At 34.3% G+C, this 57671-nt stretch carries 41 protein-coding genes and 7 pseudogenes (2 of these 48 running past the window's edge); 40 read left to right on the plus strand and 8 right to left on the minus strand.

What is annotated here, in order from left to right:
- The 11 genes from COB47_RS01395 to COB47_RS01440 form a co-directional block, all read left to right on the plus strand.
- On the plus strand, positions 1-1020 hold the 3' portion of the coding sequence (locus COB47_RS01395) for a homocysteine S-methyltransferase family protein (protein ID WP_013289642.1). It extends 222 nt beyond the left edge of the window; only the last 1020 of its 1242 coding nucleotides appear in the window; its start codon lies off the left edge, out of view; it ends in the stop codon at positions 1018-1020.
- Between the two features lie 23 nt (positions 1021-1043).
- The gene (locus COB47_RS01400) at positions 1044-2861 is read left to right on the plus strand and encodes a bifunctional homocysteine S-methyltransferase/methylenetetrahydrofolate reductase (RefSeq protein ID WP_013289643.1); all 1818 of its coding nucleotides are present in this window, start codon (positions 1044-1046) and stop codon (positions 2859-2861) included.
- 138 nt (positions 2862-2999) lie between these two features.
- The gene (locus COB47_RS01405) at positions 3000-5627 is read left to right on the plus strand and encodes a 3'-5' exonuclease (RefSeq protein WP_013289644.1); all 2628 of its coding nucleotides are present in this window, start codon (positions 3000-3002) and stop codon (positions 5625-5627) included.
- Between the two features lie 30 nt (positions 5628-5657).
- Positions 5658-8513, plus strand: coding sequence for a UvrD-helicase domain-containing protein (locus COB47_RS01410; protein WP_193343284.1), 2856 nt, complete (start codon positions 5658-5660; stop codon positions 8511-8513).
- 131 nt (positions 8514-8644) lie between these two features.
- Complete coding sequence (locus tag COB47_RS01415; protein ID WP_013289646.1) at positions 8645-9340, plus strand: anaerobic ribonucleoside-triphosphate reductase activating protein; 696 nt, start codon at positions 8645-8647, stop codon at positions 9338-9340.
- A 45-nt stretch (positions 9341-9385) separates the two neighbouring features.
- Complete coding sequence (locus COB47_RS01420) at positions 9386-10651, plus strand: MFS transporter (protein ID WP_041742338.1); 1266 nt, start codon at positions 9386-9388, stop codon at positions 10649-10651.
- 106 nt (positions 10652-10757) lie between these two features.
- Positions 10758-11741, plus strand: a complete 984-nt coding sequence (locus tag COB47_RS01425; RefSeq protein ID WP_013289648.1) for a LacI family DNA-binding transcriptional regulator — start codon at positions 10758-10760, stop codon at positions 11739-11741.
- Positions 11742-11835: 94 nt separating this feature from the next.
- Positions 11836-12879 carry a Gfo/Idh/MocA family protein gene (locus COB47_RS01430; RefSeq protein ID WP_013289649.1) on the plus strand — a complete coding sequence of 348 codons (1044 nt, stop codon included), beginning with the start codon at positions 11836-11838 and terminating at the stop codon, positions 12877-12879.
- 45 nt (positions 12880-12924) lie between these two features.
- A complete protein-coding gene (locus COB47_RS01435) occupies positions 12925-13863 on the plus strand; it encodes a sugar phosphate isomerase/epimerase family protein (protein ID WP_013289650.1) in 939 nt (312 codons plus the stop codon).
- A 197-nt stretch (positions 13864-14060) separates the two neighbouring features.
- Positions 14061-14936, plus strand: coding sequence for a hypothetical protein (locus COB47_RS12450; RefSeq protein ID WP_237698957.1), 876 nt, complete (start codon positions 14061-14063; stop codon positions 14934-14936).
- 21 nt (positions 14937-14957) lie between these two features.
- Positions 14958-18953, plus strand: a complete 3996-nt coding sequence (locus COB47_RS01440; RefSeq protein WP_237698959.1) for a DUF6531 domain-containing protein — start codon at positions 14958-14960, stop codon at positions 18951-18953.
- On the opposite strand, the gene COB47_RS01445 is transcribed toward COB47_RS01440, so the two are convergent.
- The gene (locus COB47_RS01445; RefSeq protein WP_013289651.1) at positions 18921-20150 is read right to left on the minus strand and encodes an IS256 family transposase; all 1230 of its coding nucleotides are present in this window, start codon (positions 20148-20150) and stop codon (positions 18921-18923) included. The genes COB47_RS01440 and COB47_RS01445 overlap by 33 nt on opposite strands.
- A gap of 437 nt (positions 20151-20587) precedes the next feature.
- Here COB47_RS01445 and COB47_RS12950 point away from each other — a divergent pair.
- The 4 genes and pseudogenes from COB47_RS12950 to COB47_RS01460 form a co-directional block, all read left to right on the plus strand.
- Positions 20588-20734, plus strand: a pseudogene (locus tag COB47_RS12950) (RHS repeat-associated core domain-containing protein); the annotation flags it as partial.
- Positions 20735-20818: 84 nt separating this feature from the next.
- On the plus strand, positions 20819-21571 hold the full coding sequence (locus COB47_RS01450; protein ID WP_237698961.1) for a hypothetical protein: 753 nt from the start codon (positions 20819-20821) through the stop codon (positions 21569-21571).
- Positions 21572-22081: 510 nt separating this feature from the next.
- On the plus strand, positions 22082-22996 hold the full coding sequence (locus COB47_RS01455; protein WP_013289652.1) for a hypothetical protein: 915 nt from the start codon (positions 22082-22084) through the stop codon (positions 22994-22996).
- A 331-nt stretch (positions 22997-23327) separates the two neighbouring features.
- A complete protein-coding gene (locus COB47_RS01460; RefSeq protein WP_013289653.1) occupies positions 23328-24188 on the plus strand; it encodes a hypothetical protein in 861 nt (286 codons plus the stop codon).
- Positions 24189-24281: 93 nt separating this feature from the next.
- On the opposite strand, the gene COB47_RS12085 is transcribed toward COB47_RS01460, so the two are convergent.
- The gene (locus COB47_RS12085) at positions 24282-24716 is read right to left on the minus strand and encodes a hypothetical protein (RefSeq protein ID WP_148217789.1); all 435 of its coding nucleotides are present in this window, start codon (positions 24714-24716) and stop codon (positions 24282-24284) included.
- Positions 24717-24798: 82 nt separating this feature from the next.
- Here COB47_RS12085 and COB47_RS01465 point away from each other — a divergent pair, with 82 nt between their 5' ends.
- The gene (locus COB47_RS01465; RefSeq protein ID WP_013289655.1) at positions 24799-25026 is read left to right on the plus strand and encodes a hypothetical protein; all 228 of its coding nucleotides are present in this window, start codon (positions 24799-24801) and stop codon (positions 25024-25026) included.
- On the opposite strand, the pseudogene COB47_RS01470 reads toward COB47_RS01465, so the two are convergent.
- Positions 24994-26235, minus strand: a pseudogene (locus COB47_RS01470) (IS256 family transposase). The gene COB47_RS01465 and the pseudogene COB47_RS01470 sit on opposite strands and share 33 nt — an antisense overlap.
- A 119-nt stretch (positions 26236-26354) precedes the next feature.
- Between COB47_RS01470 and COB47_RS01475 the strand changes: the two are divergent.
- From COB47_RS01475 to COB47_RS01510, 9 genes and pseudogenes are all read left to right on the plus strand, one after another.
- Positions 26355-26708, plus strand: coding sequence for a DUF2019 domain-containing protein (locus COB47_RS01475; RefSeq protein ID WP_013289656.1), 354 nt, complete (start codon positions 26355-26357; stop codon positions 26706-26708).
- A 706-nt stretch (positions 26709-27414) separates the two neighbouring features.
- Positions 27415-27801 (plus strand): annotated as a pseudogene (locus COB47_RS11860) (IS21 family transposase); the annotation flags it as partial.
- A 289-nt stretch (positions 27802-28090) separates the two neighbouring features.
- Entirely contained in the window at positions 28091-30295 is a 2205-nt protein-coding gene (locus tag COB47_RS01485; RefSeq protein WP_013289657.1) for a peptidase domain-containing ABC transporter, read from the plus strand.
- Positions 30292-31686: an HlyD family secretion protein gene (locus COB47_RS01490; RefSeq protein WP_013289658.1), complete on the plus strand. Its 1395-nt coding sequence runs from the start codon at positions 30292-30294 to the stop codon at positions 31684-31686. Before COB47_RS01485 ends, COB47_RS01490 begins: the two co-directional genes overlap by 4 nt.
- Before the next feature lie 85 nt (positions 31687-31771).
- Positions 31772-31987 (plus strand): hypothetical protein, encoded by a 216-nt coding sequence (locus tag COB47_RS01495; protein ID WP_013289659.1) that lies wholly within the window; start codon positions 31772-31774, stop codon positions 31985-31987.
- A gap of 81 nt (positions 31988-32068) precedes the next feature.
- Entirely contained in the window at positions 32069-33244 is a 1176-nt protein-coding gene (locus COB47_RS01500; RefSeq protein WP_013289660.1) for an ABC transporter permease subunit, read from the plus strand.
- Positions 33245-33289: 45 nt separating this feature from the next.
- Entirely contained in the window at positions 33290-33445 is a 156-nt protein-coding gene (locus COB47_RS12190) for a hypothetical protein (RefSeq protein ID WP_013289661.1), read from the plus strand.
- Entirely contained in the window at positions 33423-34316 is an 894-nt protein-coding gene (locus COB47_RS01505) for an ABC transporter ATP-binding protein (protein ID WP_013289662.1), read from the plus strand. The genes COB47_RS12190 and COB47_RS01505 overlap by 23 nt, the downstream gene beginning before the upstream one ends.
- A gap of 168 nt (positions 34317-34484) precedes the next feature.
- Positions 34485-35067: pseudogene (locus COB47_RS01510) on the plus strand (transposase); the annotation flags it as partial.
- 1 nt (position 35068) lies between these two features.
- Here the strand turns inward: COB47_RS01510 and COB47_RS11865 are convergent.
- Positions 35069-36311 (minus strand): annotated as a pseudogene (locus COB47_RS11865) (transposase).
- A gap of 218 nt (positions 36312-36529) precedes the next feature.
- On the opposite strand from COB47_RS11865, the gene COB47_RS01515 reads away from it, so the two are divergent.
- The gene (locus COB47_RS01515) at positions 36530-37141 is read left to right on the plus strand and encodes a hypothetical protein (protein ID WP_041742345.1); all 612 of its coding nucleotides are present in this window, start codon (positions 36530-36532) and stop codon (positions 37139-37141) included.
- Here the strand turns inward: COB47_RS01515 and COB47_RS01520 are convergent.
- Positions 37068-38222, minus strand: coding sequence for a helix-turn-helix domain-containing protein (locus COB47_RS01520; protein ID WP_013289663.1), 1155 nt, complete (start codon positions 38220-38222; stop codon positions 37068-37070). The genes COB47_RS01515 and COB47_RS01520 overlap by 74 nt on opposite strands.
- Positions 38223-38447: 225 nt before the next feature.
- On the opposite strand from COB47_RS01520, the gene COB47_RS01525 reads away from it, so the two are divergent.
- From COB47_RS01525 to COB47_RS01535, 3 genes are all read left to right on the plus strand, one after another.
- Positions 38448-39692: a hypothetical protein gene (locus COB47_RS01525; protein WP_013289664.1), complete on the plus strand. Its 1245-nt coding sequence runs from the start codon at positions 38448-38450 to the stop codon at positions 39690-39692.
- 4 nt (positions 39693-39696) lie between these two features.
- Positions 39697-39942 (plus strand): hypothetical protein, encoded by a 246-nt coding sequence (locus COB47_RS01530; protein ID WP_041742346.1) that lies wholly within the window; start codon positions 39697-39699, stop codon positions 39940-39942.
- Between the two features lie 71 nt (positions 39943-40013).
- Positions 40014-40556, plus strand: a complete 543-nt coding sequence (locus COB47_RS01535; protein ID WP_013289666.1) for a hypothetical protein — start codon at positions 40014-40016, stop codon at positions 40554-40556.
- On the opposite strand, the pseudogene COB47_RS11870 reads toward COB47_RS01535, so the two are convergent.
- A pseudogene (locus COB47_RS11870) lies at positions 40529-41771 on the minus strand (transposase). The gene COB47_RS01535 and the pseudogene COB47_RS11870 overlap by 28 nt on opposite strands.
- A gap of 857 nt (positions 41772-42628) precedes the next feature.
- Here COB47_RS11870 and COB47_RS12740 point away from each other — a divergent pair.
- Positions 42629-42874, plus strand: a complete 246-nt coding sequence (locus COB47_RS12740; RefSeq protein ID WP_041742348.1) for a helix-turn-helix domain-containing protein — start codon at positions 42629-42631, stop codon at positions 42872-42874.
- Positions 42875-43072: 198 nt separating this feature from the next.
- Here COB47_RS12740 and COB47_RS11875 read toward each other — a convergent pair.
- Together COB47_RS11875 and COB47_RS01545 are read right to left on the minus strand one after the other, a co-directional pair.
- Positions 43073-43597, minus strand: a pseudogene (locus COB47_RS11875) (ISNCY family transposase); the annotation flags it as partial.
- Between the two features lie 135 nt (positions 43598-43732).
- A complete protein-coding gene (locus COB47_RS01545) occupies positions 43733-44467 on the minus strand; it encodes an SDR family NAD(P)-dependent oxidoreductase (RefSeq protein WP_013289667.1) in 735 nt (244 codons plus the stop codon).
- Positions 44468-44660: 193 nt separating this feature from the next.
- Here COB47_RS01545 and amrA point away from each other — a divergent pair, with 193 nt between their 5' ends.
- From amrA to COB47_RS01595, 10 genes are all read left to right on the plus strand, one after another.
- Positions 44661-46061 carry an AmmeMemoRadiSam system protein A gene (gene amrA, locus COB47_RS01550; protein ID WP_013289668.1) on the plus strand — a complete coding sequence of 467 codons (1401 nt, stop codon included), beginning with the start codon at positions 44661-44663 and terminating at the stop codon, positions 46059-46061.
- 14 nt (positions 46062-46075) lie between these two features.
- Positions 46076-46924, plus strand: coding sequence for an AmmeMemoRadiSam system radical SAM enzyme (amrS, locus tag COB47_RS01555; protein WP_013289669.1), 849 nt, complete (start codon positions 46076-46078; stop codon positions 46922-46924).
- 21 nt (positions 46925-46945) lie between these two features.
- Complete coding sequence (gene cdaA, locus COB47_RS01560; protein WP_013289670.1) at positions 46946-47803, plus strand: diadenylate cyclase CdaA; 858 nt, start codon at positions 46946-46948, stop codon at positions 47801-47803.
- Between the two features lie 3 nt (positions 47804-47806).
- Positions 47807-49045: a CdaR family protein gene (locus COB47_RS01565; protein ID WP_013289671.1), complete on the plus strand. Its 1239-nt coding sequence runs from the start codon at positions 47807-47809 to the stop codon at positions 49043-49045.
- A gap of 34 nt (positions 49046-49079) precedes the next feature.
- Complete coding sequence (uvrC, locus tag COB47_RS01570; protein WP_013289672.1) at positions 49080-50861, plus strand: excinuclease ABC subunit UvrC; 1782 nt, start codon at positions 49080-49082, stop codon at positions 50859-50861.
- A 38-nt stretch (positions 50862-50899) separates the two neighbouring features.
- Positions 50900-51838, plus strand: coding sequence for an HPr(Ser) kinase/phosphatase (gene hprK, locus COB47_RS01575; RefSeq protein WP_041742350.1), 939 nt, complete (start codon positions 50900-50902; stop codon positions 51836-51838).
- A gap of 226 nt (positions 51839-52064) precedes the next feature.
- Positions 52065-54170, plus strand: a complete 2106-nt coding sequence (locus tag COB47_RS01580) for an efflux RND transporter permease subunit (RefSeq protein WP_013289674.1) — start codon at positions 52065-52067, stop codon at positions 54168-54170.
- Between the two features lie 31 nt (positions 54171-54201).
- Complete coding sequence (locus tag COB47_RS01585) at positions 54202-56400, plus strand: coiled-coil domain-containing protein (RefSeq protein WP_013289675.1); 2199 nt, start codon at positions 54202-54204, stop codon at positions 56398-56400.
- Between the two features lie 93 nt (positions 56401-56493).
- Positions 56494-57276 (plus strand): YhfC family intramembrane metalloprotease, encoded by a 783-nt coding sequence (locus COB47_RS01590; protein ID WP_013289676.1) that lies wholly within the window; start codon positions 56494-56496, stop codon positions 57274-57276.
- A 16-nt stretch (positions 57277-57292) separates the two neighbouring features.
- Positions 57293-57671 carry the 5' portion of a GntR family transcriptional regulator gene (locus COB47_RS01595; protein WP_013289677.1) on the plus strand. It continues 8 nt past the right edge of the window, so only the first 379 of its 387 coding nucleotides appear in the window; the start codon lies at positions 57293-57295; its stop codon lies off the right edge, out of view.

The raw sequence follows: 57671 nt of genomic DNA on the forward strand, positions 1-57671 counted from the left end.
TATGGACTTGAAAATGAAGTTGAGAATATAAACAAATGGGCGGTTTGCCTTGCAAAAGAGGTTGCAAAAGAGTATGGAGGGTATGTTGGACTTTCTGTTGGACCAACAGGTAGACTTTTTGTTCCCTCAGGTGATCTGAGTTTTGATGAGGCAGAAAGAATATTTTACGAACAGATTCTAAGTGGAATTCAGGCAGGAGCGGATTTTGTTTCGATTGAAACTATGTCTGACATTAAAGAAGCAAAGGCTGCATTTTTTGCATACAAAAAGGTCAAAGAAGTGCTGAAAAAAGATATACCATGTTTGGTGTCTTTTACGTTTGAACAAAACAAAAGGCTTTTGATGGGAACTCCTCCAGAGGTTGCAGCATACTATTTCAGTTTAATTGGCTGTGACATTGTTGGTGCTAACTGCTCTGGAGGGGCAATACAGCTTTTAGAGGTTATTAAGCAGATGCAAGGTTTTTCGTCTGTTCCGCTTTCAGTAAAGCCAAACGCAGGACTGCCAAAAGTGGTTGATGGCAAGACTGTGTATGAAAGCTGCATTCCTGAGTTTGTGAATTTGGCAGATGAGTTTATTGAAAATGGAGTCAGGCTCTATGGTGGGTGCTGTGGCACAAACCCTGAGTATATAAGTGCAATATCGAAAGTTTTAAAAGGGAAAGAGGTTTCATTTGAAAGTGGTATACAGAAGAAGTTTATAACATCAATTTATTCCTTGCTTGATATTTCTCAAAAGTTTAGTTTTTATGAATTCAAGCTAACAAATGATTTCTCAAGCGAAGCTGTCTTCGAACTTGCAGGGCTTGAAGAGGATGCAATATTTGTTGATATTGATGAGAATGTAGAGCCTGAGGTTTTAAAAGAATTTTTAATAGAATCTCAGGATTTTTCAAAAAAACCTTATGTTTTTGATATAAAAACAAAATCTCATGCAGATGTTATTGAAAGGTATTACTTTGGCGTGTATGGAACAGTATCAAGCATACACGGCAAAAGCGCAGTCAAAGTGCAGATTTAAGAATAAGATGAGGAGGTTTTCAGTTGAAGAAGAGCTTTAGAGAGTTTTTGAAAGAACAGTCGACCGTAATTTTTGACGGTGCAATGGGCACAGAGCTTTTGAACAGAGGATTTTCGCTGGACTTTCCACTTGAGTGGGCAAATATAGCCAATCCTGAGCTTGTAAAGGAAATTCACACAGACTATATTTTGGCAGGCGCACAGTGCATAGAGACAAACACGTTTGGTGCAAATGAGTGCAAACTCAAAATTTTTGGGTTTGAAAACGAGGTTGAGAGGATAAACAGAAGTGCTGTTAAAATTGCAAAAGAGGTTGCAGACGATAAAGTTTTTGTCATAGGCAGTGTTGGACCGCTTGGGAAACCAGTTGGCAGTGGTTTTGAGATAGATACTAGACGAGCAAGAGAGGTGTACAAAAGACAGCTTTATTTTCTTTTAGATGAAGGGGTTGACGCTATAATCTTTGAGACAGCTGCATCAACACATGAGGTTCAAATCGCAATTGAAGCTTTGAAGGAGCTAAATGATAAAATTCCATATATAATTCAGTTTTCTTTTACCAAAGAGCTGAGCACAATATACGGGGAAGATATTTACATGGTTACAGAATTTTTAAAAGTAACAGATGCAGATGTTGTAGGACTTAACTGTGGGAATGGTCCACAAAAGACCTTAGAGGCTTTAAAGGTATTCTCACAGCATTTGAAAGGTCCATTTTCTGTCCAGCCAAATGCAGGGTATCCCCAGCTTGTGCAGGGAAGGCTTATTTATTCAACATCAGCTAAGTATTTTGCATCATTTGTTCCTGAATATATAAAGCTTGGTGCAAAAGTTGTTGGTGGGTGCTGCGGAACAACTCCTGAGCATATAAAAGCTATAAAGGAAAAAGTAAAAGAGTTTTTACCTAGCATAGAAGTTGAAGTGGTTGAGAGAAAAGAGGAACAAAAAACAGTTTTAAAAGACACTCCATCTGAGCTTTCTCAAAAGCTTGGCAAGAAATTTATCTTTACAGTTGAGATAAGTCCACCTAAGGGAATTGAACTTGAAAAGACAAAAGAGGGTGTGAAGCTTTTAAAAGATGCTGGAGCAGACACAGTAAACATTGCAGACTCTCCAATGGCGAGGGTCAGAATCTCTCCAATTGCTCTTGCTCATATACTCAAAGAAGAGCTGGGTATGGAGTCAATACTGCACTTTACATGCAGGGATAGGAACCTTATCTCTCTTCAGTCAGAGCTTCTGGGTGCAGCAGCGCTTGGGGTTAAAAATGTGTTGGCGCTTACAGGCGACCCACCATCAATTGGCGATCATCCACAGGCAAAACCAGTGTTTGATGTTAACTCTGAAGGTCTTGTTTTGATTTTAAGTAGGCTAAACAGTGGTACAGATTACATGGGCAATCCAATTGGAAAAGCAACAAATTTTACAATAGGCGTTGCGCTAAATCTCAATGCGGATGACTTGGAAAAAGAGATAGAAAAGCTCAAACACAAAATTGAAAATGGGGCGCACTTTATCGAAACACAGCCAATTTATAAACCTGAGACGCTAGAAAGGTTTTTAGAAAAGGTTAATTTTTCACTACCACCAATCTTGGGTGGAATTTTGCCGCTAAGGTCTTCACGCCATGCTGAGTTTTTACACAATGAAGTACCAGGAATCACAATACCCGACAAAATCCGAGAAAGAATGCGTTCTTCTAAAGAGCCTGCAAAAGAGGGAGTAGAGATTGCCTGTGAGATAGTTGAAAAAATAAAACATATGGTAAGTGGTATCTACATTATGCCACCCTTCGAAAAATATGAGATGGCTGTCGAGATAATTAAGAATTTTAAACATTAAAATAATTATAAAAAATGCAAAGAGGCTGCGAAAGCAGCCTTTTTATTTTTCTTTGACTTTCAATAGGAAAATATAGTATAATTTTCTCAATATAACATACTATCATTTAATTTTTCCTTGAGAGGAGAAACCTCAAAGATGAAAAAAGCATACCTTTTAAAAAAACTTAATTTAAGCCTTCTTGATGATGCACAACCAAATGAACTCATAATTCTTCCTCGACGCTTTGTTATAAATAAGCTCAAAGAAAGGCTTGTTGAGAAAAACCGAGTTCTTTTTGATACCGATATATTTACATTTGATGATTTAATAACCCCTGCCAAAAATGAGGTGCTAAAGACACGGAAGGTAATCACAAGGGAACAAGAGGTTTTAGTTGTATTTCAACTTCTCAAAAGTATTTTCAAAGGGAAAACAAACTTTGAAAATGTTTTGACATACGAGTTTACAAATCAGGTAATATACCTTTTGAATTTGATGTTTTTAGAATCAAAGGACTATTCTCAGAACAATTTTGAGTCAGCTGAAAATTATGGTTTTTTAATAAAGCTTTTTGAAAAGTACAAGGAATACCTTGACCAAAACAACCTTGTCAACTTTTCATACCTTCAGGATTTGGCAATAAAACTTTTTGAAGAAAACAGACTTGAGTTTAAAGACTACAGTTGCGCAAAGATAGCATTTTTTACAGATTTCAGATGCGACCAAAAGAGAATACTAAAACTTATTGCAGAGGAAATAACTGATATAGAAGTTTTTATGCCATTTTTTGATGATATTGAGATCTGCATAGAAACTGCCAAGTTTTTAGAATCGCTTGGATTTGACATAGTGTTTAGTACAAATAAAGAGTATTCATTGGGTAATTTAGACTCACCCTCTTGTCAGCTTAAAGTTTATTCCTATCCAAACATAATCCTTGAGATAAATTCTCTTGTAAAAGAGATTAAAAAAGACATCTCTGAAAGAAAAGCAGGTTTTGACAGGATAGCAGTTGTTGTGCCAAGTGTGGAAAGGTATAAAGATGCTTTGGTGCAGACATTTTCTGAGGAGATGTTACCTGTAAATCTTAGCTGTCAGAAGAGTCTTATAGAATTTGGATTTATCAGGTTTGTTTTAGAGCTTTTAGAGTTTTTGGGTGGAGAGTTTGATAAAAAGAATTTTGAACGGATAGTATCGCATAAATTTTTGAACACAGAAAAGGCAGACTTTGAGATTTTGTTTTCAAAGATGAAAAATATGAGTATTTTGGAGCTTGAGCAGATAGAATTTGTGCTTGAAGAGTTGGAGTTTTTTGCAAATTTATATGCATTTGATGATGTGATTGAAAACCTTATAAAGGTTCGGCGGGTTTTCAATAGACTAAAGAGAATAAAAAATGAATATGATAAATTGCCAAAGCCATTTGTTAGCTGGCTTGAAAATACTAGAAAAGTTTTTGAGAGATTAGGAATAACAAAACATGCTGAATTTGTAAATGACATTGAATTTATAAAGGCTTTTTATCATTTGAATGAGATATTCAAAAAAGGCCAGGAAGACTTTAAAGAATTTGACTCTGATTTTACTTTTGAAGAGTTTCTGGGTATTTTTAAAACCATTCTTTCTCAGAAGATGGTTGACGTTTCGATTAATATCTTAAGCGGCATTGATGTTCTCAGCATTCAAGATGTTCTGGGCTCTAATTATCAAAAGGTTTATCTGATTGGTCTTTCGGATGATATTTTGCCACGCTCAAATTCTGAAGGATTTTTACGAAACATGAGATTAAAAGAAGAGCTCATGCTCGATGAGATAAAGAATTTTGACTACATATTTCAAAAAGACCTTGTGCACTTTAGAACCGTTTTAAACTCCTATGATGTGTATATGTCATATCCTCGTTACTACCAAACAGAGACAAATAAGAGCCCATTTTTGGAGTTAGAAGGTATTGAAGAAGTACCTGTTTTAAAAAGCTACATACCAAGTGACGATAAGGTGACATACAGGGAATATAAGTTTATAAAGAATGTAAATAAAAAAGATGATGGGAAAACTTACACGTGTGCTGAGGTTCCAGAAATTAACCAGATAAAAGATAGAGAGCTTATTGAGTATCAGAGCTGTCCTTTGAAGTTTGCTTTCAAAAAGTTTGATGTTGACGAGAAAGAAAGAGAAGAAAAACATTTTCTTTCGAACTTGCAGCTTTTGTTTTCATGTATTCAAAAGATACTTTCCTCAAAAGATCCTCAGGAGACACTTGATTTTTTGCTTTCCAATATTCGCTATACGCATAATGAACCGGTTAAAAAACTTGCAGCTTTAGATATTATGCAAATATCTCTTGAAATTGTTGAGAGAATGAATGAATACGGGGTTGAAGAGTTTACTCCTCAAAATATGAAAGACAAGGTATTTGTAGTTAGAAAGATGTTTGAAGGAGTTGAACTTCAACTCTTTCCTAATTTTGTTGTAAAAATTGATGACCAAGAAATATGCGGCTTTGTAAAAGCAAAAATTTCGTCTGAAAAAGAGATTGACAAGATTTGGATTGCTAATTACATCTTTGAGCTGGACAAAGTTGCTGCCATATATCTTTTTGAAAAACCACGATTCGTAATTTATGAAAATACAAATGGTTCTTTGGATAAGTTAACTCAAGAGATCTTAAGTGGGATAAAAGAAGGGATCAATAAACTTGGTGAAATTGAAACTTATAAAAAAGCAAAGTCTGTTAAAAACTGTTTTTCTTGCGAATATAGCCATGTTTGTCTGTTGTTTTAAAAACAAGAACATCAGGGGATGGTTGTGAAAATGAGTGATATAATCATTTATAGTGCTTCTGCCGGGTGTGGAAAAACAGAAAACATAGCAAACTTGTACATAGACTTAATCAGCCAGAAAAAGATTTTACCGACTGAAATTGTCTGCATAACGTACACTGAAAAAGCTGCAAGGGAACTTAAAAATAGAATAATCTCAAAAGCAAAGCAAAGAAGGCTTGATTTGCTCACAATTTCAAAGATTCAAAACTCCCATATTAAGACCATACATTCATTTTGTATGTATCTTTTAAGATTTTACTGGGCATGGGCAAAGGTTGATGCAAACTTTAAAATTGTCCCTGAAATAGACAGACTGATACTTGAACTTATAGACGATTATCTTTCAGTTTTTCCTGCAACTTTGGGGAAGCTGCCGCAGGAGAGGTTTTTCATTGAGGAGTATTTCCACTTTGCTGAAAGCATAGCACAGGAGTATTCCAACTCAGCAAAGTATGTCGGGAAAACTTGTCACCTTGAAAGTGAAACTTTTTACATTTTTGAGCATTTGTCAGACAGGTTAAATGACCAGTTTTTAAAAGAACTCACATACGATTTGGTTTTGCAGAGGACCTTTGAGCTTTTAAGCGTTCCAGAGGTAAATAGAGATGTAAAAAACAGATTTAAATTCTTAATTGTCGATGAATTTCAAGATTCAAACTTTTTGCAAAAATCGATATTTGAAAATATTGCTGAAAACATTTATTATGTGGGAGACAAAAAACAGTCCATTTACCGTTTTCAGGGTGCAGAGCCAGAGGTTTTTGATGAAGCTATGGAAAACTGCAGTCAGGTTTTAGAACTCTGTGAAAACTTTAGAACAAACTCTGAGCTTGGCAAAAAGATAGACAAAATTGCTACAATACTTTTTCCGGACTACAAGCCGCTTTCTTACAAGCATCAAGCTGACGGATTTTTAAAGGTTGTGGAGATTGTAAATAAAGCAAGAGAAGAGATTATTCAAAATGAAGCTATTTATGTTGCAAAAAAGATAAAAGAGATGGTTGAAAGTGGTTTTGAGATAAGTGTGGGTGGCAAGCCAAAAAGAAAGGTAAAATACTCTGACTTTGCAGTGCTGTCGCGAAAAATTCAAAACATTGCTCATATTTACAAAAGGGTGTTTGAGGATTATGATGTTCCACTTGATATTAACTTCAAAAGAGGGCTTTTGGAGCAAAAAGAGATAGTACCGCTTTTAGGCCTTCTTGAGATTTTGCAGTATCCAGACAAAAAATCCGGGTACTTAAGACTTCTTGCAAATGACATATTTAAAGTGGACAAATTCACGCTTCTCTTTTACGAGATGAGCAAAATAGAATGCTATGTTCCAGAAGATGTTTTAAAATTTATTGCAAAACAGCGTGATAACCTGTTTGTCCAAAAGATTTCAGAGATTTTATATGAGTTTGAAGACATGTTCGAATATAGCTACAAGGTCTACAAGTTTTTTGGCAAGGGTGCATACGAAAATGTCAGACTTTTCTATGACTTGGCAGAAGAGAGCAAAAGTTTTTCGATAGAAGAACTTTACAATTTTATAAATTATCAAGGCGAAAGGTTTTCAAGCTTTTCTTCTCTTGATGACAGCGCAGTACTTATCAGCATACATTCAGCAAAAGGACTCAGCTTTCCAATAGTGTTTTTGGTCGGACTTTGCGAGAGCACAGGGTACTTTCCGGGCAGAAGTCCAAAACTGAGAGGCTCTTATGATACAAGCACAAGAGAGTATAGAATTGCTCCTTTTTGGATGGAAAAAGAATACACAAGAATAAAGAATATATCAAAACAGCAGGAAAAAGAAGAGGGAAAAAGGCTTTTTTATGTTGCCATAACAAGACCGATGGCAGGGCTTTTCTTGATAAACTCAAGCTTAAGAGAAGCTATAAAGAAAAGAGGAGGGGTAAAGTCGTTTGGTGAAGAGGTGGGTTTGAATTACATTCTCGCAAAGGCAGAGGAGATTGGAATTGAAAAAGAAGTTGTGGAGATAAAAGACACTGAAGAAGATCTATCTAATGATTTTACTTGTAAACAGAAAAATACAATTGAAAGTACATTACCTCTAATGATTTTACCTGACGAGTTTGAAAATAGGTTTAAGTTTTTGTCACCTTCACACATAATGGATTTTAAAAGATGTCCTGCCATGTTTTCGTTAAAGTATATTATGGGTCTTCCAGTTTTTGATGAACTGAGCTCAAAAGAGGAGATACAACAGAACGCAAAAGTACTTGGTACAACCGTTCACAGAGTTTTAGAGCTCACGAGCTTGAAAGATATTAAGAGTTTGGATACCAACATTGCCTTAGCCGTGCTTGAAAATGACTTTGAAAGTGAAAAGATTGTGAGAGAGCTTATTTTAAACTTTTTTGAAAGTCAGTTTGTAAAGGAAATCAAAGATAAAGTGATAAAAGAGGAAAGCGAAATTAGATTTTATTTCAAACTTGGCAATCAAATGATATATGGGATAATTGACAAGGTGTACCATCTTGAAGATAAGATTTTCCTTGTTGATTTTAAAACGAACCTTCATTTTGATGATACAAAATTCAATATTTACATTCCACAGCTTTTCATTTACACAATGGCAATGAAAGAAAGATTTCCACAGAAAAATATTTTTTCTTCTATCTTTTGGTTAAGAGAAGGTAGAAAGTTTGACTATGAACTAAAAGAAGAGCACCTTGAAGATGTGATGGATGTTATAAGAAGGATAAGAAGTATTAAAAGTAGAAAGGATGTGCTTGCAATAATAGAAGATTGTGTGAAAAAGGATTGTTGTGGCTGTGAATATGAATTTTATTGCAAGGATGAGCAAAATATTAAATTGATAAGGAAAAAGCTTGAATAGATTTTCTTTTTTCCTTGTTTTTAAAAAATTAGAGGTTTGCAAATAGTGATAAAAAGAGGTTAAAATAAAATACGTGGTGGTTTGACAAAAAAGAATATAATCAAGAGATTATTTAAAAGGAGATATAGAATATGCTTGTTGATTTTATGAAAATATCAACTGTTGACTATCCGAAAAAGATTGCAGCTACTTGTTTTTTTGGTGGCTGCAATTTTTCGTGCCCATTTTGCTACAATTCACAGCTTGTAAACTTCAAAGGTGAGTTTATGGATGACAATATCTTTTTTGAGTACTTGGATAAAAGAAAAGGTATAGTTGATGCGGTATGCATAACAGGTGGAGAACCAACTTTGAATGAAGAGTATTTAACTGAGTTTATAAAGAAAATAAAAAATCGTTCATTACTTGTTAAACTTGACACAAATGGTTCAAGACCGGAGGTTTTACAAAGGCTTTTAGATGCTGGTCTTCTTGACTATGTCGCGATGGACGTAAAAGCCCCACTTGAAAAATACCCCCAGATCACAGGCTTTTCTGACGTTGACAAAATCAGAAGGTCAATAGAGATATTAAAAAATTCAAATATCGACTATGAATTCAGAACAACGGTGAACAAACACCTTCATACAGTTGAAGATATATTGAATATTGCAAGACTTCTAAAAGATGCCAAGCTTTATGTCATAAAACCTTATAAATACACACCTGAAGTTTTGAATGAGAAAATAAGTGGCACCGAAGACTTGGAGATAGAATACTTGCAAGAGATTTACAATCGTGCAAAACAGGAAGGTATCGACAATATTAAAATTGGTGGCAAAGTCTAAATTTTTTGCTATTTATAGCGGTTTTACACATACGGGGTGATTTTTATGACAAGGATCAAGGCACAGCTGCAGCAGATGGTTTTAGCATTCAAAGAGATAAATCCAAACGCTAAAAAGATCCTATTTTTTGAGCCCATTTTCACTATTCCCTATGCCATGTATATCATCTACTCTTCACTTTACATGACAAGAGTGGGAGTAAAGGATTACCAGATAGGACTGCTGTCAACAGTGTTGAACCTGGTGATGCTTATCACATCACCATTTGCAGGACTGCTTGTGAACAGGTTTGGACGCAAAAAGGTTCTCCTCATTGGCGATTTTCTGTCGTGGTGCGTGTATGCATATATATTTTTCTTTGCAAAAGATTTTACATGGTTTCTAATTGCTACCATTTTTAACGGACTTATGAGAATTCCTGAACTTGCATGGCGACTTCTTTTAATGGAAGATGCAACCGAAAACGAAAGAGTTGCAATCTATTCTGTAACTGTATTTGTGTGGAATATGGGTAACCTTTTTGCGCCTGTAATGGGCGTCCTTGTTGCAAGGTTTGGCTTGATACCTGCAACTAAATGGACAGTCCTTGCGTTTGGGATTTTAGTAAATATACTAATTGTTGTAAGACATCTTGTGACGTCTGAAAGCTCTGTGGGGCAAAAACTTGCGCAGGAAAATTCTGATAGCAATAATAATGGTTTTTCAGAGTGGTTTGACAGTTTAAAGTATATGTTCAGAAACAGGCAACTTCTACTGATAGTACTTGTCACCATATTTGGCAACGTTGCCCTGATATTCAGAGACACATATAAAAATATTTACTTGAGTGAAGCTTTGCATTATCCAGATAGTATAATTTCGGTGTTTCCTACGCTGTGGAGTACGGTAGCCCTTATATTTGTAATATTTTTAATTCCGAACCTCAAAGAACAAAAACATGATAGTGTTCTTTTTTGGGGAATGCTCTCAATTACAGTTTCAAATGCTCTGATTTTGGTTGCACCACCTGGAACGTTTGGCTTTATTTTGATGATAATTGTAACAGTGCTTGGCAGCATAGGAGCTGCAGTATATTATTCATTTGTTGATGCTATCTTGGCAAATTCTGTTGATGACAGCAGAAGAGCGCATGTGTTGTCAATCACAATGTTTTTAATCTCTCTTTTTTCCATGCCGGTTGGTGCAATAGCCGGGCAGTGTTATACCTTTTCAAAAAGTTTGCCTTTTGTACTTGCTACAATCTTTACTCTTTTGTGCACAGTTTTGATTTTCTTCAAGGTAAGAATAAAAAGAGCCCAAGAAAGACAGTAACTTGACGCTATTGTTCGGATATAATTCAAAGTAATTACAAAGGTTGCAAGGATTTTTTCAAAGGTATAAAATAAAAAACAAAAGTAAAAGTATCTGGGGGTGTGAAATGCCAACAGTCAAAGATGTTGCCAAAAGAGCTGGTGTTTCTGTTGCAACAGTTTCAAGGGTTTTGAATAATTCAGAAAAGGTTTCTGAACAAACGCGACAGAAGGTTTTAAAGGCGATAGAAGAACTGGGATTTAAGCCTAACCTTCTTGCAAGAAACTTCCGAAAAGACAAGTCAAATCTGATATTAGTTATACTTCCTACAATTGCCAATGCATACTTTGCACGTGTTGTTAAAGGTATTGAGGATACTGCACGAAAGAATGGTTATGGAATACTTCTTTGCACAACGCAAAACAGCCCTGAGATTGCAGCTGAGTATTTAAAGCTTATAGAAAGAAAACAGGTTGATGGGGCAATAATTGCATCTGCAAAGATTGAGATTGATTTTTGCAAAGAGCTTGACACAAAAAGGATTGTTCAGGCATGCGAGTTTTATCCTTTTTTGGACACTTCATTTGTAACAATAGACCACAAAAGAGCCTTTTATGACGTTGTAGACTACCTCATAAAAAAAGGCAAGAAAAATATTTTATGCGCAATTGGAAACGAGGAGATTCCTTCTGAGTTTGAAAGGAAAGAAGGATACAGAAAAGCTCTTGAAGAAAATGGACTTGAGTTTAGAGAAGAGAACGTCATAAGATGCAGCTATGGTTGGGCAGAGCTTTATGAGAAGCTCAAAAACCTTTGTTGTCTTAAAAAATATGATGCAATTGCCTGCTCTTCAGATTTGATGGCAGTTGGGGCGATAAAGGCTGCCAAAGCTCTGGGACTTAAAGTCCCTGATGAGTTTTCTGTGACAGGTTTTGACAATATCATGATGTCAAGGCTGTATGAGCCATCAATCACAACAGTTGCACAGCCCATGTACTCAATAGGCGAAAAAGCTGCTCAGATTTTGATTGATACGCTTGAAACCCCTGGTACTTTAAAACAGCAAAGAATTATACTTCCTCATGAGCTCAAAACAAGAGAGTCTGCCTGATGTTTATTTTTATTTTAAAACCATTGTAATTGATTACACAATAGTATATAATGATATATGTAATCATTTACACTAACGAAGGGAGAAGACCAAATTGACAAAAGTAAGACTTGCAATAATTGGATGCGGTTCAATAACAAAGCACAGACATGCGCCGGAGGCAAAGCAAAATCCCAATGTTGAGCTTGTTGCTGTATGTGACAGGAATTTAGACCATGCAAAAGCTATTGCAGAAAAATTTAAAGTTGGAAACGTCTATGATGATTACGAAAAGATGCTCAAAGAAATAAAACCTGATGCAGTAATAGTTGCAACGCCAAATTATCTTCATGCTGATGCTACTATAAAAGCTTTAAAAGAGGGTGCTCATGTTCTTTGTGAAAAGCCAATGGCAACAACAGAAGATGAGTGCAGAATGATGGTAGAAACTGCAAAAGAGACAGGCAGGTTTTTAATGATTGCTCATAACCAAAGGTTTAATAGTGCCCACAAAAAAGCAAAAGAAATAATTCAAAGCGGTGAGCTTGGGAAGGTTCTAAGCTTTAAGACAACATTTGGTCATGGAGGACCTGAGAGCTGGAGCTCAGACAAGCCTGATACATGGTTTTTCCATAAGGATTTGGCTGTATTTGGTGCTATGGGTGACCTTGGCGTTCATAAGATTGACCTTATGAGGTTTTTGCTCGGGGAGGAGTTTGTTGAGGCAGCTGCGTTTGTTACAACTCTTTCCAAAAAGTATCCAAATGGCCAGCTAATTGACGTTGACGACAATGCAGTCTGCATTTTAAAGACACAGAGCGGCGCAATTGGAACGCTTACAGCTTCATGGACATATCCAGGAAGTGAAGATAACTCTACTGTAATCTACTGTGAGAAGGGTTCAATCACGCTTTACGCAGACCCAAAATTTTCGATGATAATAAGATATGCAAACGGTCAAAAAGCATATTTTGAGCTTGACACAATGCAGACAAACGAAAGACAAACAAAATCAGGTGTGGTAGACGAATTTATTGATTGTATCTTGACTAACACACCACCTAAAATTTCTGGGGAAGAAGGCTTAAAGACAATGAAGGTTGTGTTTGCATGTTTTGAGTCAGCAAAGACTGGCAAGATTGTGAGGATTGATTATTAAACATTGGGTAAGATTCAAAAAATAAAAAGAGGAGCTGACGATAGCATGAAACTTGGGTTTTTAACAGCCTGCCTGCCAAAACAAAGCCTTGAAAATCTTGTTGTGTGGGCAAAAAGTGTTGGTTTTGAGATGTTGGAGGTTGCGTGCTGGCCTGTAAAAAATACAAGAGACTACTCTAGCACAACCTTGGATGTTGTAAGGCTTACAAGAGACGAAGCAGAAAGAATCAAAAAGCTTTTTGAACAAAACAATATGCAAATTTCTTCTCTTGCATACTATGACAACAACCTGCACCCTGATCTTGTGATAAGAAAATCTTACCATGACCATTTAAAAAAGGTGATTGATGCAGCAAATCTTCTTGGAGTCAAGTATGTTGGGACCTTTGTTGGGAGAAACTATAACAAAACAATCAAGGAAAACTTTGACGAGTTTGAGATTGTGTTTAAAGAGATTTTGGAGTACGCAAAGGAAAAAGGAGTTTCTATTATAATAGAAAATTGTCCTATGCCAGGCTGGAACTCAAACGGTGGTTGGACAGGTACAATTTCGTATTCACCTGAGCTTTGGGAGGAGATGTTCTCAAGGCTTCCGTATGACAACTTTGGTTTGAACCTTGATCCGTCACACCTTATTTGGCTTGGGATTGACCCTGTTTCGGTCATAAAAGAGTTCAAAGACAAAATATTCCATGTCCATGCAAAGGATACTCAGATTTTGAAAGACAAGCTTAATAAATATTCCATTTTTGGTAGCCAGATTCAAAGAAAAGATGAATGGGATATGGGTTACTGGGTGTACAGAATGCCAGGTCGTGGCGAGATTGATTGGAAAGCATTTTTGAAAGAACTAAAACAAAACGGCTATAGCTTTGTTGTGAGCATAGAACATGAAGACCCAGAGTATGAAGGAACTGAAGAAAAAGTAAAAGAGGGACTAAGGCTTGGGTTTGAATATTTAAAGGATGTTATCACTAAAATATAACAACGTATATATTTTAACAACGTATACATTTTTGCGGTTGGCAAAGATTAGTTTTTGCCAACCTTTTTATTTATAATGCTTATATAATGCTTACTTAAGATATAAATTATAAAAATGTAAAATATAGTTGACAGTTAAGAAAAATTAAAAGTATAATATTGTCAAAAAATACTATATAGACGAGGGGAAAGGATAGAATGAAGAAAATAACAAAACAAATTGTGTCATTGCTGCTTTTGTTATCTTTTTTAACCACTAATGTATTTTTTAATCTCACAGCCTTTGCTCAGCAAGTCAGCACAGTTCCTTCTGATCAGCAGAATTTTCTTCAAATGAGCGAGGAGGAATATAAAAATTATAAAAAAAGCCTTGCTCCACAAGTTGAGACAAAGTCAATCTCGCGCTTAACTACTTTTTCCACAAACTCAGCTTTTCTGTCAGCGTCAGTTCAAAATACATCACAGCTTATTGGCAATGATTTTATAGAATATTTTCTTGAAGCTGTAAATAATACTGAAAAAGGCCGTTTTACAATAGGAGCAAGAAAAGGTGATCCTTCAAATCCAAATGATGATGGTAAAATAATGCTTTATGGACATCCTAGAGCATGGTCAAGCTATACAACAGTCAATATTGATGGTTCATACTTTATTTTCAATCCTTCATCTTTTTTATACAGTGGAACCACTTCATTGTGCCAGCAAGTAGCAAATGAGGTATATATTGTTCAAGAGCTTTCTATTGTCAAAAGTGCCACAACTCCAAGAGAAGATACTGTTCAGATAAAGTATAAAATAAAAAATAGTTCAACAGGAGCTAAAAATATTGGTCTTAGGATAATGCTTGACACAATGCTTGGAAGTAACGATGGAGCACCATTTAGAGTACCAGGGCTTGGAGCAGTTACTAACGAGATTGAACTTTCTGGTGATAATATACCCGAATATTATCAAGCCTTTGATACACTTACAAATCCCACTATAATAACTCAAGGGATATTTTATACAGATAAAGGAAATAGACCAGATAGAGTTCAATTTGCTCACTGGTCAAATTTGTATCGTACTCCATAGAATTACACAGTTAACCCAAATGTGAGGTTTTCTAATGGTACTTCATATGGTGGTGACAGTGCTGTTGCAATATATTGGGAAAATGAAATTCTTCTTCCTAATGAAGAAAAAGAGTTTGTAACATATTATGGTATAGGCGAATTTACACAGGAACTGAGACCACCTTTAGCGGTAAGTCTAACATCTGTAAGTGAAATTCAAGCAAATGAAAATGATTATTATCCAAATCCTTTTACTGTAACAGCTTATATAATGAACAATTCAAATGTCCAGGTAAACAATGTAAAAGCAAAGATTGTATTACCTGACGGACTTGATATTGAAGAAGAAGCTGAAAAAACTATTGACAGTTTAAAACCAGGAGAAGAACGTTTAGTTTCGTGGAAGGTATTCGTTGAACCGTTTACGGATGAAACCACGTTGACTTATTCTGTTGCAGTTGTGGCAGATAATGTTGAGGGTAAAGTTTTATCAAGAACAATAAAAATACCTCCCCATCCAGCTGGCGACCAGTTTTTATATCAAACTGGAATTGAGACCATTGAGAATGGCACAAGCTGTTTAGTAGGTGAGCCTGTAAATCCAGCGGTGGGTAATTTTGTAACAAGTTCTGATGATATTTCTATTGAGGGTAGTAACAAGATAGTATTTAGCAGATTTTATAATTCTATTGATTCATACAAGGGCATATTTGGCAATAATTGGAGATACTCATTTGATTTTAAACTTAAAAAAGTGGGCGAAAAACTAAGAGTATTTTTTAATGATGGGCATGCAGAAGATTTTGTTTTTAATCAAGATATTGGCAAATATATATCAATTTTTGATAACAAAAAATTTATCACTAAAAACCAGAACGATTATATACTTGAACTCAATGGAGAGGTCAAATTCTATTTTAATTTGGACGGGCAATTAATAGCAATAGAAGATGAAAATAGCAATAAAACAACTCTGGTTTATGAGGATGGTAGACTTGTAAAAATTGAATCTTTGATTGGATATTTAACCTTCCATTACAATACAGATGGATATGTGACAAAAGTTACTGATAACAATGGGCGTTTTGTTGAATATGGCTATGATGGGGACAGGTTAATTTGGTTTGCAGATGTTGAGGGGAACAGATACAGATATGAATATGACGAAAAAGGAAGACTTACAAAAATAATAAATCCGCTTGGAGTTTCAGAAGTAGTAAACGTATATGATGAAAAAGGCAGAGTAATAAGTCAGCAAACAGCAGACGGTAGCTTGCACACATTTGTGTATGATGATGTTGCTCACACTACCACATATATTCAGCCAAATGGAGCTAAAATTGTTTATAAAAAAGATGGTAAATACAGAATATTCGAACATGAATTTGAAGATGGAAAGGTTCAGTATGTCTTTGACGACAACAATCAGATAATTGGTTATATTGACAAGAATAACAACAGTTACAGGTACGAATATGATGAAAAAGGCAACCTAATAAAAGAAATTAATCCTCTTGGCTTTGTTACACAATTTGAATATGACAGTAGAGACAATTTAATAAAAATTAGAAATCCCGATGGAACTGCTATTACTTTTGAGTATGATGATAAAGGCAATGTGATATTAACAAGAGATGAAGTTGGAAGAGAAACCAAGGTAGAATATAACGAAAAGGGTCTTCCTAAAAGAATTATCTATCCAAATGGAGCAGTTCAGGAGTTAGAATATGATGAGAAAGGAAACGTAACAAAAGTAAAAGATCCATTGGGAAGTATAACCACTTATGAGTATGACACTTTCAACAGATTAATTGGGATGATTAAGCCCGAGGGTAATAAAACAGTATTTTCGTGGACAAAAGCAGGTTATATATCCTCAATAAAGTATCCTGACAATACGTCTCAAGAATTTGAATATGATGCTAAAGGCAATGTGACAAAAATAATTGACCAGCTTGGAAGACAAACAATTTACAAATACAATGAAATTGGCAAGCTAAGTGAGATAACAGATGCGGTTGGTAGGGTGACAAAATTTGAATACGATAATATGTGGAATTTGAAGAAAATAATAAAACCGGATGGCACTTTTATAGAATATTCATATGATAACTTGAACAGGCTTGTTGCAGTGAAAGATGAAGAAGGATTTATTGTGAAGTACGAATACGACCCTAACGGTAATGTGACCAGAGTAGTAAGTGGTAGAGGGAAAGAGACCAAGTATGTTTATGATGCTCTTAACAGAGTTATAGAAGAAATTGACGCAAAAGGCAGAAGTACAAAATTTGAGTATACCTACGATGGCAAGATAAAGAGAATTATTGATGCGCAGGGAAATGTAACCGAATATGAGTACAATCCAGCAGGTGAACTTGTTGCTAAAAAAGATGCACAAGGGAACATTGTAAAATACAGCTATAATGCGCTTGGGCTCATTAGCACTGAAACTGACGAGGTTGGAGCAACAACACGCTATGAATACGATTTAAAAGGGAATTTAGTCAAGATAACCTTTGCAGATGGTTCAACAAACAGATTTGAATATGATAGAAACGGTAATTTGAAGAAATATATTGATGCCAATGGTCAGGTTACAGAGTATTACTATGATAACTGTGACAGATTAGTCATGACAAAAGATGCTCTTGGCAGCACTAAAAGATATGAGTATACGCCAACAGGAAAGCTGAGCGCAATTATTGATGCAAAGGGTAACAAGACCACATTTATATATGATGCTGTTGATAGACTTGTAGAGGTAATTTCGCCTGATGGTGCGCGGGAAATATTTGTTTATGATTCAAATGATAACGTAATAGAAATTCACAAATTTATGGGAGTAACAAAAGAGACAATAGAAAGAATGAACAAAACAAAGGGTGAAAAGTATTCGGAGCAGTTGAAGGAAATAGTAATAAAGTACAAATACAATAAAAGAGGGCAGTTAGTATCAGAGCAAGATGCGTTAGGCAATGTAAAAGTTTATACCTATGATGCAGATGGAAATTTAATTGAAAGTGTTGATAAGAACGGCAACACTACAAAGTATGAATATGATGCAGTGAACAATCTTTCAAAGATAACCTATGCAGATGGGAAAACTGTGGAGTTCAAGTATGATAATTTAGACAGGCTTGTTGAAGTAAATGATTGGTTAGGAAGCAAAAAATATGAATATGATGTTTTGAGTAGGGTAACAAAAGTAGTTGATTACAAAGGCAGAGCATTTGAATACAGTTACACCAAAAGAGGAGAAAAGGCTGCAATAAAATATCCTAACGGGCGATTGGTGCAGTACGAATATGACGTTGTTGGCAGGTTAATAAAAGTTACAACTGATGGTAAAGAGACAAAGTACAAGTATGATGCTAAAGGTAATCTAATAGAAAAGATATTGCCAAATGGAGTAAGAAGTGTTTATGAATATGATGCGGTTTCACAGCTGACAAGACTTGCAAATTACGGTTCAAAATCTAAGATACTAAGTGAAATACTGTACAAGTATGATCCAAACGGGAACAAAATTTATGCAGAAAAGAGGATAAACGAAAGAGAGATAGGTAAATTAGCAGGAATAACTGAAGGAAAAGTATATTATGAGTATGATACACGCAATCAACTTATAAAAGTAAAAAGAGAAAATGGGTTTGAAGAGAGATATTTTTACGATACACTTGGCAACAGGGTAAGAAAAGAAGAGTATGCGGGAAGGATACTTGCAAATGTAATTGACTATAAATACGACGATGAACAGAGGTTATACGAAATAAAGGCCACAGGACTTATTGACTGCATAAAACTGCCAGAGATCAAAATGGAATATGACAGCGAAGGAAACTTAATAAGTATAAAATCTGGCAGGACAGAGATTATAAGAAATACATTTGATGTTCGGGGAAGGCTTACAAAGGTAAATACAATATGGGGAATAGAAAGTATATACACATATGATTCATCAGACAAAAGAGTAAATAAAATAGTAGAGCTATCGAGAGACTTGTCAAGAATTTTGTGTTTCCAATTTATAACGTAAATTGTAAAGTTGGGTTATGTTGTTAATGCATTTTCTAATGCTGGGAACTCCATTTTTCCATTTTGTACGGCGTAAGTTCTCTCGCTGTAAGTAAATATTAATTTCTAAGACTTCAACAGACTGAAAGTATCCACCTGAATTTACTCTAATCTTCTCAATCATGCTATTTACACTTTCAACGGCGTTTGTGGTATAGATATGCTTTCTTAATTCCTCAGGGTATTTCATATGTGCAAGATAAAACTCTGCTTTTTCTGATATTGCTTTAATAAATCGAGGATATTTTGAAAGGTATCCATTGCAAAGTTCTTTAAATTTCAGTACAGCTTCGTCAAAATCGGAGGAAGAAATTCTAAGTCTGTCTAAACTCTTGTTAAAAGCTGAAGCATCTTCTTTTGTCATATGTTTTCTGACATTACGTTGGAGATGGACAAAACACAGTTGATGGTCAGCAAGAGGATAAGCAAGTTTGACAGCATCTATAATACCAGGAAAGTCATCACTTATGACAATTAAAACTTCTTTAAGACCTCTTGTAATTAAATCGTCAAAAACTTTCATCCAATCAGCCTTATTTTCTTTGCCAAAGAAAGTGTAGATACCAAAAATATCTTTTTTACCTTCTAAGTCGATGCCGAGGACAACATAACAAGTAGCTTGTTTAACCTTAGAATTATCCTTAACTTCACAATGATAACCATCGATGATAAGAGCAAAAGTACTTGTTGGTAGTTCTCTTTGTTTGAATAACTGAAGTTCATTTTTAAGGTCTTCTTTGATTTTTAGTATTTCATTTTCGGAATATGGAAGATTCAAAGCTTTCAAAGTTTGAACAAGGGAACTTTCGGAATAACCATTGACAACTAAAGACATAAGAAGGTCGGTGTACGAACTATCAACTCTTTTGTAGCGGTCAGGGAGGATAGAAGGTCGGAAATTACCAGTACGCGTGCGAGGGACAGAGATTTCAAGACTGCCAACAGGTGTTGCAAGTTTTCTATCGTAAAAACCATTACCTTTGTCATTGTCGTTTTTAGCAAGGTATACTGCTCTTTCCGATAACATAAAGCAATCGAGCAAGTTTTCTAAGAGTTGCTTTAGAGCTGGGCGATTAGGATCATCTTTGGAGCAATACATATTTAATACTTGCTCTACAGCCATGTTTTTAGCAGTTTCGTAAATTTCGTTTTTATTCATTCTCAGTGACCCCCTTTGATGATTATTTCAATACTAATTATACAGTGGACACAATTTTATTTTAACTCCCGCTATCGAAATTTAGCAAAGATATACTTAGGAAATATCTAAACGACGGAAGAGTTAGCAGAATTCAGGAAAGATGTGAAGAGTTAATAAATAACAAAAGATACAGGGCAGAATATGAGTATGTATATGACGAGACAAGTGAAAGTGACGATTTAGTAGCAATTAATACAAATTATGGAGTAGATGAAGAGTATATATATGGAAATGGTATAATAGGAGCACAAGTAAAAGAGAGAGGAAAACTATATAGCTACTATTATCTAACAGATGACTTATTCAGCCCTCAGATAATCGTTGATGCGACAGGCAAAGTAGAAGGATATAGAGCATATAGCGAATTTGGCGAAAAAGTAGTAGAGATAGGGAAAATAAGAGGGTTAGATGTAGTAGGATTTACAGGTTACAAAGAGGATAAAGAGAGTGGATATTTATATGCAGCAGCGAGGTATTATTTACCGCAGGTAGGAAGATATATAAGTAAGGACAGGATATTTGGAGAGATAGCCGAGCTTACAAGTCAGAATCCATATGTATATTGTTTGAACAATCCGCTGATATATGTAGATCCGAGCGGAGAGCTAAGTGTAAAACAGAGCATATTGTTAATCCAAGGATTGGGATTGGGTTTATGGGAAGTTGCAAGGGAACAATTAAAAGCATTAGGAGATATTATCAGTTTTAGGTTTATAGGAGCATTTATTGATATAGCAAAAGCTTTACCGAAATTATTAAACAGTGATGTTATAAAGGAATTATTGAAGAGTTTATATGATAGGTATGTAGAACCTGTTGAATATGTTATAAAGCATACAAGAGAAGTGTTTAGTGGCAGAACATGTAATGAAGAAGTTAAGGAATATGGAAAGAAGTTAGGAATAGTAGTTGGGACAATAGTAGCCACAGTAGCAGATATTATATTGGGCAAAAAAGCGATAGAATTAGGCGCAAAGTTAATACAGAAGTTAGGTAATATAAGTAAGAGAGTAAAAGGTTTAATTTGGAAGGTAGCAGAAGCAGCACCTAAGAAGAGGATTACGCTTGAGTATTTGATTGAGACCGCTAAATTTGTTGAGAAAAAGAAATCTACCGGATTATATATTTATGAAAAAAGTGGTGGTTTTGAGAATGCTTTAAGAGATTTCTATAATTTAGAGCCAAAGAATGTAAAAATAATTGAAGGAACATATAAGGGAGATATTCAAATAACATATGTAGGAGATTTAAAAGATGGGGAGAAAGTAATTGTAAGACTGAAAAGTGATGAGGGAAGACCAACGTTGGAGATACAAAAGTTTAGTGAAATATCAAATAGATGTAAACCAAAGATAAAAATCAGGTATAATGATAATTAGTTTTTTCTTAGTTGTTAAATTAAATGCAACAATGAAAAATTAAAGCCATAGCTTCAAACAGTCTATAATTGTAGTATGGAATGGCAAAACCATACGCAAGGAGGTTTGAAGCTATGGCTTACAATAAACATACTACAAAAAGAATTAAGATTTGAACACTCAAGCAGAGTATATAACAATAGCAATGACAAATTGGAGTTATAATAATTAGAAAAATGGCGAAAAAATTAGCTACAAGAGTAAGTGCAATTTTCCTTTGAAGCAAAAATAAGTACAACACCTTGCGAAAAAATAATACTTAAAGTTTATTTAAAAAACACTTTAGTGTAACTAGAAAACAATTTGTTAAAAAAAGAAAACAAAGCAAGGAATAGTAGGAAATGTAAACTATCAGACGAGATATGTTTATGAAGATTCAGAGATTATTGGGAAATAAGTTCATCAAGTTAAGTATTTAAACGTATGATATATTGAAATTTAAAAAGCAAAAATAAGAGAAGGTTGATGATAATGAGTTGGATAGATATGGGAGTTAGATGTGAGACAATTAAATTTGAAGGTAGTCAAGGGTTTTTCATAAGGTTGATTAAAGGACAAAAAAAGTTTGAGATATTAGAATCAGGATATCCATATTCAGTTTTGTTTTGTGCAACTGAAAACAGGAAGAGACTTATGGAGATGTTAGAAACGGAGGATCCGGTTGTTTTAGAAGAAGAGTTGTATATGTATATTGGGAGGAATACAGGATATGTAAATTGGTTAATTAGAGATAGTTATCCGGACTCAGTTGATAAGATACATTATATTATACCTACAAAGAATTATGTTATCGAATTTATAAGTAATTTTGTACCGCCAGAAATTATATATCCTTTTTGCAAGAAAATGACAGAAATTGACGAAGAAAAATTGATAGAAGGATTAGAACTTACAGATATGTCATGGGAATACGATAAGGAAGAGTATATAGAATTTGTTGACGATAAATTTCTTGAAAAAATGGATATTAGTAAGGGACTATTTATTGGGGATCTAATATACAAAGAAGGGAAACTTGTAATATTATTAGATCAAGGAATAAGGAAAAATGAGGAAGGTAAATATTATATGGGTGAGCAGTTCGTAGTAAAATTTGAGAGTGGTATAGAGGCAGTAAGATTTGCAGATGAAGGCAGAAGATTGTTATTGTGGCTTATATTTTGGGATATAAAAAAGTACAAATTTAAAAACGGATATTTTTTAAAAGTAGAAAATTCAGAGTTTATCAGGTGGTTAGAAAAGGAAAGAGGTAAGAAGTTTGAAGAAGAGGTAAATCATTATTGTTTTCTTTCTGATATGTTGGTGGTAGATGTGGTATCAAAATGTGAACCTACAATAGAAAAACTAAAAAGAAATAACAGTGAAATTTCAAATAGAGATAATTAGAGATAATTTTAAGTAGACTACCTTAACTGATAATATTAAAGCCTCATTGGATTGATTTATCTATCTGCTAATAGGAAATAAATATTTTTTTAGGAACTGAAAAATGTTGTTGTTTATTAGATAGAAATTACAAAGTAAGTTAAAAAATCTGAATGAAATAAATGTAATTATTAAAGTAAAATAACAATACAAAATTAATGTTTGAGATTCGAGTATTTAACTTTTAAAACAAATACAACTAAAACACAAAGAACAAAATGTTAAGTCTATTTACATTTCTATATATAAATAAGGAAATTGAATTATAAGAATGAGAGAAGGTTATGTAGAAATGAAATGGTTGGATAATGAAGTAAGATTTAGTGCATTTAAATTTGAATATGGTAAAGGAATTTTAATGACATTGATTTATGAGAAAAATAAATTTGAAATATGGGCAAGCTTGCCATATTCAATTCTATATTGTGCAACGCAAAATAGGAAGAGATTAATCGAGATATTGGAATCAAAAGCCTCTAATAAATGTAAGAAAGACTTGTCTATGTATGTTGGAAGAAATACAGGATATATAAACTGGTTAATTCAAGAAAGCTATCCATTTCCTGACGATATAGAGCATTGGATTATACCTACGTCTAATTATGTTTTAGAATATTTGGGATCCTCACTGGATGTGATAGATCCATTGAATAAGAGTATAATAGAGGTTGACATAGAAAAAGTGATAGAAGGATTAGAACTTACAGATATGTCGTGGGAGTATGTCAAAGAAGAGTATAAAGAGTTTATTGATAGTAAATATCTACAAGAAATAAGTCTTGAAAAAGTAATATACGATGAGGGTGGAGTTAGCATACTATTAAATGGTGAGTTAAGGAAAAATAAACATGGTAAAAATTATAAAGATAAAATTTTAATAACATTTAATGATAGTATAGAAGCGTTAAGGATTACAGAAACTGGCAGAAGGTTGTTATTAGATGTTATGTTTTTGAATACAAAAAAATATGAACCGGAAAGGAAATGTTTTTTTAAAGTAAAGAATTCAGAGTTTATCAGATGGTTAGAAAAGGAAGGAAGAGGGAAATTTAAGGAGAATATTTTTCATTATTGTTTTATTACTAGTAATATGATAGTAGATGCAATATCAAGACATAGCCCTAAGATAGAGAAATTAAGAGAGTATAAGTAACAATAAATTAAAAAAGTCCAAATTAAAGAAGAGTTTTAAATTATTATAAGTAGAAGGTTGTAGAGGAATATAATGTATGGTAATAGTGATATGTTAGAATTGAGAGCAGAAGATAGTAGAAGCAACAGATGGATTATCGCTAAAGAATTTAGGGTTTTTCAAGGACATAGTAGTTGGTATAATAAAAGGTGTAATAAGACTTAGTGACATAGCAAGTGTATTAGCAGAAGGGTATTTTAAGGAGTATATAGAGCCTGTAGAGAGGTTAATAAAGCTAAGTTCAGATGTATTTGGAAGAGAAGCAGTATGTGACAGCAAGGTAATAGAGTATGGGAAATATTTAGGAATAGCGGTTTGCAACATAGTAGAGGTAATAAGTGACTTTGCAACAGGCGGCACAGGAGTATTTGGCAAGGCAGCAGGAAAGTTAGTATCAGTTCTTGGCAAAGCGGGCAAGAGGGTAAGGACATATCTTGGCAAGTTTGCAAAGATTGAGAAAAAGCTTTCAACAGCAGAGTATGTTCTCAAATATGGAAAGTCATTTGAAAGTTTTGCAGAGCTTAAGAAATATCTTGGTTCACCTGGAGAAGATAAAGAGTGGCATCATATAGTGGAGCAATGTCAGATAAAGAAATCTGGTTTTGATGCAAGATTGATACACAATACTAAGAATGTAATAGCGATTGATAAAGAGATTCACAGGAAAATAAGCGGGTATTATTCGTCTAAAAAGGAATTTACTAAGGATAAAACAGTGAGAGAATGGTTAGCAGGGCAGAGCTATGAGTTTCAATATGGAGACTTGTCAAGAATTTTGTGTTTCCAATTTATAACGTAAGTTGTAAAGTTGGGTTATGTTGTTAATGCATTTTCTAATGCTGGGAACTCCATTTTTCCATTTTGTACGGCGTAAGTTCTCTTCCTGTAAGTAAATATTAATTTCTAAGACGCAAGCAGCTTAAAGTATCCACCTGAATTTACTTCTTGCCTTCTCAATCATGCTATTTACACATAAAGCGGCATTTGTAGAAAAAGCTTTCTTAATTCCTCAGGGTATTTCATATGGACAGAATAAAACTCTGCTTTTTCTGATATTGCAGCAATAAAATCGAGGATATTATGAAAGGTATCCATTACAAAGTTCTTTAAATTTCAGTACAGCTCAATCAAAATCGGAGGAAGAAATTCTAAGTTTGTTCTTAACTCTTGTTAAAAGTGGAAAGCTTTATCTTTTGTCATATGTTTTCTGCTATTTTGTTGGAGGTGGACAAAAGCAAGCTAAAGGTAAAAAAGAGGATAAGTAAGTTTGACAGCATCTATAATACCAGGAAAGTCATCGCTTATGACAATTAAAACTTCTTTAAGACCTCTTGTAATTAAATCGTCAAAAACTTTCATCCAGGTAAGCCTTATTTTCTTTGCCGAAGAAAGTGTAGACGCCGAAAATGTCTTTTTTACCTTTCTTAGTCGATACCGAGGCAGGCATTGCAAGTAGCAAATTTGCTCTTAGAATTATCCTTAACTTCACTTTTGAATAACCATCGATGATAAGAGCAAAAGCACTTGCAGATAAGTTCTCTTTATTTGGAAAACTCAAGCTCATTTTTAAGGTCTTCTTTGATTTTTAGTATTTCGTTTTCGGAATATGGAAGATTCAAAGCTTTCAAAGTTTGAACAAGGGAACGCACAAGAATAACCGTTGATATACTTGCGACATAAGCAGGTAAGTAGGTGAAGTATCAACTCTTTTGTAGCGGGAAGAAGAGGATAGAAGGTCGGAAATTGGAAGTAACGTGTGCGAGGGACAGAGATTTCAAGACTTGAGGCAGGTGTTGCAAGTTTTACTTCAATAAAAACCATTGCCTTTGTCATTGTCGTTTTTAGCAAGGTATACTGCTCTTTCCGATAACATAAAGCAATCGAGCAAGTTTTACTTTTAGTTGTTTTAGAGCTGGGCGGTTAGGATCATCACAGGAAGCAATACATATTTAATACTTGCTTCTTTTGCCATGTTTTTAGCAGTCTCAATAATTTCGTTTTTATTCATTTTAAATAACCCCCTTTTGATGATTATTTCAATACTAATTATACAGTGGACACAATTTTATTTTAACTCCCTCAATATGAGTTTGGACTACAAGTACTTAGAGATTTTGGGGTGATAGAATGATAGATGTTAAAAAATTGATTGAGGAATACAGAAACGCAGCAATATTGCAGAAGGAAGCTTCGAGAGACGGCGATTATAAGACAGCTAATAAACAATATTCGAAGTTAATAAGGATTTACAAAATATTAGAGAAAGATAAAGATTTAAGAGAAAAAGTTTTAAAAGAATTGCTAAAAGATGAAAACATATGTGTAAGTAGTTGGGCAGCAGCACACTGTTTGAGGTTAAATATATATGTTGATGAAGCAGTGAAATTACTTGAAGAGATTGCTAAAAGGGAAGATATTGGCATTTGGAGATTTGATGCAGAGATGACATTGAAGGTATGGAGAGAAGAGGGGAAATTATAGTTGTGCCAATTTACTATTTCAAGGTAAGTTTTAGTAAAAAATAATGATTGTATAATAAGTTTTAGAACGAAGTATATTGTGGGGAACAAGTTTTAAAATGCTGAAAGAGGGGCTTATGAAAGACCCGAGTTTGGCAGAGTTTGAAGATTAGCAGATTATAGGGGAGTGGCAGACAAGAGTGCTGCTCCCTTGTTTTTGATTAAAACGTTGTAATAGCGATTAATAAAGAGATTCACAGGAAAATAAGCGCATATTATTCCTCCGAACAACGTATTTCAGGAGAGAAGACAGTAAGAGAATGGTTAGCAGGGCAGAGCTATGAATTTCAATATGAGTTTGGACTTAAGACATTAAGGAAGTTTGGGGTGATAGAATGAAAGATATAAAAGATTTAATTGAGGAATACAGGAAGGCAGCAATAACCCATAGGGAAGCAACATACGAAGGAAAAAATGTTAATGATAAAATAAAAATGTACTGAAAGTGGAATATAAGAATGTACAAAATTGTACATTGATATGATATCCTTTCTCATGGTGAGGGGGGATATCAAATGAAAAATTTAACAGCACATTTAAACATGATAAGGGCGATGAAAATGAAACCTAACTTTTCAGAACTTGCAAGAATATATGGAGTTGATAGAAGAACTGAGAAGAAATACTTTGAAGGAAAACCTAAGAATAGAAATAAATCGACACTTCAAGCAGCAGCTGTTGATATAACAGGTGAAAAAATTAAAGTGAGTTAAAGATTTAAAAGCTTTGCGGAAGACTTTGGATTTGAAATAAAGCTTTGCAAACTCAGACATTCGTACACAAAAGGAAAAGTTGAAGTAGCAAACAAGTTTATAGATTGGATATTGCCATATCAGGGTGAATTTGAAACAGAAGAGGATTTAGTAAGGATAATAAAAGAGATAAACGCAAAAGTCAATATGCAGCCAAATCAAACAACTCAAGTCCCACCTGCTCTTCTGTTTCAAAAAGAAAAAGAGTATTTACTACCCTTGCCAGATAAAAAGTTAATAGAGAGTTACTTGGATTGCTACAAATCAGTAAAAGTCCAAAAAGATTCTCTGATTTACTACAAGTAGGGAAAAGGTATTGACAATAACAAGTAACAACTCTGCCTTATTCTAAACCTGAGAAAATTAGAGCAATTTTAAGCTATTTTAAGAAAAACATAATTTTAGCTCAAAAATTGGCGAAATATCGTCTAAAAAAAAAAAAAAAAACGAGATTGACAGTATGAAAATATATAAGATAAAATTTGCATAGAAATTCCAAGAAGAAGTTTACAGAAAAAATAGTTCAAGTACTAAATAGCCTAAATAAGAGAATAGAGAAGCAAACATACCAAAAATCAAGTGGGATGAAAAGATGAAAAGGAGATACTATTGTGTAAAGCAGCATGATATAACAGATTGTGCGGCAGCGAGCATAGCCACAATTTGTTTGCAATATGGAAAAGAAGTGTCAATAGCCAAAATAAGAGAGATAGCAGGGACAGACAGATTTGGCACAACAGCATATGGAGTTGTAAAGGCTGCAAAGGAGCTTGGATTTGAAGCAAAAGCAGTCAGAGCAGAAACAAAAGAGGCAATATTTGAAAAAATACCACTTCCGTGTATAGCGCATGTGCTGGTAGATGGCAAGCTATTTCATTATGTTGTGATACATGAGATAAGAAAAGAAAGTATAGTGATAGCAGACCCAGCAAAAGGGATTGTGAAGCTAAAGCCTGAAGAATTTTTTAAAATATGGACAGGCATTTTGATACTGCTTGTGCCAAATGAGAGGTTTAAAAAAGGTAAGCAGGAGGGAGTTTTAAAGAAGTTTTTCAAGTTATTGGCTCCACAGAAGAGTTTGCTATTGAATATTTTTGCAGTGTCTATTGTATATACCTTGCTAGGGATAGCGGCAGCATTTTATTACAAGTTTTTGATGGATGATGTAATACCAAATCTTTTGAAGAATACACTTCATGTTATAGCAGCAGGTACAATACTGATTACGGTATTTAAGGTGATATTAGGAGCCTTCAGGGTAAGACTTTTAATACATTTGAGTCAGAGATTGGATATTAAACTGATGCTGGGGTATTATGAACATGTGATTAAGCTTCCGATGAGTTTTTTTGGTAGCAGGAAGATAGGAGAGATAATTTCGAGGTTTATGGACGCGTCAAAGATAAGGGATGCGGTATCAGGTGCAACGCTGACGCTAATGATAGACAGCATAATGGCATTGGCAGGCGCAAGTATTTTATACTTGCAAAATTCAACGCTGTTTTTTATAGCGTTTGTGATGGTTTTGCTGTATGCGGCAGTAGTGTTTGGATTTAACAGGGTATTGAGGGAAGCGAACAGGCAGGAGATGGAAGACAATGCAATTTTGACGTCATATTTGGTAGAGTCACTGAATGGGATAGAGGTAGTAAAGGCATTTAATATAGAAGAGGATGTGAGTTTTAAGACAGAGAGCAAGTTTGTAAAGCTATTAAAAGATGTGTTTAAGGTAGCGAATTTAAACAATTTGCAAAGTAATATAAGTGCCGCAATAGCAGGGATAGGTGTTATAGTGCTACTGTGGGCAGGAGCAAACAATGTAATAAATGGGCAGATGAGCATAGGAGAGCTGTTTACGTTCAATGCACTGCTTGCATACTTTGTAGACCCGATAAAGAACTTGATAGGATTGCAGCCGATGTTGCAGACGGCGATAGTTGCAGCCGAAAGGCTTAGTGAGATTTTGGAACTTGAGAGTGAGTTTAAAGAGGACGAAGATAAGAAGTTAGCTCCAAGTTTGAAAGGTGATATAGAGATAGAAGGTTTGAACTTTAGATATGGTGCAAGACAGCTTGTGCTGAGGGATATAAATCTTAAGATAAGAAGTGGAGAGAAGATAGCGATAGTAGGAGAGAGTGGTTCAGGGAAGACCACATTGGCAAAGCTGCTTTTAGGATTTTATGATTATGAGAGTGGAGAGATAAGGATAAATGGTTATAACATAAAAGATATAAACAAAAGGCATTTGAGGGAGAAGATAGCATATATATCTCAAGACATCTTTTTGTTCAGTGGTACGATATTCGAGAATTTGGTATTGGATAACAGGAATATAAAAATGGAAGATGTGATTGAAATAAGCAGATTAACCACACTGGATGAGTTTGTATCAAAACTTCCTTTGAGATATAATACCATGATAGAAGAGAATGGAGCGAATTTGTCAGGCGGGCAGAAGCAGCTAATAGCAATAACCAGGGCACTTTTAAAAAGGCCTGAGATAGTGATAATGGATGAAGCAACCAGTAACCTTGATTCTGTAACCGAGCAGGCGATAGGGAAGGTTATAGAGAAGGTATGTGAGGGGATAACAACCATAATAATAGCGCACAGGCTATCGACAATATTAAAGTGTGACAGGGTTGTGGTAATGCATGAAGGCAGGATAGTAGAGGTGGGAACGCATGAGGAGCTGATGAGAAAGAAAGGATATTATTATAACCTGTGGAGAGAACAGCTGATAGGGCTTGAGCAAAAAGGGCTATGGGATTTGGTTGGGAGTGCAGCTGGAAAATGAGAGAGGTAATATATGATTTTGGTGAACTGAAAGAAAGTAAACTCTTGTATGAATCAGAGATTTCAAAGTATGGACTTTATATTACATACATTTTGCTTGCCTTAGTGATAGGGCTTGTTTTGTGGAGTATTGTAGGAAAAATTGATATAAATGTAAAGGTTCAAGGGATAATAAGACCCTGGGAAGATGAAGCAAAGGTGATAAGTTATGTTGGAGGGAAGGTAAAAGAGGTTTTTGTAAAAGAAGGTGAATATGTAAAGAAAGGTGATGTTTTATTTAAGATAGATGATGAAGAGTATATAAAGAAGAGGGATTTGTTAAGGCAGCAACTTAGCGAATATGAGAAAAAGATTGACGATTTAAAAGAATTGAGAAATAGCATAGAAAAAGGAGAAAGTCTCAAGAATAAAAATACGTACTATTTAAGGTACTTGAGTTATAGTTATGAGATAAAAAAATTGAAAAAAGCGGCAGAAGAAGCAAGAGTGCAAAGAGAATACAGTATAATGGATTTTAAAAAGCAGATAGAGAGTTTAGATGAGAAAATTAAAAATATTGATAAATTTGAAAGCATGTTAAAAGAAATAAAGGAAGTTGTAAACAAAGGCGAGCAAGTTAAGCTAACGAAATACGACATAGGGTATTTAGGATTTATATTGAGTGAAATAGAGGATTACAATCAGCAGGTGAAGACAAAATCGGATGGTAGTGATATGAAGAAGATTTTAATATTGAAAATAGATTCAAAACTTGATGAACTGAGGCAGTCAAAAAGTGAGTTGATTTTGCAAAGACAGAAAATAGAAGGGCAGCTGAGACTACTGGTCATTTCAGGTGATGATATAAAAGGAGATATTGAGAAGTATAAGCTGGAGGTGCTGCAGCAGATTGATAGTGAGATTAGTAGTTTAACTCACGAAATAAAGAACTTGAAAATCAACTTGGAAGAAACTAAGAGGTTGATAGAGAGTTGTAGTATAAGAGCGGAAAAAAATGGTTATGTTGAATACAGTGCTGAATTGTTCAGTGGAGCGGCAATAAGTAGCGGAGCTGAGATTGGCAGGATAGTTGACGGTCAATCAAAAAGATTTAAGGTTATTGGATACATACCAAACACAAAAAGCAGTGGTATAGAAAGAGGGCAAAGGGTAAAGGTGAAATTGGCGGGAACAGATGGGTTGAAAGTAGTAGAAGGGAAGGTTACCAGGGTATCGCGGGATATAAAGGTAGCAAATGAAAATGGGCAAGGATTTTATGAGGTTGAAGTAGAAGTGAGGAATGTAGGAAATGGTATTAATTTGAGTGCAGGGCAAGTATGTGAAATGAGCATAGTCGTTAAGCAAGAGCGATTGATTAAATGGGTATTAGAGAAGTTGGAATTGAGGTTATGAGGTGAGGCAACAACCTCTGTTTGCGGCCGCGGGAGGTTGGGATATAGTAAAAATAAAATCATACAAAGAGGAGGTTCGAGGTGTGATGATGGAGACTGCATTGAAAGGATATTTAGTTTTAAATGAAGATGATGAATTGACCGAAGTAAATGGTGGCGCTTTACCAGCAATAGTTATTTGGGGTTTAGGATTTTTAGCTGGATGTGTAGTTGAGGGAGTAGTTGAAGGGCTTACTGGGAAAAGTATATCTGATTGGATTGCAGAAGGTGTTAGACGGGTAAAAGAACAGTTTGCACACTAAGCATTTGAAAACTTCTAAGGTTATCTATGGAAGGAGGCGTCTCCTTTTTTCTTTTTTTATTTTGGAGAGGAGGTAAAGGTTGTGGACTTTAAAAAATTTTTCAGGTTGCAATTGTTTAGATATATAAAGAGTAAGTTCCTCTTTCTTATTTTTGTGATATTGTTCTTTTTACAATTTGGTGGCTGGTTCATTACGTATCTTGATACTGATTACAATAGACAGCTTGTTTTTAAAGAAAATAAACTTGTTGAATTGAGAAGCAAATTTGAAAATGCAAAGAAAAGGAATTTAAAAGAAGTTGACATTACATATTATGAAAAAGAAATAAAGAATCTGGAGTCAGAAATTAAAGAATTAGAACTTATCAAAAAATACTTAGGGAAGAAAGAATTTATTCAAACAAAGATTCAAGAACTGAAAAACAATATAAATTTATACAAAAATAACAATGATCTTAAACAAACTAATCAGTTAGCTGTTGAGCTGTTGTATTATGAAAGGTTATTAAAAGAAAAGATTTACAAACCCAAAAATTTTATTGCTATTGAAAATGTTTGGATATCAAATACTATGGGTTTTAGGTGGATGGATGTATTTTTTGGTTTTATTATAATAGCATTATGTATTGCGACATTATTTGGTGATGATTTGAAGAAAGGATATATCAAAATGTTGTTTCCGAATTATAGAATTAAAAGAGAAAAGCTATATATTTACAATATTATATGCGAAGTAATCATATTTTTACTGATATTTACTATAAGTGTAATAGTTTTTTCTGCTTTAATTTATGTATTGTTTAAAAGAAAATTTGATATTAAAATGCCGTATTTTACTATTTACGGGTTACAAACATGGGGAAATAGTGTAATTGTAAGCCCAGAAAAAACAACGTTTGATTCATGTTTGATAGGTTTTTTGAAATTGTTTGTGGTATATAGCTTAATAACAGTTATGTTAATAACTTTGTATAAAATGCTGTATACCATATTAGCAAATGACTATTTTGTATTAGGCGTAGTGATTTTTTTAAAAATGGTAAATTCTATATTACCTAAATTAGGCATAGAAAGAAAGTATCTATTAATAAACCCACTAACATATACAGATGGTTGGGGAATTGTTACAAAGTCTCTTTCTTTGGATTATAATGTTTTAATTGGGAATAGCTTAATTTATATAATGATTATCGTATGTTATACGTTAGTTTTTATAATAATTGGGTTGATAATATTTAGAAAAAAGAACTTTTATTAAGTTGTGGAACAAATAAAAGTTTTTGAAGGGAGAAGTATATAGAATATGAAGGTGTACTTTCTGTATTATTTGATAATACTAATTGCATTACTACTTGCCAAACCTGCATACGAATTAGGGAAAATTATTGGTAAAATGATTAGGGAAAAAGTTGATCAAAAAGGAGAGGGTAGAATTAATGAAAATAATAGAAGTAGATAATGTCACTGTTAAAACAAGAGAAAAGATAATTTTAGACAGAATTTCTTTTACAATTGAAGAAGGTGAAGTAGTAGGACTGATAGGTCCAAACGGTGCAGGAAAATCAACAACATTAAAGGTTTTATTTGGTCTTGTTATTCCGTCAAATGGGTGGGTAAAAATAAATGGATTTGATGTTTTAAAAAATCCTGAAAAGGCATTAAAAGATGTAGAAGGTATTATAGAAAATCCAACATTTTTCCCAAATCAAACAGGATTCGATAACTTAGATTTATTTGGTATATCGAATGGCACAACAAGAAACGAAATTCAAAAAACAGCACAGTTTTGGGATTTTAATGAAAAAATATTGAAGAGGAAAGTAAAGAAATATTCTTCTGGTATGTTGCAAAAATTAGCATTAACAAAAGTTTTTAGTTCTAATCCTAAATTGGTGATACTTGACGAGCCGACTAATGCACTTGACCCAACCTCCAAAATTAAATTTGCGCAAAAAGTGAAGGAAATTAATGAAGTTCAGAAAACCACATTTTTAATATCATCACATTTATTAGATGAAGTTGAGGAAATATGCAACAAATTCATTTTTATAAAAGAAGGTAGGATAATATTAGGAATAGGTGAAAATGAGCTTATTGATAATAATGTTTATATTCTAACGTTAGACAGAGCATTTGAAAAAGATAAAATAAGTGCATCTACAATTTTCAAATTTTTAATTGAAAGCAAAGAAAATCAATTAAAATTTAAAATTGATTCTCAGGAAGATTTGAATTTTATTATTAAGGAATTAATTGAAAAAGGATATATAATTAAAGAAGTAAAACAAAGCAAAAAAAATCTAAGAGAAATTTATAGAGAACTTTATTGAGATTTCAATGTGAAAATGATATCAATAAGCTTTTTAATAATGAGCTTAGGTTGTTGAATAAAAGAGATAACCATATTAGCAAGAATACAGTAATGGGTAAAAAAATCCCCCTTGTGATATAATTTTAATTTGTAAAGACCAAACCAACACACAAGGGGGAATAAAGAAATGTCTAAAATTATTAAAGCACAAAATGAAAAATTTTTAAAGCTCCTTTGCATAATAAAAAAGATTGCAGAAACTACAGTCCAAAGAAGGAAAAACAGTAAAAGAGGCAGACCAAGGAAATTTAGTTTGTTTCAAATAATAGCTTGTTTAGTTTACAAGGTCAAAAGAGGAATAGCAAGTTTTAGGGAATTAGAATACAGAATAAATCAAGATACAGAGTTCAAAAAGAGCATAGGATTAGAAAAAAGTCCAGATTATTCATACATAGCAAAATTAGCAGCAAAAATAGAAGAGGATTTATTGCAAGCTATCCGAGACGTGTTAATAGCAGAAATTAATCCAGATGTATCCATAACAATAGTAGATTCAACACCTTTGAGAAGTTCAAAGCAAGACAAAGAAGCAAAGATAGGAATACATGTTACTATAGGTTTTTACAAAGGATATAAATTACATCTTTTGTGTACAGGGAAAGAAGAAGTGCTTCCACTTTTCTGGATTTTAACTACAGCAAATAAACATGACTCTACTCAAGAAGAACTTTTGGTAAGAAGCATGGAATTACAATTCGAAGATGAGACTTGTCAAGAATTTTGTGTTTCCAATTTATAACGTAAGTTGTAAAGTTGGATTATGTTGTTAATGCATTTTCTAATGCTGGGAACTCCATTTTTCCATTTTGTACGGCGTAAGTTCTCTTCCTGTAAGTAAATATTAATTTCTAAGACGCAAGCAGCTGAAAGTATCCACCTAAATTTACTTCTTGCCTTCGCAATCATGCTATTTACACATAAAGCGGCGTTTGTAGAAAAAGCTTTCTTAATTCCTCAGGGTATTTCATATGGACAGAATAAAACTCTGCTTTTTCTGATATTGCAGCAATAAAATCGAGGATATTATGAAAGGTATCCATTACAAAGTTCTTTAAATTTCAGTACAGCTCAATCAAAAAATCGGAGGAAGAAATTCTAAGTTTGTTCTTAACTCTTGTTAAAAGTGGAAAGCTTTATCTTTTGTCATATGTTTTCTGCTATTTTGTTGGAGGTGGACAAAAGCAAGCTAAAGGTAAAAAAGAGGATAAGCAAGTTTGACAGCATCTATAATACCAGGAAAGTCATCACTTATGACAATTAAAACTTCTTTAAGACCTCTTGTAATTAGATCGTCAAAAACTTTCATCCAGGTAAGCCTTATTTTCTTTGCCGAAGAAAGGGCAGAATACCGAAAATGTCTTTTTTACCTTTCTTAGTCGATACCGAGGCAGGCATTGCAAGTAGCAAATTTGCTCTTACAATTACCTTAACTTTACTTTTGAATAACTATCGATGATAAGAGCAAAAGCACTTGCAGGTAAGTTCTCTTTGTTTGGGAAACTCAAGCTCATTTTTAAGGTCTTCTTTGATTTTTGGTATTTCATTTTCGGAATATGGAAGATTCAAAGCTTTCAAAGTCTGGACAAGGGAACGCTCAAGAATAACCATTGGCATACTTGCGACATAAGCAGGTAAGTAGGAAAACTATCAACTCTTTTGTAGCGGGAAGAAGAGGATAGAAGGTCGGAAATTGGAAGTAGCGCGTGCGAGGGACAGAGATTTCAAGACTTAAGGCAGGTGTTGCAAGTTTTACTTCAATAAAAACCATTGCCTTTGTCATTGTCGTTTTTAGCAAGGCTACTTATCTTTCCGACAACATAAAGCAATCGAGCAAGTTTTACTTTTAGTTGCTTTAGAGCTGGGCGGTTAGGATCATCACAGGAAGCAATACATATTTAATACTTGCTTCTTTTGCCATGTTTTTAGCAGTCTCAATAATTTTGTTTTTATTCATTCTTAAGTAGCCCCCTTTGATGATTATTTCAATACTAATTATACAGTGGACACAATTTTATTTTAACTCCCAGATAATGGTTAATGAGGAATGGTTTGAGCTTATCGGATAATGCGAGCTGTATAAAAAGGGAAATTGAATAATATTGTTGCAGGTTAAGCCTTTTAAAATTCAAAATATGCTAATAAAAAAAATAATAAGAGAGGGGAGTATTGATTATGAGTAAGTTAAGAAAAATAATAGCAGGGATTTTATTGGTGGCTACAATTTTAAGCAGTGTTGTTATCGTTTTCGCTTCGAGTAGTAATTTATACAGCATAGAGTACCAAAAAATAGACCCACAGGCTCCGATTAATAAATATTTGTTTATTAACAATGGTAACAGTATACCAATAGATAGACCCGAGGTAATCTTTAATTCGGCAAAGATACCTCAATGGCTTGAGAGAAAAGGATATCAGCAGTTAGAAGATGATTTTAAGAAGATATTTGGACTTGTTAAAGCATATACGACTGTGAAATTTATTGAAAATGATAAAGAAATGCCAATAATAGATTATAGTACTGATCCTGTTTATCGTATTTTTCAATATGATTTGAAGTTTGATCCTAAATTGGACCCTCATACGATAGCATTTTTTCAAAACATGTATAAGGAATTGAAGGGTAAGCCTATATCGGTTTATATTCCAACAAGAGGTTTTAGGATAGAGGATAATATGAAATATTTTTATACAAGAGCTGAGAAGGTTTTTGCTAATAATTATACTTATTTATGGAATTATAAGTTTCATGGAGGTATAGACAATCCTGCAGATGGCACGTGGTGAAGACATATTTACCACCTAATTTATTACAGAACAGAGAATAAAAAGTCCCCACTTTCTTTAATAAGTCTTCAAGAAGTAAAGTAGGAAATTGAAATACATGGGAGGAGACCAGAATTTTTGAATCTCTAAACTTTTCGAAAGGTGTCCTCCCATTCATTCCTTTACCATTGTGAGGTCTATAAAAATTCCACGTATCCTGCCATTTTTGAGCTCTTGTCATAAATTCGTCTTTTGTTATGCATCTTTCAGCATGAATCATCAAAAAATATTCATCATCTGCTCTATGTGAATTTTCAATTATACCCATCAAGTGTTTTGCTTTTGGTGGAATAGGATTTAGCTCTACTCCCAAAAATGACAACATCTCATTCCACTCCTTTAGCTTTTTTTCGCTCCCACCACAAAACTCTGCTCCATTATCTAATCTTATCCTTATTGGGTTTCTTACATTATGTGTCCTAAGCCATAAAACTACTAATGTTATGAACATAAAACCAAAAGTAGATGAAAGCTCATATGAATAAGCTGTAAATCTTGTCCTTGTAGCAACATCTATCATGTTCCACTCATAACACGGTAGATTGTATTTTATCATGTGCTCATATACTTCTTTTGGGAGGCTTTCTTTGTCTAAAAGATGTTTCGTATCAAGCTGAAATTCAGAAAATGGGATGAGAGACTCATAATCGTAAAGACTTCTTTCTCCCTTTTTCGTCTTTCTTGTCTTTCTCGGCACACTATTTCTTTTGAGAATAGATTTTATCGTGTTTTCACTTATTTTAACGCCATATTTTCTGAATAAATAAAGAGAAAGACGTCTGTATCTGAATCCTGTTTTTTTAGCCTCTTGGATAATGAGATTTTCAAGCTCAGAAGAAAGTTTTTTAGGGCAAGTTTTAGGCTTTCTAGACTTATCCTCAACAGGACCATATACTGCTCTTCTTACAGTGTGTCTTGATACACCTAATATTTTAGCAGTTTTTGATATGTTTTTGTTATTTGCCTCAAATACTTTTCGAATTAATTCTCTGGCCTTTTCAGGAGATATTTTTCTGAGTTCATGATATGGTATAATATTCATAGTAGGCTGCCCTCCCATCCTGGTAGTTTTTTGATGTTTCTTTTGAATGGAATATTACACTTTTTTATTATATCAAACAGGAGGGAGGCAGCCACAATTCTTTTTATGGGCTTTTCATTATTGTTTTCGTACATTCTTTCGCTGTGGTAAATATCTTTACACCTATTCGAGGACAATCCTGCAGATAGACTTGACCATGGAGATAAATCGCTGGTATATTATATAATGTGGGGAGCTACTAAGAGAAGAGGACGAGGTCCAGGGGTATATGATATTAATGCTGGTAGACTTGTAGGTAATAATGTTGATAATAGATTTGTATTTAGAATTTTAAGGCCTGAACTTGCAAAAGCAGCGGCTAATTTCTTTTCAGATGTATCCGAGAAAGATTATTATGCGCCATATGTAACAATGTTAACTGTAGCACAGGCTATTGATGGTTACTGGTGTATAAGGAAAGATAAGAAAACTGGTAAAGTTATAGATAAGCGTAGAGTAATAAGATGGGACAGGCAATTAACTTTTGAGGATTTATGGAAGATTGTGTCGCAGGTTAGCCGTACTGGAGTATCTATGATAGTTGGAGATACTTATGAGAATCAAATGGATAATTACAAGGAAGCGATAATACGCAAGGATCCTCAGCTTGAGCAGTGGGCTAAGGAGATGCAAAAGAAGTATAAATTAAAATCTCTTGATGAAGTTTATGACAGGTATTTATATAGTCCTGGAAGAAGAGAGGCTTTGAAGTATTATAAGTATGATTATAGTAAAATAGGAAGACCAATTACACGATTTGAGTTGGCTTTAGCTTTTATGGCAAATGTTGATGATAATTATATGGCAGCTATTTTATCAGTTAAAAATCCTAAGCAATATCCACCTAACAAAACTGATGGTCATTATATAGGAGCTTCAAATCCATATACAATGGCTATATATCTTAATCAAGGTAAGCCAGCTACAAGATATTTTAGAAAAGTAAAGATAGATAATGCAGCTATAGAGAAGAGACTAATAAAAGGAACTGATTCAGACAAGGCGGTTTATGGTAATCCCAAGTATTACAAGTACGCGGCAGATTATTTGGAACTAAGTTATAAAACTGAAGGAGTTAAAAGATATGTTTATATTTTAAACTATATGCCTTTTTCAATACCTATAAACTATTCTGTTATAGAGCAGGGAAAGAAATTAGGCGTGTTCCATTCTAATTATGCAAGGTGGCTTGATAACAAGTTGCAGGCTCTTGACCTATTCAAAAATTGGCCAAACATGCCAAAAGAGCCTGATGCTAACTGGTGGTATTCACCAGCAACATTGAGAGAGGCTATAGTTTTATATGATGCTATTACAGCATATTTATATAACGTTCAAATGACGAATCATGAGGCGGTATATCATGATTGGTCGGATTATGATTTTAAAAATTTTGGGGAGTTTTTGAATTATCTTGGAAAGGGGTATTAATAGTATGAGACGTATCGTTAGTATTTTATTAGCTATAGCGATGATACTAACTGCAATACCCTTAACAGTTTTTGGTGAACAGGGTATACACGTTCAAACAGGTGGTGATGCTTCAGCTACTTTCCAAGTTCCTGGATCAGGCGGTGGTTCAGGTGCTGGTAGAAGCTCTTACTTGCAGCCAAGTGGAACAATAAAAATTTCACTGGTAAAGACGATATTAGACTATTATAAAGGTATTATATTATACTGAACAGTTCCGATTCTGATAGTGAATTTGAGAAGCAGATATACAGGCAAAATCCTATAGCAGGGTTATATGATGTGTTTTTAATTGAAGGAGATTGGAGAAGTCAGAATAAGGTAAGGCAGTTGATTGATAGCTTTAAGTACGATAAGGATGGTGAGAGGATAATACAGAATGATGACATAATAATAAAGAGTTCCAGGAAAGGTCTTTTAAAATTCATGGATAGTGAAGAAGGGAATAAGTACAGGCAGAATTTATTACCTTCTATACTTTCGAGATTAAATAATGGATTTGATATACCTGGAAGTATTCATAACGATTTAAAGTTTGAGGCTAATAAACAATATACTTTTGTAGTGGTGTTTAAACCTATTAGAAGAAGAGTGCAAGTAGTATTAGAGGATAAAGAGAATCATATTTTATGTGATAATTATTTAGATAGTCCTGCTTGCTTTATAAAAGACATTTTTATTTCATCCACTGGTGATATAGTTAATGATGCAGTAGACAAGTATAAAAATATGTATGTAGACAGGGTATATCAGGGAACGAGTGAGAATATGAGCAAACAGATATATTCGGAGACTTGTCAAGAATTTTGTGTTTCCAATTTATAACGTAAATTGTAAAGTTGGGTTATGTTGTTAATGCATTTTCTAATGCTGGGAACTCCATTTTTCCATTTTGTACGGCGTAAGTTCTCTTCCTGTAAGTAAATATTAATTTCTAAGACGCAAGCAGCTGAAAGTATCCACCTAAATTTACTTCTTGCCTTCGCAATCATGCTATTTACACATAAAGCGGCGTTTGTAGAAAAAGCTTTCTTAATTCCTCAGGGTATTTCATATGGACAGAATAAAACTCTGCTTTTTCTGATATTGCAGCAATAAAATCGAGGATATTATGAAAGGTATCCATTACAAAGTTCTTTAAATTTCAGTACAGCTCAATCAAAAAATCGGAGGAAGAAATTCTAAGTTTGTTCTTAACTCTTGTTAAAAGCGGAAAGCTTTATCTTTTGTCATATGTTTTCTGCTATTTTGTTGGAGGTGGACAAAAGCAAGCTAAAGGTAAAAAAGAGGATAAGCAAGTTTGACAGCATCTATAATACCAGGAAAGTCATCACTTATGACAATTAAAACTTCTTTAAGACCTCTTGTAATTAGATCGTCAAAAACTTTCATCCAGGTAAGCCTTATTTTCTTTGCCGAAGAAAGGGCAGAATACCGAAAATGTCTTTTTTACCTTTCTTAGTCGATACCGAGGCAGGCATTGCAAGTAGCAAATTTGCTCTTACAATTACCTTAACTTTACTTTTGAATAACTATCGATGATAAGAGCAAAAGCACTTGCAGGTAAGTTCTCTTTGTTTGGGAAACTCAAGCTCATTTTTAAGGTCTTCTTTGATTTTTGGTATTTCATTTTCGGAATATGGAAGATTCAAAGCTTTCAAAGTCTGGACAAGGGAACGCTCAAGAATAACCATTGGCATACTTGCGACATAAGCAGGTAAGTAGGAAAACTATCAACTCTTTTGTAGCGGGAAGAAGAGGATAGAAGGTCGGAAATTGGAAGTAGCGCGTGCGAGGGACAGAGATTTCAAGACTTAAGGCAGGTGTTGCAAGTTTTACTTCAATAAAAACCATTGCCTTTGTCATTGTCGTTTTTAGCAAGGCTACTTATCTTTCCGACAACATAAAGCAATCGAGCAAGTTTTACTTTTAGTTGCTTTAGAGCTGGGCGGTTAGGATCATCACAGGAAGCAATACATATTTAATACTTGCTTCTTTTGCCATGTTTTTAGCAGTCTCAATAATTTCGTTTTTATTCATTCTTAAGTAGCCCCCTTTGATGATTATTTCAATACTAATTATACAGTGGACACAATTTTATTTTAACTCCCAACTTGAGAAATTTTAGTTTAAAGTAGGAGCGAAAGATTAGCAGAGTACACATCTTGAGGGGGTAAAAGTTTCTTAGCTTTGCGAGAAGAATTAAGACATGTCGAGTAGCAAAGCGCCCCTTTTATTAAGAGTTCAAATCATAGAAAGTGTGTTAAGATTAAGATATAGAAGGAAAGAGGAATTAGATAAATTAAATGAATTTTTATAGGACGATTAAAAAATGAGAGCGGGTGGTCGGAGTACAATCCCCATAAGGGCGAAGACCCTGCATACGAGCATAACCGACATCCACGCCATGGTAGATGGGACGAGGGAATTGAGGGCAAGGTAAGAAAGACCCTGAGAGACATGAGAGGGTAAACACCATGGTTATTGTGGACGGATACCCGCCGCAATATGGTATAATATCTAAATTAATACAAAAAGCAGGTTGAATCTAATCTTCATGTGGTAGAATAAAGCAATAATAGAAATAACAAGCACTAAATAAATTTTTATAACTACGAAATTTGAAGAAAACGAAAGATACTTTGAGAAAATCAAAGGTATATTGAGAGAGGGAATTGTAATTAAAAGCATAGAAGAACAAAAAATAAGTTTAGTAGATCTTTACAAACAACTTTATTTACAGTAATTAAAATACTTTGCATTGAATTAATGTTGGTAATTTAGTGTGTATGACTTCTGGAATTTTAGTTGCCTAAGAAAACAGAAAGAAAAAAGATATAAGGCTCTATATAATAAATATCAGGGTAGGTAAATAAAAAAAGAGTGCTTGTATTGAATTGCATAGTAGAAAAATAAAACTTAGGCAAGAAGATGTACTTATTTTAAAGAAACGTAAATATGTCTGTAAAGTTTGTAAGAAGAAATTTTGTGAGGAAGTTGACTTTTTGCCTAAGTATCAAAGAATGACAAACAGACTCGCAGCATGGATAATAAGTCAATTGTCAAATACTACGAGTATTAAGGTAATTACGAAGATAACAAATGTATCATATATAACCGTTTACCAAATAGGTTATGATTGAAGGTAAGAGATGCCAATACTAACATAAAATATAATCAAGATACAAAAAGAAAAGCAATATGACAACCTAATATTATCAATGCAAGCAAAAATAATCAACAACAAACATATGACAAAAATTAACAATATCAAAAAAGACAATAGTATCCTAAGCCTTCTAGCTTCTTGGTTTTAGAAGGTTAAGTAAAAAACAAAGTCGCAAATCAGGGTTAGCTTTTGAGGTATTTTTCAACAGTAGATGAATGAATTTAGGGTTATTTTTACGGACCTTTGGGACAATGCCGGTTGTATTGAAGATTAAGATTGAAGCAAGTTCAGGGGATTGCCTAAGAGAAATATTGTGTGCGTGGATAGAGATATTTTGGAAAAGTTTATGAATTTGTGTGTTAAAGATTTTTATGAAGCGCGAGAAAGTGGAAATAGAGTGAACATTGATGCGAACAATTATAGAAAGAACTAAGTCCATGGGTAGTATAAGAAGCACAGCCCGAAGAAAAATCAAGGGTATTGAGTTTGAGAAATTTTTGAACAGAGAAGCTTTAGAAGCATAGATTCTAAGGAGAATGGTCTATGCTTGCCGAAGTATTTGTAGTAAGCGTTGTAGAAATAAGAAGGTATGTAGTTGGATAAGTCGATAAACTTATTAAATAAGCCCAAAAGGATATCAAGAGTTGTAGAGAGCCGAAGCCTTGAGGATGGAGACCAGACTTTTTTGAATCTTTATAAAGCTTGATAACGCTCATATTGAGCGTTTCTGCAAAAGGCTAAGATATAATGAGACAAAAGTAGGGGCTCTCCTGAAACTTATGAAAGGATAGCCCCTTTACACTTATTCTCTATTTTATAATCATTAGATTTATTAACTCATTTTTTCAGCTTTTGCCACTGCTTCTTCAAGAGTCAAACCTGTGAAAGCTTGAGCTGGGAAAAGTCTTCCGCTCTTTTTATCATCTATAAAGGCGCCTACAACTATTCCCGGGATAACACTTTCAACAGGATTTGGAGCATTTGGTCCGCCAAGGTCGGTTCTACACCAGCCGGGGTCAGCCAGATTAATCATTACATTTGTTCCATCAAGTTTTGAAGATAGGTCCTTTGTAAACTTGTCAAGAGCAGCCTTGCTGGCAGAATATGCTGCTTGTTCCGGTTCGTTTTTGATTCCGCTAGTAACGTTCACAACTCTGCCAAAACCTCTTTCAATCATTGGTGGTATTAAACGATAGCAGATGAGAGCTGCTGAAATAAAGTTAACACGAAAACTTATTTCAAAATCTTCGATAGGAGTTTTCCAGAAATCTTTTCGATATGCTACTTGCAGTCCAGCATTATTGAATACAATGTCAACAGCGATACCTGTTGATTCTATTTCATCAAGCATAGTTACAACTTGGGTAGGCTCCGAAAACTCTGCCTGGACGCAGTAAGTTTCAATTCCAAATTTTTTAACTTCTTCAGATATTTTTTTCAAATGCTCTAATTTCCTGCCATGCAAAATAAGATTACAACCCATTTTAGCCATGAAAGTTGCAATTTGATAGCCAACTCCTCTGCTTGCACCAGTTATCAATGCCCATTTTCCTTTAACATTTACCATATAAAAATCACTCCCTGTCAAAAACCCAGCAATTCAAAATTTTATTAGCAATTATATCATAAATTTTTTGAAAATGTGCAGTAAATTTTTTGTAACAACTTTTTAATATTTGGACAGTAGAAGCAAGCACAAAAAAAGGGTAAAATATTATATATGAAAATCTAAAGAAAATCAAAGTAAGGGGCAGGCAAAAATGGTAGGGTATTTATTACCACATCCACCAGTCTTGATTCCCGAGATTGGGAGAGGCGAGGAGAAAAAGTGCCAGGCAACCTTAAATGCTTTGGAAAAGGTAGCAGATGAAATAGCTGAATATAAACCAGAGGTCATAGCCATAATATCACCTCATGCACCTGTGTTTTCGAATGCTTTTTTCTTGAATGACAAACCAGAAATTACTGGTGACCTTGCAAAATGGGGTGTATATGGAGCAAAATTTAGCTTTAAAAATAACCTTGAGATAGTTCAAGAAATTGCAAAAATGTGTGCTCAAGAAGGTTTAGCAGTTGCATTTGTATCAGACAAACTTCAAAAAAGATATAGTGTTTCGCGAGAACTTGACCATGGCGCATTGGTTCCACTTTACTTTATAACCAGAAGATATAAAGACTTTGAGCTTATTCACACATCCTATTGTATGCTTGATGATATAAACCTTTATAAATATGGAATGATACTGAGAAAGGCAATTGAAAAACAAGGAAAAAAAGGCTTGATTGTGGCTTCAGGTGACCTTTCGCACAAACTCTCTTACGATGGACCTTACGGGTTTGCAAAGGAAGGACCAGAGTTTGACAGACTTCTGGTTGAACTTTTGCAAGGAAGCAACATAAGAGCACTTTATGACATAGACCCTGTGCTTTCAGAAAATGCGGCAGAATGTGGTTTCAGGTCCATAAAGGTTTTGCTTGGTGCATTTGAGGGCTATAGTATAGAGTCCAAGGTTTATTCGTATGAAGGACCTTTTGGCGTTGGATACTGTGTTGCTGCCTTTTACCAGAAAGGGGAAGCAAGTTCTTCTTTGCTTGAGGAGATAGTTCAAAAAAAAGAAGAGAGATTAAAAAGGATAAGAGAAAATGAAGATGAATATATAAGACTTGCAAGAGAAAGCTTAGAATACTATGTAAGACACCGCAGGTACTTAGACTACATACCAGATTATGTCACAGAAAGAATGCTAAAAGAAAGAGCAGGAGTTTTCGTGTCAATCAAAAAGGACGGGAATTTAAGAGGCTGTATAGGCACAATTTTCCCGACACAGGAGAATATCGCAAAAGAGATAATCAGAAACGCTGTTGCAGCAGGGTTTTATGATCCAAGGTTTGAAGAAGTTACCGAAGATGAGCTTGACAGCCTTGTGTATGATGTTGATATTCTAAGCCCACCTGAAAAGGTAAGTTCAAAAGACCAACTTGACCCTAAAAAATATGGGGTTATTGTGAGAAAAGGGACCAGGCAAGGGCTTTTGCTTCCTGACCTTGAAGGCGTTGACACAGTTGAAGAGCAGCTTAAGATAGCCTGCAGAAAAGCAGGAATTGACTATGAAAGTGAAGATTTTGAGATAGAAAGGTTTACAGTTGAAAGACACAAGTAAGGGAAGAGAATAAAATGGTTGAGGCAAGATATTATGAAAAGCTTGAAGGCAAAAAAGTCAGATGCAAGCTCTGTCCACATGGATGTATCTTACCACAGGGCAGCACTGGTTTTTGCAGAGCAAGAAAAAATGTTGATGGTATTCTGTATTCGCTAAACTATGGCTATATCTCTTCGATTGCATTTGACCCTATAGAGAAAAAACCTCTTTATCATTTTTATCCGGGGTCAACTATACTTTCTATAGGGACATTTGGGTGTTCGTTTAAGTGCCTTCATTGCCAGAACTTTGAGATTTCGCAGCTCAGTCCAAACGTGTTTGAGGTTGAGACTGAGAAGCTCATTGCTCTTGCTAAAAAAGATCCAAAGTGTATTGGCATTGCTTTTACTTACAATGAACCTACCATCTGGTTTGAATATGTAATGGATGTAGCAAAAGCTTTTAAACAGGAAGGGCTTAAGACTGTACTTGTTACAAATGGGTATTTGAATGAAGAGCCGCTTTATGAACTACTTGAAATAATAGATAGTGCAAACATTGATGTTAAAGCTTTTAATGATGAGTTTTATAAAAAGGTTTGTGGTGGGGATTTAGAACCAGTAAAAAGGTTTGTTGAGATATGTGCCGAAAAGATTCATATTGAAATAACAACACTCATTATTCCAACGTTAAATGATAGGGATGAAGAAATAGAAAGTCTTGCAAAGTGGATTGCCTCAATGGATGATAGAATTCCGCTGCACCTTACAAGATATTTTCCAAGATACAAGATGACTCTTCCACCAACACCAAAGGAGACATTAATGAGACTAAGAGAGGTTGCTAAAAAGTATCTTGTGAATGTGTATCTTGGTAATATTTAGAAAATAGTGGGGGAGAAAGGTTTGCTGAAAGATTTTTCTTTTTATCTTCAGGAGTTTTTGAGAAACGTAACACTAATCAGAATTTCGCCGTTTGATATTATTGACATTGCAATTGTGTCGTTTGTGATATACAAAATAATTGTATGGATAAAAGACACAAGAGCGTATCAGCTCATAAAAGGCATAGCTGTTTTAATTGTTATAACACAGGTTAGCAAATGGCTGAATCTTAATGTTATAAACTGGCTTTTGACAAATACACTGTCATATGGTGTTCTGGCGCTTTTGATAGTTTTCCAGCCAGAGCTAAGACGTGCTTTAGAGGAGATTGGAAGAAGCAAAATCTGGGGCAAGTTTTTGTGGTTTGGCCCTGATGAGAAAATGGCAATAAAGTGGCAAAACAGCGTTGAAGAGATAATAAAGGCTGTGATGTATCTTTCAAAAAACAAGATTGGTGCATTGATTGTTGTTGAAGGTCAGACTAAAATAGGAGATATTATCAATACAGGAATTATAATTGATTCAGAGATTTCATCCCAACTTTTGATAAATATATTTATTCCAAACACCCCGCTTCATGATGGTGCTGTGATTATAAGAGATGGGAAAATAAAAGCGGCTGCATGTTTTTTGCCTCTGTCTGAGAACAGATACATAAGCAAAGAACTTGGAACACGGCACAGAGCGGCACTTGGTATATCTGAAAACTCTGATGCAACGGCAATTGTTGTGTCAGAGGAGACAGGGATTATTTCTGTTGCGTACAACGGTGGTCTTACAAGAAACTTAGGACCTGAGGCTTTGAGGAAGATACTTCTCAGACCTTTGAAGCAAGAAGAAGGGAAGAATGGACTAAGTATTTTCAAGTGGAGGCGTTAAGATTTGAAAAAGATTGCAATAAAAAGACCAAAAGATGGTAATTTCTGGCTCAGAGTTGTTTCAATTTTGATTGCAATTGTTTTGTGGTTCTATGTAAATAGCATTATAAATCCTATAAAGAAAAGAGAGATAATTATTCCCATTAGATACAACGTTGCAACTTTGTCAAAAGGCCTTGTGATGACAGAAGCTGATGCAAAAGAGGTAAGAATAGTTATAAGCGGTACACAGGATGAACTTAGCAAAGTTGACGAAAAGAATATCCAAGCAATGGTAGATTTTTCTGATATAAGACAGACAGGAGAAGTAAAACTTCCAGTAGCTATCCAGAATCCTTACCACAGGATTAACATTGAGAGTGTGTATCCCAGAAATGTTACGGTATCTATTGACAATCTTGTGACAATCCAGAAAGATGTTACTGTTGAGATAAATGGAAATCCCAAAAAGGGTTATATTATAAATAATTATCAGGAAGAACCTAACGTGATAAGCATAAAAGGTGCTGAGAGTGATATAAAAGAGATTTCTGAATGCGTAGCTCAGCTGAACCTAAGTCTTAATGACAGGTCGTTCAAAGCGTCTGTACCTGTAAAGGTAATAGATTCAAGGGGAAAAGACATAACATCGCTTTTTGAACTATCCCAAAAGAGCATAGATGTGTATGTGGAGATACTCAAAACAAAACAGGTACCTTTGAGTGTCAAGTTCAAAGGTAGTCTTCCACCCAGTAAGGTTATTTCAAAGATAATTTTAAAACCTTCTACAATCAATATAGCAGGAAAAGAAGAAGACATAAACTCAATAAATGAGATTGTTGTAGGGACTATTGATACAAAGATGCTTGACAATGTTTCAACATTCCAATTTGACTTTAGTCTTCCAAAAAATATAAAGTCTTTGGATAATGTAAAACAAGTTACAATCATCATATACACAGATTCAATTGTTGAGAAATCTATCAATATACCTATTGAAGTGAGAGGACTATCACCAGGGCTTCTTGCGAAGCTCAGTCCTGACAAAGTTAAAGTAGAACTCAAATATTACCAAAGTGCGCAAAATTCTGTAGATTTTAATTCTTTGAAGGCGTATGTGGATGTTTCAAATCTGACAAAAGGGAGTTATGACCTTCAGGTGTTGGTTGAAAAGCCCGAAAATATTAAAGAGTTTGAAGTCTTTCCAACTTACATAAAAGTGGAGATTTCAGAAAATAATCAAACTAAAACTCAATCTCAATAGAAAATGCTATGTAGCCAAAAGAGGAGATGACCTGATGTTGCTTGAGGAAAAGCTTTCAAATCTTCCGACATCGCCAGGGGTTTATATAATGAAAGACGAAAATGGAAATGTTATATATGTTGGTAAGGCTGTAAACCTGCGAAATAGGGTCAGACAGTATTTTCAAAATTCATCAGACATGCTGCCAAAGACAAGGCTTATGGTGAAAAAAATAAAAGACCTTGACTATATTGTGACAGACAACGAGATAGAAGCCTTGATCTTAGAGTGCAACCTCATAAAAGAATACAGGCCAAAGTACAATGTTCTGTTGAGAGATGATAAAAACTACCAGTATATAAAGATAACAAACGAGATGTTTCCAAGGCTTGTGACAACAAGAAAGATTGAAAAGGACGGCAGCCGATATTTTGGTCCATATGTCAGTGGGTATTCTGTAAAGCAGACGGTAGAGCTACTCAAAAGCCTTTTTATGCTCAGGACTTGCAAGAAAAAGTTTCCTGACCAGCTTGGCAAAGGCAGACCCTGCCTTAATTTTTATATAGAAAAGTGTCTTGGTGTATGCAAAGGGGATGTAGCAGAAGAAGAGTACCAGAGACTTGTTGAAGGGGCAATAAAAGTTTTGAGCGGCAAAGGTGATGAGATTGTTCAGGAGCTCAAAGCAAAAATGTTTGAATATGCTGAAAATCTAATGTTTGAAAAGGCACAGGAGATAAAAAATAAGCTTTCAAGTCTTGAGCAAATAATCACAAAACAGAAAGTCATTTATGCGGATGACAGAAGTGAAGATGTTATAAACTTCGCAAAAGACCACACACACATTGCAATTGTTGTGCTGATTATCAGAAATGGCAAACTTATAAACAAGGAAGAGTTTGTTTTGAAAGCCGATGAGGACACATTTGAGAGATTTTTAGAGCAGTACTACTCTGATGTTGTATCGCTGCCAAAGGAAATCATAATTCCTCACACAATAGAAAATGCTGACAATATTGAAAAGATGATAGAAAAACTTTATGGTTTCAAAGTGAAAGTAACTGTTCCGAAACAGGGTGAAAAAAAGCAGCTTCTTGACATGGCAAAAAAGAATGCAGAGATTTCTCTTGCAAACAGGCAAAGAGTAGGTGATGTATATGCTGAGGCGCTTTTAACTCTTAAAAATCTCCTTGGACTTGAGAATGAAATTGAAAAGATTGAAAGCTATGATATTTCCAACATTGCAGGTGCTGACAATGTAGGGACTTTGATTGTGTTTGAGGATGGGAGGTTCAACAAAGAGTTTTACAGGAAGTTCAAGATAAAAGGATTTGAGGGTCAGGATGATATAAAAAGCGTCAAAGAGGTTTTGACAAGAAGATTTACTAGCTTAGAAAAACATGGGCGAATTCCTGATTTGATATTGATTGATGGTGGACAAAATCAGGTTAATGCTGCATTAGAGGTTTTGAACACTTTGGGATTTTCTATTCCTGTTGCTGGCATGGTAAAGGATGATAGACACAAAACAAGAGACTTGATTTACAATGGTAAAGAAGTAGGTATTCAAGAGTATCCGCTTGTGTATAAACTTATATATGCTATTCAAGAAGAGACGCACAGGTTTGCAGTGAAGTTCCACAGAGAAGTTAGAAAGAAACATCTGTATGAGTCAATTTTAGATGAAATAGAGGGAATAGGAGAGAAAAGAAAACTTAAGCTCTTTAGAACTTTTGGCTCAATTGATAATTTGCGGAAAGCAAGCATTGAAGAGATTGTAAAAGCTGCTGATATTCCATATGAAGTAGCTTTGAAGATAAAAGAAAAGATTGGAGTATAAAAAACAGTCAATTGATGCAGGAAGGGTGTGATTATAGATTGTTTTATACAACAGTTGGTAAAATGCTCAAAGAACTTAATTTAGAGTCTTTAACAGAAATTAGTGGACTTGAAGAAAGAAAAATAAAGGATATGAACCTGAACAGACCGGCTTTACAGCTTATGGGTTTTTTTGAATATTTTGATGAACAAAGGATTCAGATAATAGGAATTTCTGAGATGGCGTATTTGAAGACCATGACACCCACGCAGCGAAGAGATGCAATTGAGAGACTTTTTCAGCGAAATATTCCGTGTGTGATTATTACCTCAAACCAGCAACCTTTTGAAGAGTTTTTAGAATTTTCAAAAAAATATGGTGTTCCTCTTCTTCGTACTCAAGAGGTTACAACAAGGTTCATGACAAACTTGAGTACATTTTTAACACACGAACTTGCACCAAGGATTACCCGCCATGGCACTCTTGTCAATGTGTATGGTGAAGGTGTTTTGATGCTTGGCGAAAGTGGGGTTGGGAAGAGCGAAACTGCTTTAGAGCTTGTGAAGAGAGGGCACATACTTGTTGCAGACGATGCAGTTGAAATTCGAAAGGTTTCTGAGAAAACACTTGTCGGTGAAGCACCTGAGATTATAAGGCATCTTATAGAAATTCGAGGAATTGGTATTTTGGATGTTAAAAACCTGTTTGGTGTTGGTTGTGTTAAAGAGTCCGAAAGAATTGACCTTGTAATTCAGCTTGAAACTTGGAAACAGGGAAAGGAATATGAACGACTTGGTCTTCATGACCAGTACATAGAAATTTTGGGGATAAAAGTACCAACGCTTGTGATACCTGTACGACCCGGCAGAAATCTTGCAATTATTGTTGAGGTTGCTGCAATGAACAACAGACAAAAGAAGATGGGCTATAATGCAGCAAAGGCTTTAACAGAAAGATTGCAGCGACAGATGAGTAGAGGAAATGAAACTGTTGAATAAGGATGAATAAGAGATAGTAAAAAAGAATTTGCAAAAAACAGGGTTGTTTTATGAAAGCCCTGTTTTTTTATTTTTATTAATTTTCCCATTTTGCTATTTATCTTTTGCTTAAAATAACATTTGGGTTATTTCAAAAATTCAAATTAATATATTGACATTTAGTCAGTTTTGAGATATCATAAAACATGACTAATAGTCAAAAATAATTTTTCGGAGATGATGCAGCATGCATAAATTTGGCCTTTTTATAGCAAAGCATAGAAAACTTGTATTAGTGATTGCAGTTTTGCTTTTGATACCGTCAGTTTATGGGTTTATTACAACAAAGATAAATTATGATATCCTCACATATTTGCCTAAGGATTTAGATTCCACAAAAGGGCAAGAAATACTTGACAAAGATTTCAAGCAAGCTGCAATATCTATGCTAATTGTAAAAGGTAAGATGAACATTTCTGATATTCAAAAGATGAAAGAAAAAATTTCAAAAGTTAATGGAGTTGAAAAAGTTATATGGATTGATGACTTTTTAGATCCTACAATTCCAAAAGATATGTTACCAGAGGTATTAAGAACAACCTTCTATAGTAAAGACTCCACCCTTTTGTTGATTCAGTTCAGTAACTCTGCAGCATCAATTGAAACACAGAACGCAATTTCTGAAATTAGAAAAATAGCTACAAAACAGTGTTTTTTGAGTGGTATGTCAGCAATAATCAAAGACACAAGAGATCTTTCAGACAGAGAAACTCCGCTTTATGTTGCTATTGCAGTTTTATTTATATTCATTCTATTAATTTTGACAATGGAATCTCCGGTAATACCAATCTTATTTTTGCTGAGCATTGGAATGGCTATTATCTATAACCTTGGGACAAATAAGTTCCTTGGACAGATTTCTTATATAACAAAGGCTTTAGCAGCAGTTTTGCAACTTGGTGTAACCATGGATTTTTCAATCTTCCTTATGCACAGATATGATGAAGAAAGAAAAAGATTTGAATCAAAGGAAGAGGCTATGGCAGAGGCAATATCAAAGACCCTGGTTGCAATACTCTCAAGCGCTGCAACAGCCATTGCAGGATTTTTAGCACTTTGTGCAATGCGACTTAGAATCGGGGCAGATATAGGGATTGTCATGGCAAAAGGAGTATTTTTGGGCGTGCTTGGAACAATTACAATACTTCCAGCACTGATACTTGAATTTGATAATGCAATCCATAAATATAGGCTTAAAAACATATTGCCAACATTTAGCCATACAGCAAACTTTGTTTCTAAAAATTATGTAATTTTGTTTATAATCTTTCTCATTGCATTTATACCTGCTATATATGGTAGAAATAATTTGAAGGTTTACTATAACCTTATTGATTCACTGCCAAAAACAATGAAGTCTGTTGAGGCAACTGATCTTCTCAAAAAAGAATATAACATGATTACTACTCATATGATTCTGGTTGACAGGTCTTTACCGGGTTACAAAATCAAAAGTATGTGTGAGGAAATTAAGAATGTAAAAGGTGTAGAGAAAGTTTTGGCATTTGATGAAGTTTTAGGTCCGGCTATACCGAAGAATTTTATTCCGCAAGAATTAAAAGATAATTTTGAAAAAGGTAAATATAAACTTATTATGGTAAACTCTGCTTACAAAGCAGCAACGCAGGAGGAAAATCAACAGATAGAGATGATTCAGCATATTGTAAAGAAGTACAGCAAAAACTCTTATGTGACTGGAGAAGGTGTTTTGACAAAAGATATGATTGAAATGGCAGATATAGACCTCAAAAGAGTGGATTTTATTTCAATTTTAGCAATATTTATTATCATTTTGATTACGTTTAAATCAATCTCAATACCAGTAATTTTGGTATCTGCTATAGAGCTTGCAATTTTGATTAATTTATCAATTCCATATTATACAAAAACAGTGGTGCCGTTTATTGCCTCAATAGTTCTTGGAACAATTCAACTTGGCTCTGCTATAAACTATGCCATTTTGATGACAACAAGGTTCAGGGAAGAAATACGAAAAGGACTTGACAGGTTTGAAGCTATAAGAGTAGCAGTGAAAACTTCTTCAAGGTCTGTTGTTACAAGTGCACTTGCGTTTGCATTTTCAACACTAGCAGTAGCAATCATTGCAAAAATAGATATGATAAGAAGTCTTTGTGAAATGCTCTCAAGAGGTGCAGTCATAAGTATGATAGTTATATTGTTTATTCTGCCATCATTGCTTCTTTTATTTGAAGGTGTTATTGCAAAAACAACGTTCAGCTGGGGAACAAAAAAAGCTTCAATAAAACCTGAAGAAGAATATGAGACTTTGTAGAGAAAGAGTAAAAAAAGGAGAGTGAAATAATATGATGAGAAATATAAGATTTTTAAAATTAATTTCTCTGTGTGTTGCAACAGTGTTTTTATTAACAAACGTTGCTTTTGCTGGTGAAGCTGTAAAGAAAGAAACAGTGTACGTTATTTTAGATGCTACCGGAAAAGTAAAAAGTCAGATAGTAACTGACTGGATACATTCAGATACTCCAAATTCTACAATAAAAGACAAATCAGAGCTTGAAAATATAGTAAATCTAAAAGGTGACGAAAGTCCCCAAAAGGATGGTAAATATATTACATGGAAGTTAAATACCAATGATTTATTCTATCAGGGAACTATATCAAAGCAACTTCCTTTTATAGTTTCAATTAAATATTACTTGAATGGAAAAGAGATAGAACCTCAATATTTAGCAGGAAGGTCTGGAAAGGTAAAAATTAAAATAGAAGTTGAAAATAAGCAGCACAAGATTGTAAAGATTAATGGAAAGAATAAAACAATCTATCTACCTTTGACTTTTGCTGCAGTTGTAAATCTTCCTCTTGATAAATTTGAGAATGTCAAGACAAATGTTGGTGAGGTGATAACAGAGGGAAATACACAGGCTGTGGTTTCGGTGCTTTTACCTGGTCTTTTGGAGAGCCTTGGGATGAAGAGTGAAAATGATATTGTAGATATTCCAAAATATATAGAAATCACAGCTGCTTGTAAGTATTTTGAGCTTTCTCCAATCTATATGGTTGCAACAAATAAACTACTTGACATAAAAGACATAAAAGAGATTGATTCAATTGATAGTTTGCAAAAAGCTATTAATACACTTTACACATCAAGTGAAAAAATCCTTGAAGGTGCTGTAAAACTTTCTGGTGGAGAGAAAGAGTTTACACTGAATTTTGAAAAGTTTACAAATGGTTTAAAACTTTTATCAGATGCGTCAGGTCAACTTTGTAAAGGAATAGAAAGTCTTGAAGACGGAACAAATAAACTCTATACATCCTCAAAACAGCTGAAGATAGGAACAGGTGAACTTAATAAAAACTCTCAAAAGCTTTACAAAGGTGTGGCAGAGTTTGGAGATGGGGTTTATAAATACACATATGCAACTTCACAGTTTTCAGACGGTGCAATAAAAATAGTAGATGGATATGAGCTTCTTTTTGCAAAGAATCAAGAACTATTTGAAGCTGTAAAAAAAGTATCATCTGGTCTTGATTTAGCTACTTCTTCACAGAAGGATTTAGTGGCTGGGGCAAAGAAGCTGGAGGATGCAATTCAAAATCTTCTTGAAGGGAATAAAAAGGAACTTGAGGTTTTGAACATAGTTTACAATGGATTTGATGCAATTATTTCTGGTTTACAAAAGTTAGAAAGTATTCCTGTTGTTAAGGATGTGGTTTCAAACCTTATAGCAGGGATTGACAAACAAAGACAGGCAATAAAGGGTTTAATTGATTCAAAACAGGCAATGATAAATGGTCTTTCACAGATTCTTGATAATTTAAAAAAGATGTCTCAGGGGCAAGAAAAGTTAAGCATAGCTTTGATGCAGTTGAAAGATGCACAGGCTAAAATTGCAAACTCGTCTGATTTGATTGTACAGAATCAAAAACTTTTAAAACAGTCAGCGACTAAGCTAAAAGATAGTAAAAATATTTTGGATGAAGGAGCAAAAAAACTTTTAAATTCAAAAGATCAACTTGTAAACGGTACAAAATCATTTTGTGAAGGGATAGAAAAACTTGATAGTGCAACGGCACAGTTTGTCTCTGGCACAGAAAAGTTGAATGAAGGTGCAAAACAGCTCTCTGGTGGGATGATGGAATTTGATAAAAATATAAAAATGGTTTATTCGGCATCAGGGAAACTTTTAGAAGGTTCAAAAAAACTTGAAGATGGTGCAGAGTCTCTTAGTATTAATTATCATAAATTTCACAACGAAGGTATACAAAAGCTGTATTCTAAAGCAGATGAGACAATAGAAAAACTAAATGATATAAAGGATACTTTAAATGAGCTTAAAGAATTTTCACAAAGTTATAAGACATTTTCTGGTATTTCAGATGAACTTGATGGTGAAGTGAAATTTATTTTAAAGACAGATGAGATAAAAGCAAAGGAAGAAAAACAGGTTTTAAAAGAAATAAAAACAGTAAGTTTACAGAATAATGAGAAGAAAAGTTTTTGGAAGTGGCTTTTAGGGCTTTTGCATATCAAGGTGGAATGATGCAAAAGCCCTCTTTTTTTATTTTATTTGACAATTAAAACATGTGTGTTATATTATATATAACATATATAACTTAAAAAGAGGTGCTTTGTTTTGATATCTAATTTAAAAATTATCTTTATGTGCATTACACTTATTATTTCAGTGTTCTTTCCGTTTGTGCTGGCAGTGATTGTTTTAAAAAAGTACTCGGGAGTTTTGAAGTCAATATTAATAGGAGCGTTGATATTTTTCATTTCTCAGATTGTTCTGAGAATGCCTATAATTCAGATTTTATCAAAACAAAATTACTTTATAGAATTTTCCAAACATTACATTTTATATTCTCTATTTTTAGGCATGACAGCTGGAATTTTTGAAGAGATTGGTAGATACATTGGTTTTAGAGGGTTTTTAAAAGATAGGCTCAACTATCAAAATGGTATTGCTTATGGAATTGGGCATGGGGGAATTGAGTCAGTTTTAATTGTTGGGATAACCTATATAAATAACATTGTGTATTCATTCTTAATCAATGCTGGAATTTTAGATTCGCTTCTAAAAGGCAAGGTTGGAGCTGGGGTAGTCGGTACTATAAAAAGTGCCCTGATAAATACGCCAGATTCGGCGTTTCTTTTTGCCGGCTTTGAAAGAATCTTCACAATGGCAATTCAGATTGCTCTTTCGCTTTTGGTTCTGGTAGCTGTTAAGAAAAGAAAGCTTTATTATCTTCTTCTGGCGATATTGCTTCACACAATTATTGATGCACCGGTTGCGTACATGTCATTATTGAAAGTTAATATATTTGTTCTTGAGTTTGTAGTTTTGCTATGGGCTGTGTTGAGCTTGGTCTACATTATAAAGTGGCAAGACATTCATAGAATACAAGAAAACTAAAAGGGCGGAAAGTGTGATGTTTATAAAAATTGACTTTACCTCTGACATACCAATTTATGAGCAAATAAAGAACCAAATAATAGAGGCAGTAGCAAGAGGAGAACTTCAAAATGGTGATAGTCTTCCTTCTATCCGAGACCTTGCAAGCGAAATCGGCGTCAACATGCACACAGTTGCAAAGGCATATAATGAGCTCAAATACATGGGACTTATTGCTATTAACAAAAAGCATGGGGCTTATATTGCTGTGAGTAAAAATTATGATAAAGAGTTTTTAAATGAGATAATAAAAGAAGTTACCCCAATTGTTGCAAAAGCCATTTGCAAGGGTATGAATAAGTATGAATTAATAAGGTTGATTGAAACTATTTTTGATGATTTTGGGGGAAAGAAAG

The organism is Caldicellulosiruptor obsidiansis OB47 (genome assembly GCF_000145215.1).
In the GTDB taxonomy this organism is placed as follows: domain Bacteria; phylum Bacillota; class Thermoanaerobacteria; order Caldicellulosiruptorales; family Caldicellulosiruptoraceae; genus Caldicellulosiruptor; species Caldicellulosiruptor obsidiansis.

Bases quoted from the DNA above. Each gene is read 5' to 3' on its own strand.
- COB47_RS01405 (WP_013289644.1), top strand. From the start codon at position 3,000: ATGAAAAAAGCATACCTTTTAAAAAAACTTAATTTAAGCCTTCTTGAT.
- COB47_RS01410 (WP_193343284.1), top strand. From the start codon at position 5,658: ATGAGTGATATAATCATTTATAGTGCTTCTGCCGGGTGTGGAAAAACA.
- COB47_RS01415 (WP_013289646.1), top strand. From the start codon at position 8,645: ATGCTTGTTGATTTTATGAAAATATCAACTGTTGACTATCCGAAAAAG.
- COB47_RS01420 (WP_041742338.1), top strand. From the start codon at position 9,386: ATGACAAGGATCAAGGCACAGCTGCAGCAGATGGTTTTAGCATTCAAA.
- COB47_RS01425 (WP_013289648.1), top strand. From the start codon at position 10,758: ATGCCAACAGTCAAAGATGTTGCCAAAAGAGCTGGTGTTTCTGTTGCA.
- COB47_RS01435 (WP_013289650.1), top strand. From the start codon at position 12,925: ATGAAACTTGGGTTTTTAACAGCCTGCCTGCCAAAACAAAGCCTTGAA.
- COB47_RS12450 (WP_237698957.1), top strand. From the start codon at position 14,061: ATGAAGAAAATAACAAAACAAATTGTGTCATTGCTGCTTTTGTTATCT.
- COB47_RS01445 (WP_013289651.1), bottom strand. From the start codon at position 20,150: ATGAATAAAAACGAAATTTACGAAACTGCTAAAAACATGGCTGTAGAG.
- COB47_RS01455 (WP_013289652.1), top strand. From the start codon at position 22,082: ATGAGTTGGATAGATATGGGAGTTAGATGTGAGACAATTAAATTTGAA.
- COB47_RS01460 (WP_013289653.1), top strand. From the start codon at position 23,328: ATGAAATGGTTGGATAATGAAGTAAGATTTAGTGCATTTAAATTTGAA.
- COB47_RS01475 (WP_013289656.1), top strand. From the start codon at position 26,355: ATGATAGATGTTAAAAAATTGATTGAGGAATACAGAAACGCAGCAATA.
- COB47_RS01485 (WP_013289657.1), top strand. From the start codon at position 28,091: ATGAAAAGGAGATACTATTGTGTAAAGCAGCATGATATAACAGATTGT.
- COB47_RS01490 (WP_013289658.1), top strand. From the start codon at position 30,292: ATGAGAGAGGTAATATATGATTTTGGTGAACTGAAAGAAAGTAAACTC.
- COB47_RS01495 (WP_013289659.1), top strand. From the start codon at position 31,772: ATGATGGAGACTGCATTGAAAGGATATTTAGTTTTAAATGAAGATGAT.
- COB47_RS12190 (WP_013289661.1), top strand. From the start codon at position 33,290: ATGAAGGTGTACTTTCTGTATTATTTGATAATACTAATTGCATTACTA.
- COB47_RS01505 (WP_013289662.1), top strand. From the start codon at position 33,423: ATGAAAATAATAGAAGTAGATAATGTCACTGTTAAAACAAGAGAAAAG.
- COB47_RS01515 (WP_041742345.1), top strand. From the start codon at position 36,530: ATGAGTAAGTTAAGAAAAATAATAGCAGGGATTTTATTGGTGGCTACA.
- COB47_RS01520 (WP_013289663.1), bottom strand. From the start codon at position 38,222: ATGAATATTATACCATATCATGAACTCAGAAAAATATCTCCTGAAAAG.
- COB47_RS01525 (WP_013289664.1), top strand. From the start codon at position 38,448: ATGTGGGGAGCTACTAAGAGAAGAGGACGAGGTCCAGGGGTATATGAT.
- COB47_RS01530 (WP_041742346.1), top strand. From the start codon at position 39,697: ATGAGACGTATCGTTAGTATTTTATTAGCTATAGCGATGATACTAACT.
- COB47_RS01545 (WP_013289667.1), bottom strand. From the start codon at position 44,467: ATGGTAAATGTTAAAGGAAAATGGGCATTGATAACTGGTGCAAGCAGA.
- amrA (WP_013289668.1), top strand. From the start codon at position 44,661: ATGGTAGGGTATTTATTACCACATCCACCAGTCTTGATTCCCGAGATT.
- amrS (WP_013289669.1), top strand. From the start codon at position 46,076: ATGGTTGAGGCAAGATATTATGAAAAGCTTGAAGGCAAAAAAGTCAGA.
- uvrC (WP_013289672.1), top strand. From the start codon at position 49,080: ATGTTGCTTGAGGAAAAGCTTTCAAATCTTCCGACATCGCCAGGGGTT.
- COB47_RS01580 (WP_013289674.1), top strand. From the start codon at position 52,065: ATGCATAAATTTGGCCTTTTTATAGCAAAGCATAGAAAACTTGTATTA.
- COB47_RS01585 (WP_013289675.1), top strand. From the start codon at position 54,202: ATGATGAGAAATATAAGATTTTTAAAATTAATTTCTCTGTGTGTTGCA.